Here is a 56,626-nt window from a genome sequence, read left to right on the forward strand (position 1 = left end):
GGCGGCCGTAACTATAACGGTCCTAAGGTAGCGAAATTCCTTGTCGGGTAAGTTCCGACCTGCACGAATGGCGTAACGACTTCCCCGCTGTCTCCAACGCAGACTCAGTGAAATTGAATTCCCCGTGAAGATGCGGGGTTCCTGCGGTCAGACGGAAAGACCCCGTGCACCTTTACTATAGCTTTACACTGGCATTCGCCAAGGCATGTGTAGGATAGGTGGTAGGCTTTGAAGCAGGGACGCCAGTTCTTGTGGAGCCATCCTTGAAATACCACCCTTATCTTCGTGGATGTCTAACCGCGGTCCGTCATCCGGATCCGGGACAGTGTATGGTGGGTAGTTTGACTGGGGCGGTCGCCTCCTAAAGAGTAACGGAGGCGCGCGATGGTGGGCTCAGACCGGTCGGAAATCGGTCGTCGAGTGCAATGGCATAAGCCCGCCTGACTGCGAGACTGACAAGTCGAGCAGAGACGAAAGTCGGTCATAGTGATCCGGTGGTCCCGCGTGGAAGGGCCATCGCTCAACGGATAAAAGGTACGCCGGGGATAACAGGCTGATGACCCCCAAGAGTCCATATCGACGGGGTTGTTTGGCACCTCGATGTCGGCTCATCGCATCCTGGGGCTGGAGCAGGTCCCAAGGGTTTGGCTGTTCGCCAATTAAAGCGGTACGTGAGCTGGGTTCAGAACGTCGTGAGACAGTTCGGTCCCTATCTGCCGTGGGTGTAGGAATATTGACAGGATCTGTCCCTAGTACGAGAGGACCGGGATGGACATATCTCTGGTGGACCTGTTGTCGCGCCAGCGGCATAGCAGGGTAGCTATATATGGAAGGGATAACCGCTGAAGGCATCTAAGCGGGAAACCCACCTGAAAACGAGTGTTCCCTATCAGAGCCGTGGAAGACGACCACGTTGATAGGCCGGGTGTGGACGTGCAGCAATGCATGAAGCTTACCGGTACTAATAGCTCGATCGGCTTGATCGTTCTCATTGATCAATGATCATCGACAAAAGATGATCATCTTGTCCTGACGCTGTCGCGGCTTTCGCCGCTACGCTCCGGACGGGCCGCGCCACAAGGCGCGACGGCCGTTCGGCCTTGCGAAGCTTCGCTTCGGCAAGTGCCAGACGGACAGGCCCAAACGCGATCAAAAATCCAGCTTCTCATGTTTTGCCCTTTGCCGACCTGGTGGTTATGGCGGGGCGGCCGCACCCGTTCCCATTCCGAACACGGCCGTGAAACGCCCCAGCGCCAATGGTACTTCGTCTCAAGACGCGGGAGAGTAGGTCGCTGCCAGGTCTGCAAAAGGCAAAACAAATCTTCTCATTCACAAACCCAAGGGCCTCATGCCCAAGACGAGGCCGCATCCAAAGCGGCCTTTTGCTTTTGAGGCAGACCGCACAGGTCCCAGAAATAACGAGGGGTGGAGCAGCCCCGTCCAACCGCAGGCCCAAAGGGCCGAGGACGGACAAACGAAACAACCGGGCATGCCAATCCCGGTTCATGTGGCAAAGATCCACAGTCGGCTCATCAATAACGCGGGGTGGAGCAGCCCGGTAGCTCGTCAGGCTCATAACCTGAAGGCCGCAGGTTCAAATCCTGCCCCCGCAACCAACGAGACTTGAATATTTGCCCATTCAAGTCGCTTCACAGAAAGCTCCTCCGCATATGCGTCGAAGAGCTTTTTTTGTGCCTCCTCATCCTCAAGTTCGCCCGCATCCAGCTTCTCCAGATACTCGTGACGCTTCAAAAGGCGGAACCGTTCCTCCATGATCGACGCTGCTTCCATCGCAGCCAGGATCGAAGCGATGCGGCCGTGGACCTCAAGCTTGGCTGGCTGGTGGCCGGGTGTCGCGGTGATCACCACCTTCTGGACCAGTTGCCTCACGACATCGACGAGGCGAGTGTTATGTGCTGGGAATTGGCGTTTTGCCAAATGAAGATGAAGCTATCGCATGGTATAAGAAAGGAGTAGCGGCAGGAAACTCGCGTTCAAAGAAAAAACTTGAGGAACTGTTGTCGCGTTCTGGGAGATTAAATAAATATCTGTTTAAGTAGTATGCAAGCTGTGTTTTGTATTACAAAACAACTTGGCAAAGAGGCCCGCTGGCGCGCCTCCTGTGCAACCTCCCGGCCTTGGCTCTTTCACAGGCATCCAACCCGTATCGTCGGATTGAACCACTCGCGGGAGACTTCGCTCTCCCTGCACCCATCGACTTGGAGGGCGTTCCTGCCCCCAAGACCCCTGACAATTCCATTGAGGCCATGTCATGGAGACGATTTCATCGAGAGCAAAGGGGACATTTCGCGCCCTTGTGCAATCGGCGACCAGGAAGGGAGCTTTCGTGCTGCCCTTGCCTTGGAGCCATCCCATCGACCAATGAGCCTTCGTGCCCCTTGGAACTCTGACCAACCTTCCGCAGATTGGATGCGCGTTATGCGGTCAACACCGGCAGCCAAGGAAGTCGTCATTGCTGTCCGGGCAAATCAACTCCTGCCGTGGAAAACCCATCTTGGCATCGTTGAATTCAGCCATGAACCCGCCATTGGCCCAGCACCATTTGCCCTTACCCAGCACAGTGTGTGAGGCATCGCAGGATCGACCCAAATATGGCGTTTCCTTGTCCCGGTTGACAGTAGAACCGCTCCGGCTTCATGAAAACGCGTGAAGGGATATTGCGACCGTAGAACATAACCGGACGCATTGCAGCTTATCGACCAAATGTGATTATCGCTGACGTAATTGAAGTCTTCTGCTGACGATGCCAACGGGGTCAGATTGACTGTCGCGATCAGCATGGCAAATGCGATTGTGTCTAATTTCATCGGCAACTCCCAAATGTGGTCGAGTGTAAAGCGTTTGTCGATTTCAACGCGAACCAAATCAGAAACGCTTGATCCTGCCATGGGCAACTAACATGGTCGCATCGACGCTGAACCATGCACAACCACTAGAAGTGCAAAGACGGTATCGGTATCTCCGTCTTATTGCCGTTTACGGGCAGCACCGCTTCGCCATTCTTTCAACGATTTCACCGGCGGGTCAGCTTCATCGCCCGGCACGATAACATCGTCGTCTGTTCTCACTGCCGCCATGTCAATATCGTGTGCTCCGACTTGCCAGGCGTCCCGCACATGAAACTTGTGTTTCAATATCGCTAATTCCATACGAAGCTCAGGCGTACCGGAAGCCCCGATGATGGCGGGAACGAGGAAAAAGCAATCGCATACATTCCTGTGTCCGATAAACATATCAAGATTTCGGTGGTTGTCCGCCGTCATCGTCGTCATACGCGATACATTTACAAACCTCTTTCCGCGGACTTCGGGCAATGTGTCCCAGTCTTGGGTAATGTGTCCACGGTAATGATATGGGTTTTCTCGATCGACGCCTTTGAGGACAGAAATTCGGATTTCGTCCTCACGATCATGCCGGTCAAAACGATCATTCCATTCTTTGAATATGGCTTCTGCCTTGGGCCCATTGCCGAACATGAGGCCAAGAAATGGCGGCTGTCCTGGTGCGGATACGCCGTACAGCATTCCCTGCCAGCCGGCTTCGTCCCAAAGCTTCGTATTGATGACGGAACGAACCACAAGGTCATCGTGGCTTCTCAGATCAGCGAAAAGATCGTCCGGCGAGTTAATGTCATCGACCGCATCAGCGTTGGCACGAAGTTCGGCGGCAACGGGTTGTTGCGGTGCCGCGTTGCTCAGCGGATATTTCCGTGCAATCCAATGGTTCCAATCCGAAAGCCGCCCCGCATGCGACCCCAAAGCTCTGTTTCTGGAGACGCCTGCGTAACAAAATAACGTGGCGCGTTCGAATACCCGTTCCGTTTCGACCAATTCTTGAACCGTTTGAAGTGCGTCCGGCAGCACAGCGATGTTCATCAGGGCGTGAATGCAAGACGCGATAAGATGCTGATTGTATTCCGCTACTTTTGTTACGTCGGTTAGGCTCCATTCGGCGGGCAACCAAATCGACATCACATTACTATCGTCAACAGAGACCGATGCGTCCTGTACGCTGTCGCTTTGCTCGATGCGTATTGTAAACTTCTCAGTGTGCGGAAACGCGCTCGCATTCAACAATGTCGCCGCAAAGCCTTCCAGCGCGGCTGCATAAGTCTCCGCCTGCAAAAATCCTTCGAGGGTATTATCTGCTTTAATTTTTATATCAACGCCGAGGATTTTCGTGTGAATGGAAGCAAATGTCTCATCGAGCAAAACAAGCCTTTTGGGAAGACTATTGCTTGCCGGCTGAGCAGCCATCATTTTCATCATTTCGTGGATTTCTTGGTCCGGCGTGCCTTCCGGAAGAGAACCATCGTTTCGCAACACATCAATATGCCCGAGACGATAAAGCAGAGTGAGACGTGCTGTCATCAACATCAGATTTTCGAGAATGTCCGGCAGCTCTTCTAGTCGCGCAATCTCCTCGTTCGGCAGGACGACAATCAAACAAGAAAGCAATCGGTCAAATTCTACGAGCTTGTCATTCAGACGCTGCTGACTATCGCTATCCAGTGGAGCGACGCCGCTAATGGCGTGAACGAATTGAAGCGCGCTTAAGAAATCGCTCACATGCCCAAGCTGTAACGACAAAGTTGCGAACAAATTCAGCGTTGGGATGGTTTCAACGCGGAGTTCGCTTTCCAACTCTGACAAAGCCAGGTTCTGGATAAGGGACGCCAACGCCGTGGCCCGGGCGGCCCAAATGAGGCCCGCACCACGGTAGCCCACCGAAAGATAATACAGAGCCTTCGATTGCTCTTCTCGGCACTCATCTTTCGAGAAGTTGACCACGGCACGGCCAAGCCACTTTATGGCGTCCACAGGCTTTTCAGCGTCCAGCTTACGCTCACCCTGCGCGAGATAGATATTTGCGGCGGTGACTTCTTTGTTTCGGTCGGCCATAAATTCAGCAATCTTTTCAACGAGTTCGTCGAATGCGGGGCTGTCCGGCATATTCTCCGATAATGCATCGAGCATTGTATCAAGTAGATCGGCGGGAAATTCACCTAGCCCCTTGGCTCTATCTATGATCCCAGACAGGGCGCACCAAACGTCATCAAAGTCGTCGACATCTCTTGCCAGAAACTTCTCATTCATCTGGTGGAAAATTAGCAACGTCTCTGCGTAGAGGGCATTGTTCGGTCGGGATTTGTCCTGGGTCAGTTCCGCGAGTTTATCTTTCAGACGATCCGATCTGCCCGACAACGACATTTCGTCCGCTGAATTCAGACCCTGAACGACGCGCCCCACAATGAGCTGATGGATATTGCAGACCTTGCTTATGTGCGAGGCATGTCCGGTCGCGAATGCTGTTGCTTCGATCTCTTCATAGCGCTCAAGCATTGCGTTTACGTCATCGAACCACCAAAAAGCGGTCCAGGCGTGTTCATAAACTGCCCGCAAGACCTGGTAACTTGTTCCGTATTTTTTGGCGTAATTTGTCGCTCGCTGAAATCGACCGTCTGTTTCAAAGCGTGGCTTTTCAAGTTCTCGGGATAGCCGCGCAGCTTCAAATGTGTCCGAGACGGCCTGCGCCTGGTCCGAAGCATCTGTACCTAGCTTCTTGAGGCGCTCTTCCAAGTCGTTCAGCGCCTCTTGGCGCCTAAAATCATTCGGCCCAAGTTTGAGCTTGTCCGGCTCGTACTCACCGGCCTTCAATTGCTCGAAGGCAAGGTCTTTGTGGCCATTTGAAAATACGCGGTCAACAATCCATTCACGGTCCAGGATCGTAACCTTCACTCCATATTCGTTTTGCAATTCTTCTTCGATGCGCAATCGGTCACGTTGGCGGGCGGGACGGCTTGTGATGAAAACAATGCGGTCGTAGTGCCGTTTGGTTTCCACGATGCCCTTGACATCAGAGCGGACTTTTTCACGCCACGCTTTCTTAGCGCTAAATGCAAATCCCCACTTTTCAGCGCCGCTCTTGCCGTCAGCTACATACCAGCGCTCGGAAACTTGCTCATCAACCGGATAGGTTTCGGTATCGACTTTTCCATCTCCGCCGCCCTCTGGTCCTGTTTGCGGGCGAAGATTAGGGCAAAGCTCGCGTTCGGCAAGTTTACGGCAGAAGTTCTCAAAGTCTTTATGCTGATTTCGATCTGCGATCGTATCGAGATGATGGTTGAACTCTGACTCGCTAAGCCGATAGGCGTCTCGCTGCTCACTGTCAGAGTACAAATGCGGGCGTTTAGCCCTCATGAGTTCCGATGGCGTAGGAAATTTGTTCATCACTGATTCCTTTGCAGAAATCATAGCAAACTTCGTGATCTCCGTTACAAGTATTAAGTAAGTCTCTCCCTAACGACTTAGTCGTACTTTACGCAGATGACCCGATGTTTGAAGTGGAAATCAATGGATACGCCCAGATCGCTTTTGCGACTTCAAAAAGCTGCTTCCCGCGCTCTTCGATTTGATCCTCGCCCCACGCCTCCTGCTTTGTCACTTCCTTGTTGAGCACGAGAAGAGAGTGCTCCAAGAGCGCATCGCGTTTTGAGGAATAGGGACCGTTTTGAACGCTGCTGTTGAGTGGCTGGGTCAGGATCGTCAAGTTCCCGAAAGTGTTCATCAGACGGTTCCTTCTGACAACTGATCCGATTCGTGTGTTTGCCTCTTCCGAGGAATATAGGGCCTGGAACTTTTCATCGCCTGTTACGAGGCTACCATCCGGTAGCGGCCAGTGTTGCGCCCAGTTCGATGGAAGAATGTACTCGACGGATAACCCCAAAGCCGCGCGGCATATGTGCTGTATTCCTCGACTTCGCTCATGATGCTTTGCGCTTTTGCGACCAAGGAGAGGCAGGAGAGGAAATCGTCCTCGCTCGGGCTTGCGGCATAGGCGTTTGACGCCGTGACCAATATCGCAGCCGCAGCGATAGGCTTGAGAAGTCTTGCTTTAAACCCGGCCATTCCGTTCCCCTTGAAACTACTGATTTGCAATCAGCCTGATCGTCCACTTTCGCGGAATCCGCGTCAAGGTTGAACGAGGCTACTTATTCTTGGGAGGTTTCGGCGTTTTTGGCTTCGGCCACCTTGTTCTTGTAGACCGCCGGTAAACTGGCCGAATAGCTGATGACAAGCAGACCCAAAAGGGCAAAGAGCGGCATGAACGCCAATACCGCCCCGTTCTTCACTGTCTTTGATGTCCGAAAATTCCCAAACTGCCAACTCGTCAGCATGATCGCGGGCATTAGAAGTGGTGAGAGGAAAAAGACAAACAGAACGACCAGCAGTGCGTCCGTAAGGTTTTCGAATAGCTGCGGGTCGATATCGGGCGGCTGATACGGTCCCCATATCGCCGTGCCGACGATATCGAAGGCAATGAACAGGAAGAAGACGAAGAAAAAGAGCAGCGCCTGATACCCGAAGGCGTAATAGCAAAGGGTCTTAAACTGCCTTCTCTCATCGCCTGCGGCGAATCCGTGAGACGCAAGGGAGGTGATAAACGTGACCGAGAGGAACACCGGAAATGTCGCGGTCAAAAGCCCCGATATCGAAAGCGCTTCATTCCATCGCTCGTAAAGATTGCTCGATATCTCGTCGTAAAACCAAATCAGATCAAGGGAATTGAGCAGCCCGAACGGATAGGCGGAGATGGTCAGGCTGAACACAAACCCGCCAATGACAAGATAGGTGAGTGGCAGCGCATAATCCCGCTTGCTCTTATCAGCGGCAAGAAGGATTCCTGCACATTTGCGTGGATGCCGGAATATCGTCCATGTCGTGCGGAGCATTCGCACCGTAAAGCGCAAGACACCTTCAATCGTGTCTTCGATCTTCTCGGAAATGGCTTTCTTGGGGTCTTCACTCATAGCCTCACCCTAGGCGAGCATTGCGGGCATTGCTAGGAATTCTTGTGCAGGAGGAATTTCAAACCAATAGGTTGCCATTCATTTGCTGTGAGAGGTAAAGTTATTGAAATGATTATCGCATTTTGATCGCGGGGGCTGCCTTGAATACTCTTGAAGACATTTTAAGGAAATGCTCGTCTCCCGCGCTGCTTATCGGCAACGGGATAAACCGCTATCAAACCACCAATGGTTCATCCTCTTGGGAAAGCCTGTTGCAGCAAATAGCCCGAGATCAAAACCTCACCTTCAACCAGAACCAGCTCAAAGAGATGTCGAATACGGAGTTTTTCGACATCCTTGATCTTACCAGACCCCGTGATGATCGAAGCGATCTGCAACGAAAATTCTGCGCGCTGATGGATAGCTGGCAGCCCAAAAGCCACCATTCGAAGATCGTCGGCTGGGCGCGAAACCGTTCCACTCCGGTCATAACCGTCAATTTTGACGAGAACCTTTCCCAAGCGGTCGGGGCAAAATATCACGCACCAAAAGCCAGGAAAGGTTTCACTGATTACTACCCCTGGACTTCATATTTTGCGGAATCGGAAATCGCCACGCCAAGGACCAGCTTTGCGATTTGGCACGCCCATGGAATGAAAAAATATGCGCGCAGTATTCGCCTTGGTCTCACGCATTACATGGGATCGGTACAGCGGGCGCGAAGCTGGGTCTACGGCAAAAAGGGCATTCGCATGAATGCCAAGGAAAGCCTCTCGAACTGGCCTGGCGCAAACACTTGGCTAGACCCGCTGTTTTTCTCGCCGCTTCTTATTCTCGGGTTCGGGTTTGGAAAAGACGAAACATTCCTCAGATGGCTTTTTTTGGAACGGGCGAGGCTTCACAAAATCCGCCCCGAATGGAAACAGCAGGCTTGGTACGTGACGAATAAATCAAGCGGGAACAGGGACCGGACTCCCTTTTTCAAGGCATTGGGTATTCAGATGATCGAGGCCGAAAGCTACGAAGAGATTTACGACAATCCGGCCTGGTTGCCCTAATGCAAGCCCCATTGGATAAAGATATCCCCGCTGAAGGCGGCAATGGAAACGGCAGGTCGGGGAAGACCTGCCGCGTGGTGGCTAGCCAAAGGTCGGGCGAAGCGCGAGTTCAGCCTCGATATTTTGGAGTGAAGCCAGGGCGTTGCGACGCTCAACCGATCCGCGTTTCGCGGACGCGATAGTGTTGAAAGCTTCACGATATAGGGCGTTAAGCTCGCCTGTGTTACGTGATGCAGCTTCGAAGCGGGTGATGAGTTTCATTGTTTCCTCCTGTTTTCAAGGAGGCCCCGAACCATTCAGGGCCTTTCGGCCCGTCCCCAGCATCATTGGCTCAGCAAAGGCCTTGATGGTTCGGGTGGTGACTATTTGAAGTCAGGAGGAAACTGCAACGAACACAGTCGTGAAGACGCGTGTCGTGTGCAGCGAGCTTTGGCTTTCAAGTATTGGGAATGATTGTCAGGGGGTGTTTACGCCATGATTTCGGCGCGTGCCTGCGCGAAAACGTCCTTGAGCCCTTTGAGGCTGTCGTCTAGCCCGTTCAGGCAGTAGGCGTTCAGGAATTGCCGGCCGGCAAAAAGCGTCCGGTCAGTTGGGCTCAAATCGGCCTCGGCGCAGGTATCAGACCAGCGTTTCGCGATGGTCGCTATTTGTTTTTCAATGATCGAGGCTGCTTGGCTTTCGTTCAGGTGATAGTCGGGTGCTGCTGCAAGGCAAGTCGCCAGCGTGCTAAAGCGGGCATCTCCTTTGACCAGCATGGCTTGTGACGCCTCATTGCCGGTGCGCCCTTGCGGGCAAATGTCATAGGCAGGCGTCAGGCTCAGCATCTCACCATCCCAGAATGCGGCATGGTTGCGAGCATGATCGTCCGTGTTGCCGCAAAGGATATTGAAGCAAATCCTGCCATACAGTTCTTTCAGCGTGTCTTTGGGGGCGGCAAAACGGTGGCGAATAATCTCGGCCAGTTCCTCGTATGAGGCGTAGCGCGCCATCATTTCATCAAGGCCGAGCATGGTCAGTGCCGATACCATGGCGCGGCGTGTCCAGCCGTTGTCCGATTTGGTGCGGTCGAAACGCTCAATAAGCAGCACGTCTTTGTGTGCAGCACGGGTTAGGGACACAGGTGCGACGTTCAGTCCAGATTGCTCCGCCAGCCGCATGGCGATGAATTCGGCTTTCACGACGCTGTAGAGGTCGTTGCTCGCTGAGAACTTGGCAATGAATCTCTTTTCGCCATCTTCAATCATGGCTTTGGGGCGGGCACCGCCGATGGAGGTGCCGTGGTTTAAAGCTTGTTCCAGAGCTGGTGTCAGTGGGAGGCCTTTTTCGATACGCTCCGCTGCGGCCAGCAATTCAGCCAACGAAGCTTCCGCAGCCAAGCGCGGGACGTATTCCGTTGCAGATGCTTGAAAATCAAGCGCGCCGATACGGTCCGAGCCGGATTGCAGCAGGAATGTAAGTTCACTGATATTTGGGATGTCATCGGAATCTGGCTTCTTGCCGGTGAGCCTGTTTATGATCACACGCCGCCCCCAGGCATCGGGCGAGCCATCGCGAATGCAGCTAGCCATTGAAAGCCCGTTTGACGGCTCAATCAGCCCCGCGCGGAGCGGTAATTCTGGCTCGTAGATCGGGATGGCATTCTTGCGATTGCGGTAGCTCGCACCATAGGTGAAGAACAGTCGGTCTCGATCTTTTGTGAGGCGACCAGCGACTACGGGTTCCGTTTCATCGGGCAACCAGATCCATACAAAGGCTTCGTTCGGTTCTTTGAAATCAGAAGTCATCATCGACCTCCTGTTTCACAGAACGGACGCTTTGCGGGATCAATGTCAACTTTTCCTTTAGCCGTGCATCGTGCATCGAGAGCAATCGGCTGTCGGGCTCAAACAAATGGACACCGACAAGAGCAGCGACTTCAAAAACAATTCCGATCTCAGGGCCGGGGGCACCTTTTTCGATATTGTAGAGCGTGGTGCGGCTAATTCCGGCGCGGTCGGCCAACTCCTGTGCTGTCATGCCCCGTTCCGTCCGCCCAATACGGATCAGCTTGCCGAGGATCGACAAAGCATGACGCGTCACACGTGAGTAGCTTCTTTTGCGCTTCATAACTCGGCTTTTTCGTATCCGTTTAAATGAACACGAGACCACCTCATGTTCATTTCATTGAACATTATGGCGAATATGACCGTGTTTGTCAAATGAGCGTCCATTAAAGTGGACATGGACCGCTTCGTGTACAGTTATATGGACGTGGATAGCTTGAGGTGGCTTTAAGGACCGGCAATGCCGATTACCGTTTGCCCTTCCTTAAAACAGAAAAATCCGTCTGACCGGCGGCAAATGCCAGTTGCAGCATATCAGCGTGCACGTCTGCAACATCGACATGCGCGCGCGCGATCGAGACGAGTTGTGTGACGTAGTTCATAGAACCGAGGACTGTGTCGCCCAGAAAATTTAGAAACCGCGTATGGTCCGGCGGGTAATTCAGGTCAGTATCTGAATCAAAAACTTTGTGACCCGTGTCTGGATCGGCATATGTATTGATAGCCGTTTCGAGTGCAAACCAGCTAACGCCGAACCGCTCATTTTGTTTTTCGCCACCAAGGAGTGCATTGGTTAACGGTATCCATTCGAAAGTCTTGTTCGTCAGATCGGGAACGAAATGACCAACATAGACATTGCGCAGATATTTGAAGAATTCCAACCCTTTGCGTATCTCCTGATAAGCCTTACCTAAGTCGGGATTTTCTTTATAAAGCGCACCGGATATCGAGGCGATGTCTGCGATGTTTGCGATCTCCAAAATTAGGTGGCGGATCAGCACGAGCCGCATATTCATGCTCTCCGGCCCAGCTTCAAGTGCTTCATGGGCAACAAGTAAATCGTGATGCGCCACGGTGCCCGCAGTACAAATGTGTCGATAATCCATTATTTGAATATGTCACCACTTCTACTGGTGGCCAAGTTATTTAGCACCTCTAAAACTCGTTGGAGTTCAAATCACTCGATTTCTAAATCAGGCCCGTGATCGGGCAAGTAGTCATGTCGTAGATTGTTCTGACTGTTGGCAATCTCGTTGAATTGCTCAATCTCGGGGATTTCGTCTCGGCCCAACCGAATGTACTGCGCGATTTCGAACTGAATGGCCTGTAATTCGAGTGCCCGCTTCTTTCTGTGAGCCTGAATGGACATTTGAAGGTACTGACGATCTGAAAGCTGGTTCGCAATCAGCTTGTCTTTCTCCTGTCGGTCACGCTTTAGGCATTCCCACGCCTCCAACTCATTCTGAAGTTTCGCCTTGTTGAACTTACTGTGACACGGCCCCAGCCCGCAGCTTCGCCTTGACCCGCCGCCTGGGAACCTTGTTGCGGAACTGGAGGTCCATCTCCTTGTAAAGGCGATAGATTCGCTTTGGATTGACGGGCCATCCGTCCCGTTTGAGCAGGACATGAACGCGACGGTAACCGTAGCGCACTCGCGTTTGGCAGATGTCCCTGATCTTCAGCTTCAACTCGGCCTGCTCGCCGCGCCTGGACTTGTAGACATACAGCGACCGGTCGATCTTCAAAACGGAACATGCGCGCCGGATCGAAACCTTCCAGTCCGCCTTGATTGTGTCGACAAGCTTGCGCTTGCGGGCAGGCCTCAGAGCTTTTTTGACAGGACGTCCTGGAGCATGGCCTTGTCCAATGACAGGTCCGCCACGATCCGCTTCAGCTAGACATTCTCTTCTTCGAGCTGGCGAAGACGCTTCATCTCCGAGGGCATCAGGCCGGCGTATTTTTTACGCCAGTTGTAGAACGTCGCATCCGAAATTCCTGCCTTGCGGCACACTTCGCCGATCGGCGTGCCATCCTCTGCCTGCTTCAACACGAATGCGATCTGCGCTTCCGAAAACTTCGAGGCCTTCATCGAATTCTCCTCTTCTTCCCATCAGGGATCATAAGTGGAAAATTCCAGTTCCAAATGGCCTAATTTATTGGGGGCACGTCAGGAGGACTCGATCGTTCCTGTCTGCTCTCCCGAGTATTTCCGCCGCCGGGAGAGCGGCGAGATGTCGAGTGCGGACGAATTCATCGATACGGACGCCCAGGACAAGTCGTGGATGACATGGTCGCAATGGCGACAGGATGCGGGCTGCGGCCTGGAGATAGTGCCTCAGCTCCATTTCAGTCATTATACCGAGGCAACCGCGGCAGCGCGCGCGAGACAAGGGATCGCACTCGGTTGGCGCCTACCACGTCGTCGTTCCATCCAGGCCATACCGTACATCTGCCGTTGAGCATGCGGCGGACTGGCTGGCAGTCGCGCTAAGTCACTGAACCCATTCATCAATGAGGCAGGGCTTCTCAAAGTCCAAAGTCGACGCCGGGCTCGGCCTCGGCTGACTTCCGCCTGCTGCGACGGCTCGTGCGCCTGTTTACTCCCATCCTTGCCATTCAACAGGGAGTTTTTCACTCCTTGTCCCGGCAATCAAGTTTGCGAATTCGTACCGTATTCTTCGTGAACTATTATTGTGTACACAAAGTACACAATCTGTTGACTCCTTGCCTTTCAGGTGTATGGTTTGATCCATCGAGGTAACGAGGAGCCCGGTAAGCATGGCCAAAACGACGAAGAGCGACCTCTATGACGATCTCAAGCGTCAAATCCTGACAATGGAACTCGATCCGGACACGGATCTTGATGAGGTGGGGCTGAGCGAACGCTATGGCCTCTCGCGTACCCCTGTGCGCGACATATTCCGCCGGCTCGCCGGCGAGGGATATATCGATATCCGGGAGAACCGCGGCGCGCGTGTCATTCCGATGAACCATGCAACGCTTCGCAACTTCTTCCTTGTTGCGCCGATGATCTATGCAGCGATCGGCCGCCTCGCAGTTCAGAATTTCAAGCCGACCCAGCTTGCCGACCTCAAGCAGACGCAGGAGCGCTTTCGCACGGCGAGCAGCAACATGGACGCGCTCGGCATGGTGCTCGAGAACAACCGCTTCCACGAAATCTTCGGCGAGATGTCGGCGAATGCCTATCTGCAGCCGAGCCTCGGGCGCCTGCTGATCGATCACGCCCGCATCGGGCACACCTTCTTCCGTCCACGCAACGACGACATGAAGCGCCGGCTGCAGACCGCAGTAGAGCACCATGACAACTTCATCGAGGCCCTGAGCGCTCACGATGAGGATGCCGTCGTTGATCTCGTTTTCGAGCATTGGGAACTCTCGCGCGAAAACATGGAAATATTCATTGCGCCGCAAGGTCTGAAGGCCGACGCCCTTGTTGGTGGTCCGGCAAAGCACTCACTGGAGAAATCGTCGTGAAGTTTGAGGGGATTTATACCCCGGCCGTCACGCCGCTCGATGAGAGCGGCCAGATCGACCGGAGGGCATTCGCCGCCGTCTTGGAATCGCTGATCGAGGCGGGCGTCCACGGCATTATCGTTGGCGGTTCGACTGGCGAATATTATGCCCAGACGAGCCAGGAGCGCTTCGATCTCGGTGCCTATGCCAAGCAAGTTATCGGCACGCGGCTGCCGCTGATCATCGGAACCGGCGCGACGCGCACCGAGGATTCAGTCGAATATGCCAAGGCCGCCAAGGAAATCGGGGCTGACGCAATCCTCGTCTCCACGCCGCCCTATGCTCTGCCAACGGAACGGGAGAATGCTGTTCACGCGCTGACGGTCGACCGCGCCGCCAAACTGCCGATCATGCTCTACAACTACCCGGCCCGAATGGGCGTCATGATGGGTGAGGAGTATTTCTCGCGTGTCGGCAAGTCGAAGAATGTCGTCGCGATCAAGGAAAGCTCCGGCGATATGGGGAACCTTCACCTGCTCGCCCGCAAGTATCCCCATATCGCGCTGTCCTGCGGCTGGGATGATCAGGCGCTTGAGTTCTTCGCATGGGGTGCAAGGAGCTGGGTTTGTGCCGGGTCCAACTTCCTGCCGCGCGAACATGTGGCGCTCTATGAAGCGTGTGTCGTCGAGAAGAACTTCGACAAGGGTCGGGCGATCATGATGGCAATGCTGCCGCTCATGGATTTCCTCGAATGAGCATGCTCCCCGCCCGTGCTGAAGAAAAGACGATCAACATGGGCACACTGTCCTGGGAGGACCTGACGCCGATCACGGGCATCACCAAAAAGGTGCTTGAGGACGCTGGCTATACCGTGAAGGTCACCCAATTCTCTGAATGGGGCATTGCATACGCGGCCCTTTCGAAGGGTGACATCCAGGTTCTCGCATCGCAGACCGACTATGTGGCCCAGGACTATTGGGACAAGAACAAAAACCGCCTCGAAAAGATTTCGCCGGTCTCGCACGGCCTCTACCAGGGCATTGCTGTTCCGAAATACGTGCCGATCGACTCGCTCGAGCAACTTAACGAAAATGCCGACAAGTTCGGCGGCAAGATCATCGGTATCGAGCCGGGGTCCGGCCTGATGCGCGACGCTTCGAAGGCCGTCAAGGATTATGGCTTGAAGCTGCAGCTCGTCGAGGGCAGCACCGCGGCGATGACGGCGGCATTGAAGTCCGCCTATGACCGCCAGGAATGGACTGCCGTGACAATATGGGAACCGTCGTGGATGGTTCAGAAGTATCCGATCAAGTACCTCAAGGATCCGAAGGGCGTCTTCCCGCCGCCGCAGAGCTATTACTGGATCGGACACAAGGGCTTCTCCGAAGAGAACCCGCATGCCCGCGAAGTTATGGCCAGCGTCTATGTTCCGCTTGCCGATATCACCGCAATTAACGGTGCCGTCAACGAAGGCAAGACCATGGACCAGGCCATCCAGGATTGGGTCGGCGCCCATGCCGATCTCATCAAGCGTTGGGAAAACATCAAAAAGAACTGACCGAACGGCGGCCGTCCGGAATCCGGGCGGCCACTTTAAAACCCAAAGAAAGAAGCCAGCGCCAATTGGCTCAAGGGGATCGCTATGAAAGCCACAAATACCGATGCCAATGAAGTTCTGATTGACTGCCAGTCGCTCTGGAAAGTCTTTGGCGACAAGTCCGCCACCGCGATGAAGTCGATCAACGATCGAGGTCTCGGTAAGAAGGAAGTCCTGCAGGAATTCAACTGCGTGGTTGGCGTATCGAATGCCAGCCTACAGGTCAGGCGCGGCGAGATTTTTTGCATTATGGGCCTGTCGGGAAGCGGCAAGTCGACGCTCATCCGCCTCCTGAACAAGCTGATCACGCCGAGCGCCGGCAAGGTGCTGGTCAAGGGCAAGGACGTTGCATCACTGTCCCCCTACGAGTTGCGGCAGATGCGCGCCAAGAATATTGGCATGGTGTTCCAGAGCGTTGCATTGCTTCCTCACCGCACTGTGCTGGAGAATGCCGCCTTTGGACTGGAGGTTCAGGGTATTGCGAAGGACGAGCGTAACAAGACCGCGCGAGCCGCGCTAGAAACCGTCGGGCTTGCCGATTGGGTCGAACGCTATCCGAAGGAACTGTCCGGTGGCATGCAGCAGCGTGTCGGCCTTGCCCGGGCGTTGGCCTCCGACCCGGAGATCATCCTGATGGACGAGCCGTTCAGCGCGCTCGATCCGTTGATCCGCCGTCAGCTTCAGGACGAATTCCGTCAGCTCACCAAATCACTCGGCAAATCGGCCGTCTTCATCACTCACGATCTCGACGAGGCGATCCGTATCGGCGACCGCATCGCCATCATGAAGGATGGCGTGATCATCCAGACGGGTAGTGCCGAAGAGATTGTCCTCAATCCGGCCGACGACTATATCGCCGAGTTTGTGGCCAGCATCTCCAGGCTGCACCTGATCAAGGCGCATTCGGTGATGCACAGCGTCAGCGAATTCCAGCGCCACGCGCCGAACTCCGACATTTCCTCGCTAGTGCGCACGACGCCGGACGCCGATATCGATGAGCTCATCAACTTGACCATGCAATCGGATCGCGACGGGATCGCGGTCGTCGATAACGACGAGGTCGTCGGCGTCGTTACGCCCCGCAGTCTCCTGATGGGAGTCAAGGGGACAACCGGCAATGATCGCGCCGCGGCTTGATCTTCAAGAGGGAGCTGAGTGACATGGACATTTCGAGCTTCACAGACGCCTTCGACGAATGGACAGATGCTGCCCTCGAATGGGTGAGCGACAACGGCGAGACGCTGTTTGACTATGTCCGCTGGGTTCTCGAAGGCCTATACGACAGCATTCTCTGGCTGCTGCAGCTGCCGCCGTTCTACGTGATCGCCATCATCTTTGCCCTGATCGGTTGGCAGTTCGTCAACAAATGGTTTGCCCTTGCAACCGGCATCGCGTTAGCCCTGTGTTTCTCGATGGGGTTGTGGACCGAAACCATGAGCACGCTTGCGCTCGTGCTGACGGCAACGGTACTTGCGCTGGCAATCGGCATCCCGATCGGCATTGCTGCTGGCTTCTTCACGGCGCTCGACCGCTTCATGGAGCCGGGCCTCGATCTGATCCAGACCCTGCCGCCTTATATCTATCTCCTGCCGGCGATCGCGCTGCTCGGCTACGGTCCAGCTACCGCCCTGATCGCCACTGTCATCGTCGCGATGCCGCCGGTGATCCGTTTGACCTCGCTCGGCATCCGCATGACGCCAAAGCCCTTTATCGAACTCGGCGAGGCGAGCGGCATTACGCCGATGCAGATGTTCTTCAAGATCAGGCTGCCCTTCGCTCTCCCCAGTATAATGGCCGGCGTCAACCAGAGCCTGATGATGGCGTTCGGCATGGTCGTCATTGCCGGGATCGTTGGTTCGGGTGGGCTTGGCGAAACCATCTACGGCGCCATTCGAACACTTGATATCGCCACATCCATCAATGGCGCGATCGCGATCGTCGTACTGACGATGGTGCTCGACCGGATCACCCAAAGTGCGGCACGTTTCCGCTCGGGGAGGCAGTCATGAATGCTTCGTTTCTTCAGTTTTCGCCGGGTGCGTTTCTGGCGCCTGCCATAGACTGGTTGAATACCAATCTCCACCCGCTTTTTGCGGCCATCGGCTATATCGTCGAGTCGGTACTCTCCGGGATCGAGGCAGCACTTCTCTTTCCGCCCTCCTATCTGCTGATCGGGGTAGTGGTTGTCGGTGCCTATTTCGCCGTCAATTTCCGGGCGGCGATCCTCGCAGGTCTTTGCCTCGGCTTCTGCCTGCTTGTTGGCCTCTGGACGGCATCGATGCAGACTATCGCGCTTGTGACGGTTGCGGTGCTGATTTCCGTGCTGATCGCCTTTCCTCTCGGGGTCATGTGCTCCCGTTACAAGACGCTCGAAGCGATCATCCGCCCCATCCTCGATGTGATGCAGACCGTGCCGCCATGGGTCTACCTGATCCCGGCCGTGATGATCTTCAGCCTCGGTCGCGTGCCGGCCATCATTGCCACGATCGTCTATGGCATCCCTCCGATGCTGCGGCTGACGACATTGGCCTTCAACCAGGTTCCGATTGAGTTTCGCGAACTCGGCAGCGCAATCGGCGCGGATGCCCGTTCTGTCCTCTGGAAGATCGAAATCCCTTTGGCGAAGCAGACGCTGCTCGTTGGCCTCAACCAGTGTATCCTGCTGTCCCTTGCGATGGTCGTGCTTGCCGGTCTCGTCGGCGCAGGTGGGTTGGGTGCCGAGGTGACGCGAGGCCTGACACGCATGGAAATGGGGCTTGGCCTGCGCGCCGGCCTCGCCATCGTCGCTGTCGCGCTTCTGCTCGACCGTTTGACGCGCAGCCTTCTTGATCGCGATCGCAGACCGGTCGTCGCGGCGCACTAGGATTGGTAGATGAGAAAAACCTTCAATTGCATCGACGTTACCTATAGCGCGCGACGGATACGTGGATGCTGTCCTGCTCAGGCGAATTCGCGCGTCAACATGGAAAGGGAAAGATCGTTGCTGGCCAACTCCAGGATGCCGATGATCGAAAGCGCCTCTGGTTTCACCAGAACCTTCAAGCCCGTCTTTGGGACAATGCCGTCGGCGATCGGGGTGATGCACTAGATGCGGCGCGTGGGTAGAATCAAGGAGCTTTGGCGCTATCCGGTGAGTTCCGTGACTGGTGAGCGGCTGGACCAGGTCTCCGTATCGCCGGCCGGGATGGAAGGCGACAGGCGCTACGCTCTTGTCGATGCCGAGACCGGTATCGTCGCTCACCCCGAACGCGACAAGCGCTGGCAAAAGGCGGTGTTCGTGAAATCGCGCACCGCGCAAACGGGAGGGATCGAGGTTCAGGTTCCCGGTCACGAATGGCTTGGCATCGAGGCGCCTAACCTTACCGCAGCCTTGACCGTGTTCTTCGAATTCGCTGTCGAGTTAAGGCCCTACGAGCGTTCGGCCGCTGCCGGAGAAGCAACCTCCTTTGCCGTCGATCGCTACGATGTTTCGCCGCTGCATCTCCTGACCAGCGCATCCGTCGAACACCTGAAATCCCTCCACCCGGCAGGCAACCCCGACCGGCGCCGCTTTCGACCCAACATCTTCATGGACGCAGAGAGCGACATCACCGGCTTTGCCGAACTTGGCTGGATCGACAGGCCCATCCGCCTTGGATTCGTGGATGGAACGGTGATCGCCCCGACCAAACGCTGCGGCTTCACCATCCTCGCACAGGAGGGGCTGGAAAATGACCCCGAGATTCTGCGCAATGTGATGAAGTTTGGCGCGCGCAACATGGGCGTCTACTGCGCGCCTGGCGCCACCGGCGTGCTGAAGGTCGGGGATGTGGTGTGCCTTCTTTGAAGGATGGGGACATTCCGCTCGATAGGCGCTCGACTGGCTGCCGCTCCATCCTTTCTCTGCAATTCTGAAGCACCAGCTCTCCAACATGCTCACGAAGCTATCACTGCTGATTGCGAGCGCGCACGTTCGCCATTTTCGACCTGATCCGCGACTGCCGTCCAGAGATGATAGAGAGAGCTTGCGGGGATAGTCTGAGCGATCGAGCAGTCATTCAGATCCAGGCGATCGTGCCAGCAACCTTGAGGTACGCCTGTCATGTAGTGGCCAATGATTTCTGAGGCCAATGCGTCGGCCTCGACCCGATATCGGATACGGCCCTTCTCTGCCATGACGACGACACGACTGGAGTGCGCCGCGATCTTCTGCAGCACGTTGAGTTGAGACGGGCTCGGCTCGGCTCGGCAAGGATGGTGTGGCAGGTGGTGACGACCGGAACTCGCAGGTTCTTCAAAAGCATGAGAATGAAGTCGCCATCGGGACCTCCGAAGATGCCGAATTCGTGCTGTAGCGACACCACATCGAACCGCCCTTCGTTCAAGACCCGCGCGGCGGTCACGTAATCTTCGACTTCATCCTCCCGTATCTCGAAGATCACGTCTTCCGGATAGGCGTAGGATTGCTTGGCATCCGTCACGGCGACGATGCTCGCGCGGACGGATTGCGACGCATCAGCCATGGCGTGGGAGAGATCGCCGGTGAACGTCGCGATGCCACATTGGCGAGGAAGAGAATTGCCGATGAAGGCGATACGGGTTGGCTTTGTCATCTGCGTTCCCTTCAGAACATGGTGTCGAACTCTCGTCTAAAGTCGTAGGCTGAGTTATGCGTGGCGATCGATTTGCGAACGTCAGGCGGCAGCATCGCCGCGACGTGGGCTGCCGCCTTCATCCTCCCATCGCAACAGAGCTTCGGCTTCGCCGAGATCAACCTGCTTCCAGATGCCTGATTGTGGATCGCACAGGGCCACCCCGGTCCGCAGGCGATCAGCCATGACCGCCCCTTCTTCGAATTTCACCGAACGCCTGATCGCCGTCATCATGTCTGCGACTGGAGGGACGACCCGAAGGCACTGAGATCGAGTTCTATTGTGTCTCGTCGGCGGGACTGGAAGGCTGCACGAGCCGTCTTCAGGATGCGCTCGCGCGCCCGATCGAATGCCATGAGATAGTCGCGTTCCTTCGGGCGTTCGGGCGCCCCCGGGCGATCAAACACGGCGACAGGCAAGAGAAACAGCACCTGGTTCAGACCGTCATGCCCGATGAAGCGAATGAGGCCGCGCGTCTCGTCGTAGGTCCGGGTCGAGTTGGGGAAGGCGAGGGTCACAGGCTCGTGGCCTGAACGCCGGCCTTGCGCCGCGCGCTGACGGCCTCATCGGCCCACAGGGTGACGGCGCCAATCAGATCGCCGGAGCTCCGGTGACCTCTTTGGTAAAGTTTCAGAGCATGGCGCGCTGCACCGCGGTCCAGCTCGCACAATGGTTCCTCATGGCGGAACCCGGAGCGCCGAAGCACGGTCCTGATGATGCTGATGTCGTAGCTGCTGATTGGCTGATTAAGGTCGGAAGACATACCGTCCTCCTTGATTGGGGCCAGGGTGAGTGCCGCCCAGAAAATGGCAGTGCCCGTTCAATGGCTGCCACTGACTAGCATATGGGACCCTGTACCAAGAATTGCAATGTCACTCGAAAAACACCCTTGGGGCGAGCTTCAAGGCTGCGGGTTCAGATGCGGCTCCAGGATTGGGTCCGGCAGCATTGGAGACAGGCTGTCGCTTAGCGGAGCGGCCAAGCTCGAACCGCACTCTCTGGAAAACGGCAGCACCTCAAACGTTTCCAATTCTCGTTTTCGACGAGAAGGTTCGCGAGTACGGTTTACGGGGCCAAAACTCCAAATGACCTTTGGCGTTCTGACACAAGCGGAGGCGTGCGATGGTACCGAGTCGATTGTCGAACTCGTAATTTCGCCGGCACAGAGGCAGCAATCGCTGCTCTGTCTGCCTTTCGGCCAGGACGATGGCAACTTCGATGACCACCGTGAAGGTGTCCCGTTGTCAATGAAAGTCGTAGCACCAACCCCGGTTTTTCGTTTGGGTCTGGTGATTGCAGGTTAGCCAGTCCCCAGAAGATTGGCTGAATGTTCTGGTCTCGGTGTAATCAGGCCCCCCCGCAACCAACGAGACTTGAATATTTGCCCATTCAAGTCGCTTCACAGAAAGCTCCTCCGCATATGCGTCGAGGAGCTTTTTTTGTGCCTGCTCCCCTTCAAGCTCGCCCGCATGCAGCTTCTCCAGGTACTCATGGCGCTTCAAAAGGCGGAACCGTTCCTCCAGGATCGAGGCTGCTTTCATCGCAGTCAGGATCGAGGCGATCCGGGCATACAACCTCAATCGTTCGCATACGAGCCTTGATGGCTTGACCCCTTATGAGTTTGCAACACGGTCCATGAAGGATCAAAAACCCGAACAGAGCTAACTTATTATCGCGGAGATAAAGGGGAGCAGGTAAATTTTTCGGTATTTGCCTGAGGCGATCGAGCCAGATTTGTCTGGCACGCCACCCTCTATTGGTCTATCTTTCAGACCATGAGGCGACTTGATAAAAAATCTGTCTTGATAACCGGCGGCGCAAAAGGCGCGGGGGCTGCCAGCGCGGCCTTGTTCGCCAGAGAAGGCGCGCGCGTCATGATAGCTGACCGTGATGCCGACGCTGCAGAAGCACTCGTCGCATCACTGAAAGGCGACGGCCTTGAGGTTGCGTTCGTACATGCCGACGTATCGATGCCAGACGGCGCGGAAGCGGCATATCGGGCGGCGCGTGAAGCCTTTGGCCAAGTCGACATACTGTTCAATCACGCCGGCATCATCATCGTGAAGCCCTTCCTGGAGTGTACGCTCGAGGAATGGGACGAGCTGATGAACAACAATGCCAAATCGGCGTTTCTGATGTGTCGACTTGTGCTGCCTGAGATGCTTGAACGCGGCAAGGGCGTTCTGGTCTTCACGTCGACGACGGGTGTGCGCGCGGCAACGCATCTCGAGGCGCTCTATTGTGCGTCGAAATCCGCGATGCATCAGCTGGCTCGGGCGCTGGCGGTTGAATATCGTGATCAGGGGATTCGCGCGAATCTGATCTGCCCGAGTTTCGTTCGCACGCAGCATGGAGAACACGAGATCGAGCAATTGCGTAGTTATGGTGTGTTTGCATCGGAAAATGATGTAAATGCCATGCAAGGGCGTATTTGCGAACCCGAAGAGGTCGCAGAAGTTGCTTTGTTTTTGGCATCGGATGCATCGAGTTTCGTGAATGGCGCAGAATTGTTCGTTGATAACACCTTTACGGCGGTATGAATCGTGCTTTGGGGATTGAGGCCAGTTGAACCTCAGGCGGCTCATGGGCTTGCCGTCGATCTCCTGCAGCGCCAGATTCATTCTGGCTTGCTGTTGCCGGCAGAGAGGTTGCCGGCCGAGCGCCAACTTTCCGACAGGTTCGGCATAAGTCGCGTTACACTGAGAGAAGCGTTGCGCGTACTGGAGACAAATCATTACATTAAGGTCAAGCGAGGTGCTCAAGGCGGCGCATTCGTTACCGACGAAGACCGGTTGAGCCAGCTTGCGCGTCGCCGCATGGCCAGGGCGCCCGGCGCAACCATGCGCGTCGTCGAATTTCTTGTCGTAAATCAAGCGGCTGCTGCGAAGCTCGCGGCTGTCAGGCGTCGTGCCGGTGATCTCAAGCGTATGCGCCAGGCGATCGACATGCGGCAGTCAGCGGGGACGGCGCCCGAGCGCAAGCAAGCCGAAGCACTCTTTTTTCTGGCGCTCGGTGACGCAGCACAAAATCCGTTGCTGTCGCGGGCAATCGAAGATGGTCTTGCCGAATTGTTTCTGCCCTTCGAGCAGTCCGCTGCTGCTGAAGCCTCTACTATGACCTTGATGTCGTTCGAGGAATTGCTTCGGGCTGTCACGGAAGAAGATGTCGATGCATCGGAAGTGGCTATTGCCGGACTCCATGCCTTGCTCTGGGATGCCGTTAGGCGAATTACCAAAAGCGCTGCCTAAATTTTGCCATTGCCCAAAATGTTGACTTGACAACTGCATCCGTATTCATTGGTATTAAGATCATACCAATGATCCATTGAATGCGGGGAAGTGATGAACGTCAGGTCAAGTGTGTCGGCTAAGGCAGGGGTCGCTGGAAAATTGGACGGTCGGACTGCGGTAATCACCGGCGGCGCAAACGGGATCGGGCGGGCGGCGGCCCGCATGTTTGCCGCTGCGGGCGCAAGGGTCGCAATCTTCGACATTCAGGCTGAGGCGGGACGCGATGCCGAAATGAACATCAGGGACGCCGGCGGCACCGCCTTGTTCCTGAAGACCGACGTGACCGATACTGCCGCTGTGCGCGCCTCGCTCGACGCGGTTGTGAAGGAATGGGGAGTGATCGATACCCTGTTCAGTCACGCCGGAACGATCATCGTCAAGCCGATGCATGAGAGCACTGACGAAGATTACGATCGCCTGATGAACATCAATGTCCGCTCGTCTTTCGTCGTATGTCGGGAGGTCGTCTCTCACATGCTTGAAAACGGCGGCGGTTCAATTGTCATCACATCTTCCATCGGTGGCGAAAAAGGTTTCTCGCTGGAAAGTCTCTACTGCATGACGAAAGGAGCCGTTCTGCAGCTCGCACGTTCGATCGCGATCGAATATCGCGACCGAGGCATTCGCACCAATGCTGTATGCCCCGGCTTCGTCAAGACCGCTCACGGCTTGCGAGAGATCGATGAGCTGGACGGCTTGGGACAGAACTGGAACGAGGCAGACCTCACAGGTGTCCAGGGCCGCCTTTGTGAGCCGGAGGAAGTGGCCGCGGCAGCGCTGTGGCTCGCGTCTGACGATGCGAGCTTCGTCAACGGTCAGGCGCTCTACGTCGACAACGGCTGGTACGCCAAGGGTTAATCAGCATACCAACTTCAAAAAAAGGGGAACTGCCATGAAACGACTGATCTCTTCCGCCATGCTGGCGCTGACGCTTGGAATGGCGTCGCCTTCAATGGCCTTCGAACCGGAATCCAGTCAGCCCATCAAGCTGATGATCGCGGACTGGACTTCCATGGTGGTCGATACGGAAATTCTCAAAATCATTCTTGGGACGTACGGCTATAATGTCGAGACCGTGGTGGCCGACGACAGCGCCCGGTATCCGGGCTTTGAATCGGGTGACCTCACAATTGCGCTTGAAACCTGGCAGACCACCCAGGATGAACCGTTCAATGCCTCTGTCGCGACCGGCAAGGTTCTCGATATGGGTGAGCTTGGTCCTCATGCCAAAGAAGACTGGTGGTATCCTTCGTATATGGAGGAGAAGTGCCCTGGCTTGCCCGGCTGGAAGGCTTTGAAAAACTGCGCAGACGCTTTCGCGACCCCGGAAACCGCGCCCAAGGGCAGATATCTCAGTGGCCCGGTAAGCTGGGGTGGGCACGACGAAGAGCGTGTCAAAGCACTGGATCTTCCCTTCGAGGTAGTCCACGCCGGGACGGATGCGGCGATGTTTGCGGAACTCAAGTCTGCCTATGAGCGCAAGGCGCCAATCCTGTTGTGGATTTACGAGCCGCATTGGGCGCCGACCGTCTTCGATGGTAAGTTCATCGAGTTTCCGAAGTACGAGGCCGCCTGCTACAACGATCCGGCATGGGGTGTGAACCCGAATGCCCTTTATGACTGCGGCAAGCCCGAGGGCTGGATCAAGAAGATGGCATGGGCCGACGGCGAAAAAATCTGGCCGTGCGCCTATGATATAACCCGCAAGTTCACCATCGACGGCAAGGAGCTTGGGCAGCTCGTCTACGACATTGATGTGAAAGGCCGCTCCGTCAACGATGTTGCTATGGAGTGGGCCACGAAGAATGAGGCCACCTGGCGCGGCTGGGCCGCATGCGCTGCGAACTGATGGTGTGAGCGAGGCCGGGTTCGCCCGGCCTCGCATGATGGAAGCGCGTCATGACAGACATGGTTACAAGATACGGCAGTGCAACGGTTCGGCCTGGCTATCGTCCGGTCGGGATGCTGATCATCCTTGCTGTCGCCATTGCGATTTCCTTTTACGGATCGCTCGCGCATTTTCCCGATTGGGCCGTCGTGCCTCTATCCTCATGGGTTGGCAGCGGACTGAACTGGTTTGCACGTGAAGCCGGTATCGGTGGCATCAAGGTCGCGGACATAACCCGTGCAATCGCAGGCATCGCCGAACTGCCGATCGACTGGATGAAGGTCTTGCTCGTCGATGGTTGGGTGAAAGGGGCCGGCTTCAACAAGGTCCAGGTCCTGCCGCCTCTCAGCTGGGTTGGGGTTGTCCTTGCGACATCCTTGCTTGCCATGCGCATCGCCGGCAAGAAGCTCGCATTTCTGACGCTCCTAGCCGGCACCTATCTCGTCATTTTCGGCCTCTGGACCTCAGCGATGATCACGCTCGCCTCCGTACTGCTTTGCGTGGTTGTGGCGCTGGCCCTTGGTCTTGCCTTGGGCATCTGGGCGTATCGGTCTCCTGGTGCTGAAGGCGCTCTGCGCGCGATCATGAATGTGATGCAGACCGTGCCAATCTTTTCGTACCTTCTGCCGACCCTGCTCCTGTTCGGGTACGGTCCGAGTGCAGCCCTTTTCGCAACCGTAATCTACGCTCTTCCGCCGATGGTTCATGCTACCGCCCTGGCGCTGCGATCGGTACCTCCCGAAACCCTGGAATTGGCCAGGATGACCGGTTGCAATCGGGCCCAGACGCTTTGGAAGGTCGAATTGCCGGTTGCGGTTCCCAAGCTTGCCATCGGTCTCAACCAAGTGGTGATGATGACGTTGAACATGGTGATTATCGCCTCCATGATCGGTGCCGGTGGATTGGGCTATGATGTGCTTCGGGCCCTGCGCAGGCTTGATTTCGGCGCCGGCTTCGAAGCCGGGATGGGAATCGTTGCTCTCGCCGTGATCCTCGATCGTCTGACGCAGGCGGCCGCCCACAACCAATCCACCGGCCGGTTCGGGCTTTGGGGACGTCGTGAAACGATGATCGCCCTGGTATTTCTTCTGGCCCCCACGGCATTGAGTGTCGCGTTGCCGGCATTGGCGGTCTGGCCCGACGCACTGACACTGACAACCGCCCCCTTCTGGAACGGCATGGTCAGCTTCATCAACCAGAACTTCTTCACCCCTCTGGATGCATTGCGGACGTTCATGCTGCTTTACGTGATGAACCCGTTCCGCGACCTGCTGGTCGCCACGCCCTGGAGCCTGATCCTGATTGGTCTCGGCACTGCTGCCTTCGTTCTCGGTGGCTTGAGAACTGCCCTGATTGTTGTTGGATTGATGCTGTTCATTGCCATTACCGGATATTGGAACGCGGCGATGTCCTCTGTCTATCTCACGACGCTTTCGGTTCTGTTGGCGCTGGCGGTTGGTATTCCCTTCGGAATTTGGGCTGCTGGCCGGCCAAAGTTGCACGGTTCGGTTCAACTGGTTCTCGATACACTGCAGACCCTTCCGACACTCGTTTACCTTCTCCCAGCGGTCATGCTGTTTCGCAATGGGGACTTTTCTGCGCTCGTCGCAATTATGTTCTACTCCATCGCGCCAGCCGTACGTTACGGCATGGCGGGGATGGTCCATGTGCCATCCGAGCGGATTGAAGCGGCCATCATGTCGGGTTGCACGCGCTGGCAAACGTTCCGCTTTGCGCGTCTGCCTTCAGCGCTGCCCACCCTCATCCTTGGCGTCAATCAGACGGTCATGATGGCGCTTTCAATGTTGGTCATCGCTGCTCTCGTCGGGACAAGAGAGCTTGGGCAGGAAGTCTATACGTCACTCGCTCGGGGTCTGACCGGGCCGGGCATAGTTGCAGGTCTTTGCGTGGCCTGCATCGCCCTGGTGGCTGACGCTTTGTTGAAATGCAGTGCCGCACGTGCTGCCAGAACCGAAAGGAATCACCATGGCTGATATCCTGGAAATGTCCGCCGGCGCGATTGATACCGAAAGGTCCGTAGCGCTTGAGGCGAGAGGAATATGGAAAGTGTTCGGAACCAGTTCGGACGCTTTCCGAAAGCTGCCGACTTCGGCGCGATCCGGCGAGGCGATGGCGGAGGCTAAGCTCGTGGGTGCGGTTCAGGACGCCACCTTTCAAATTGGCCAGGGGGAAGTCTTTGTCATCATGGGACTTTCCGGTTCCGGAAAATCCACTCTGCTTCGTTGCCTCACCCGGCTCATAGAGCCAACTGAAGGCGAAGTTCTTTATTATGGGGAAGATATTCTCAAGCTTGATGACAAGGCTCTCGTCGACATCCGACGCGGGCGGATGGGCATGGTGTTCCAGCACTTCGCCCTTCTGCCCAATCGGACTGTCCTCGGTAATATCGCCTTTCCTCTGGAAGTCCAAGGTACGCCACGGGCAGAGGCGGAGGCTCGCGCATTGGAACTGATCGAGACTGTTGGCCTCAAGGGACGAGAGGCAAGATTTCCCGCCGAATTATCAGGCGGCCAACAGCAACGGGTAGGGATTGCTCGTTCGCTCACCACCAATCCCGAATTCTGGTTCCTTGACGAGCCGTTTTCTGCACTTGATCCCTTGATCCGTGCGGACCTTCAGGCGGAAGTGCTGCGGCTGCAGCAAACACAGACTCGTACGGTCGTTTTTGTGACACACGATCTGGACGAAGCCATTCGATTGGCTGATCGTATCGCGATAATGGAGGGCGGGCGCATCGTTCAGATCGGCACGCCCGAGCAACTTGTCACGCATCCTGCCACCGATTATGTTCGGCGCTTTGTTGCGAAAATTCCGCCGGCGCGTGTCGTCAAGGTGTCGTCCCTGATGGTGCCGGTAGAAGGCGGAGAGGTCGGAGCTGCAGTGAGCGCTGGTTCCACCATCGCCGAAATCGCCCCCAGTCTCGTTACAGCAAGTGGTCCGCTCCCGGTCGTCGATCAAGCCGGTCGAAAGGTTGGAATGCTCGACCGCCAAAGGGCGCTTGAAACACTTGCCGCGCGCGCCTGACAGGCGGAAGTTCAGCGCATTGTTGCAGGCGCATTCGAACGCAGTGAAGCCTCATCACCCTCTCTGCTTGTTGATTTCACTGAGAGCTGAACCGGCGTAGCCTTATATTTCCATTGAGAATTGGCTCTGACGCACTTTTGCTGAAGTAGAAGCCTTATGACGCTCCAATCAGCCGTGCCGGCAGAAGGTCGAGTTTTGCACGTCCGTACATCTGGCGCTTTATGAGTTTCAGACGCGTGATTTGGCCTTCAGTTTGCCCGTTTGACCAAGGGGAGACGATTGCGTTTCGGACTGCGACGATGTCCTTTTCAACGCCGCCGGCAAAGGAGCCAACCCGGCTGTCCCTTGCTGTCTCAAGCCATTCAACGAGTTTGGCTGCCGACTTTGAACGGATCATCGTTTGAAAGTCGCCAACGGCCTTGCGAGCAGCAACCAGTTCCGGAACGTTTACTTCGATCGCTGCGACCAAGATCGCTTCAGATTTTGCCAGGTCGTCGCGCGCGGCAGTCATCAAGCGAGCGATAACCCGAGTGGATGGCGTTCGCGCAATCCCGCTCTGACCGGCCTTCTCAGCCAAACGTCGGCGTTGTGCCCATTGCGAGACGACACCACTCTGCCCTGGAAAGCCTTTTGCTTTCATCTCGCGCCAAAGTGTCAACTCGTTTCGAGCGCCTTCGTCCCACCGGCTGTTGAGCCAAGGCAACCAGCTATCCAACGAGCTCGGTTTTGTTCGGAACACATCGAGGCGTTGACCACGGAGAACATCGCGAACCAGCTTCCGGCTGCGATCGGTTTGCCGGACAATCTGTCGAATTGATATTCCTTTCTTGGCCAGTGTCAGGATAGCTTCATTCGTCTCCTGCCGACGAAGATAGCCTTCATATTGCAGCCTTTCGGCATAGGTTAGAAGCTTCGGATCAACCACACTGCTGCCGACCGCCTGCCTGATTTGGCGCATCGACTTACCGACAGCGTCCAGAAATGCCCGGCTCGAGTTTTCCATAAGATGCCAGCGATCGGCGACTTGATCCGCATGAGGCAAGGCCTTCGCGATGGCCTCGCCATATCCAAGGCTGGATGGTAAGGTCATGCGGAAGAGCAAAGATCTGGCTCATCCGGATCTCGTCCAGCGATTTGAAGCTCGTCACCACCATGATGTAGAGTGGCAGCAGGAAGAACAGACAGCTGACGACCATGAAGGCATAGATGCCGATACGACTGGGCGTGAGATGGTTAGGCTTTGGACCGCGAGGGTGCTTTTTCGTTTTAGTAGCCGAAATCATTAGCGGCTCTCCTTCTTTTCGCGGATGTACTCGAAGTAGAACCATGGCGTGAAGAACACGAGGACGAAGACAAGCAAGATGGTGCAAGCCGCCGTCGCCAGGCCGATATTCGAACGGGTAAAGAAGAAATCCATGATGAATTTCGCGGGAACGTCGGTCGACAGTCCCGGTCCGCCGCCAGTCAGCGCAACAACAAGATCGTAGGCCTTGATGATTGATAGCGACATCAACACCACGGCGGTCACGATTGTAGGGCGCATCATCGGTAGGGCAATCGAGATATAGGCACGCCAGGTCGGAATGCCATCCACGCGCGCCGCTTTCCAGATATCCTGGTCAATGCCGCGCAGCCCGGCAAGCATTAGCGCCATAACAAGTCCGCATCCTTGCCAAACGCCGGCGACGACCAAGGCATAGATTGCCCTGTCGGGTGTCACCAGCCAGTCGAACGTGAAGCTGGACCAACCGAAATCACGCACGGCCTTTTCAATGCCGACTGTGGGGTTGAGCATCCACTGCCAGACGAGCCCGGTTACGATGAACGAGATTGCCTGCGGATAAAGAATGATCGTGCGGATTGCGGCTTCGCCGCGCACCTTGCTGTCCAGTAGGGCTGCCAGAACAAAGCCAATGACAAGGCAAAACACCATCATCAAAACACCGAAGGTCACGATGTTGTGGACAGCGATGCTCCAGCGCTGGGTGGAAAACAACCTCGTATATTGCTCAAGGCCGACGAAATTTGTGTTCGGCAGCATCTTGGAACTGGTCAGCGAGATGAAGATCGTCCAGATGATGGTGCCGACATAGGTGCCAAGCACCAAAACCCAGAAGGGGATGATCGTCAGCATCGCACCCCAATTTTGCTTCTGTACTCGAGCCATGGCGGCTTTCTCCTGCTTGTCCCCGGGCAGAACGGACGAGATCACATCGTATCCGTCCGCTCAGCTTTCAATCGGCGATCAGTTCGTAGCAATCGCATCCGCAAAATTGTTTACGAAGTCATCGACCGATTCACCCCTATTCGCCCAAGCCGCACCGAGCACGTCCTGAATGGCGCCGATGGCGTCGGGGGTGAGGTAGAAGTCTCGATCACCAACCTGGTTGGCGGGATCAGCCATCAGCTTGAAGCCGATCTGGCCGCAGGGGTCGACTTTGGACATGTCAACGTCGTTGCGAACAGGGACAGAGCCCTTCACAAGATTGAAGTCAACCTGAACCGTCTTGTTCATCATGGTATTGACCAGGAGGTCTTGGGCCTTGAGCAATTCCGGATCCTTGGTTGCGGTCATGATGAACATGTCGCCGCCGAACACATAGCCTTTGTTCGCGCCAATTGTCGGCGTGCAGGCAAAGTCGACCATCGGCGTTTTGTGCGCGTTGACGAATTCGCCCTTGGCCCAGTCACCCATGAACTGAACACCAGCTTTGTTGTTGATGACGAGTGCGGTGGAATCGTTCCAGTTGCGCGCCGCTGCGCCGGGGTCGCTGTAGTTACGCATTTTGAATAGCGTCTCGACCACATCCCTGAAGGCAGGGCTTTTGATGGCTGCAACGTCGCGGTCAACGTAAACCTTCTTGAAGAGTTCAGTGCCACCCTTGGAAATCATCAGGAAGCGCCACATCGAGTCAATCGTCCAGGCGTCGCGCGAAACTGCAATCGGGATGATGCCGGCAGCCTTCAGCTTGTCGAGGGTTGGGAAGAATTCGTCCCATGACTTTGGAACTTCGGCGCCCGCCTTTTTGAGAGCGGGGATCGACCACCATGACCAGGTCTGGCCATGTAGATCGATTGGAACGCCGTAAACCTTGCCGTTGCGCGTGATCGAATCCCAGAAAAGCGAAGGGATGACCGCCTTCCAGTTTCCAGCAGTAGCAAGCGCGGAGATGTCCCGTACATAGCCGTTTTCAACAAACTCATCGAGTTCCTTGCCCGGAATGATCTGCATGGCAGCTGGTGGGTTGCCACCAACGATGCGATTGATGCCGATCGATTTGGCGCTGTCACCATTGCCACCAGCAACCGCACTATCAACCCACTGGCCACCAGCTTTGTCGAATGCGTTGGCGAGCACCTTGACGGCCGCGGCCTCACTTCCCGATGTCCACCAATGGATGACGTCGGCTTTCTCGGCAGCAAGTGCGCAGTTGGCGGTTCCGGCAATTAGAATGGCTGCAAGCAGCCCGGTTATTGATTTGGAATTAAACATGGTCACAAGTTCCTCTCTGGTTTTTTGCCAAATGCGGAACTTTGCCGCATTTGGATGCTTCAAGTTGCGACGACGCGTCAGGTAGGCTCACGTCGTCGCCTTTTTCTCGCTGGCGGATAGGCACGTTGGCCCCGCCAGGGATTAGATTTGCCTCACTTCAGATAGCCGAGATGGGCCGACTGAAGGGAAAGCATGGTGTCGAGCAGATTTTCGGCTGCGCGGGCGTCGTGGCAGATCGGGTCAACCAGCATCGCTTGCAATGCCGCTTCCTTGGAGGAATTGAGTACGGCCTCTGTCGTCATGTCGTTGACTGCAACCTGTGTCATCAGCAAAGCCCCAAAAGCCTTCGGGTATTGATCGAACTTGATCCCGTGGATCCCGTTCTTGTCGACGATGGCCGGCACCTCGACAATCTGGTTGGACGGCAGATAGTCGATGAATCCATCGTTTGGAACGTTGACGGCCAGTTCGTAGTGATGACTATCGTTGAGAATGCCTTCAATGATCGGCACGACGCGCCAATATTCTTCTTCCGGCGTGCCATCGGCGATGCGACGTAGCGCCTCTTCGTGGTTTGAACGCATGGCCGCCTTGTAGCTCGAATAGAACTCCAGGATTCCGCGATGATCGACAGCACTGGCGGCCCACGCGATATACTCGCCAAAATGGCTGTCAGTGGTGATCGGAAGGTGGCCGAACCTTCTCAAAATCTCCTGGAACAAGCCGCGTTCCCCGATATAGCCGAACACTGCCGGTGCCGTGGCAAAATAGGCGGGAGCTTTGGCACGAATGTCGGGATAGGCGTCCTTGCCGCTGTCCTTGTAAGTCGCCTCGACCAGAATGCTGAAATGGTTGAACCCACCAGCCTTGATGTCCAGATTTTCGACCGGCGTATCCAGCATCAGCGGGAGATGCTCGATCAGCGAAGCCACCTCGTGGCAGATGCCGACATATTTCAGGGCTGGGAACTTGGTGTGAACTGCATGTGAGATGCGGACCATCGGATTGCTGAGGTTGAAAACGTAGGCGTTGGGGCAGATGGTGGAGATGCGTTCGCAGATGTTCAGGATCGGCGGAATGATGCGCAGCGCATGGAACAGGCCGCCCGGTCCACCATTCTCGCCATAAACCTGGCGGAAGCCGTACTGCATCGGGACCTTCCAGTCCTCTTCCCAGAGGGTGTGGCGATCACCAACCTCGATGGAAATCATGCAGAAGTCTGCGCCCTTGAGCGCATCGTCAAGCGAGGTCGTTGCCTCGACCTTGTATTGAAGGCCCTTGTCCTGAACGTACTTGCTGGCAACCCCTTTCACAAAGGCAAGCGCTTCGCGATTGATGTCGTTGAGAACAATCGTGCAGCCTTCCAGCGTTTTTGAACGCAGAATGTCACCGACAGCTCCCAATCCGAACATGGCACTGCCAGCGCCGATGAGAACGATTTTTGTGCTCATTAAGAGCCTCCTTGACTTGGTTAGTATTTTTCGTGTCCCGCGTTTGGCTCCCTCTGCAGAGGGGGGCGCAACTTCTTTGTTGCGAATACCAATATATCGGTATATCTATAGTGTCAACGCTCTCTCTTGAGCGATTTTGCAACGCACAAACGCTCACTTGTCTGCTGGCTCAACAGTCAATTTTGGCTAGGGAACATGCCCATCAGGCATCCCGGCAGGGGGTAGAGCAATTTGTGACGAGTGGCTTTCGACTTTTGGTTTTATCGATTAAGGAAAATAGAAGAATGCGCGCCGCCCTGACTAAGCGAGACCCCGGCAATATGAACAGCGAATTTCTCAGGCTAGGTTTTTCCAAGGGCCAAATCGACGATCATCTACCCAAAACGGTACAGGTCTACGAACTGCTGCGCGGCGCGATCATTACAATGAAATTGTTGCCAGGTGAGGCTATTATCGAGAAGGAAATTTGTGAAGCGCTCGGCATTTCGCGGACTCCCCTACGTGAGGCGATCATCCGGCTTGCCGCGGAGAGCCTGGTCATCGTTCGGCCAAGTGGCGGCACGTTTGTGAACCATATCATTGTAAACGAAGTGCTTGACGGCCAGATTACCCGCGATACTCTCGAGAGACGTTTAGTCAAGTTGGCCGCTCGCCACTTTCGAGCCGCGATGGCAGGCCCATTCGAAATTGCTCTATTTCAGCAAAAAGTGGCGGCCGATGAGAAAGACATGGACGAGTTCTTCCGGCTCGACAACAGCTTTCATCAGTTGATCTGTGAATGTTCGGGCTTCCCCAATGGCTGGAGAACGCTTCACAGCGTCACTGGACAATTGGACAGAGTGAGACGATATGCCCTCACGCAGGCCGAACATTGCTATCAGAGCCTTGCAGAACACCACGCAATTTACCAATTTATCAAAAACAATGATGAAGATGCCGCCGCTGATGCCTTCCGAAATCATGTCGACCGACTATTCAGTGAGGTTGATCTTATCAGTCACCTCAATCCGGAAATGGTTACACTGGCTTCCCGGGTCACGATTGCGGACATCAGATGATCAGGGGCAGGGGTGTCATTATCAGGACGCCCCACCTTGCGCTCAGAGCTTTATTGCAAAGCCAAATCGAGTGCAGGAAATCACCAGATGAGAATAACCCGACCTCAACCTATCGGCCAAAGCGGTATTCGGTGTGATGCGCGTAGACTTCACCCGGGCGAAGCACGCAGTTGGGGAAATGGCATTTGTTAACCGCATCCGGGAAGACCTGCGGCTCGAGGCAGAAGCCCGAGCGGGGAGACAGGCGCTCACCGTTCAGCCCGGATGCCGAGACGTTTAATGTTGCCGCGTCGAATACCTGAAGACCGGGCTGGTTGGTCCAAACTTCCATTGTCACATCCCCACGAGAGGCGATGGCGCGAGCTGCCTTCTCAAGTCCGCCTGAGCCACGCAGTACAACATTGCCATCGTAGTGAAACGGCCCGCTATCTGTCTGGAACAAGAAGGGCCGTTCTGCGCGAAAGTCCCATGGCGTTCCCTCGACGGAGAGTATCTCCCCGGTCGGTATCAGATCCGAATCAGTTGGGGTGTAGAAATCTGCGTTGAGCCAGAGCCGCTGTAGAAGAACATCACCTTCACCATCGAGATTGAAATAGGCGTGATTGGTGAGATTGATCGGCGTTGCCTTGTCCGTCGTCGCAGAGTAGATGATCTGCAGTGTCGCCGGCTCAAGAAGGCGATATGTGACGTTAGTCGTCAGCCGACCTGGAAAGCCATGCTCGCCGTGGCCAGAGATAATTGCCATCGTCACCGAGCGATCATCAATATCCACAACAGTCCAATTACTTGCGCCCAGGCCATCATCGCCACTGTGGAGCGTGTGCTGACCCTCCTGATTACGTGGCAATGAATAGGATTGCCCGTCAAGCGAGAAGCGCCCCCCGGCAATCCGGTTGGCCACCCGTCCTGGAACCGCCCCAAGGTGCCAGTGTTTGTTTTCGATATAGGCTTCGAGCGTATTGAAGCCAAGAATCACTGGTCGGGGGCCGTCCGGCGTCGGAATCCTCAGGTCCCTGATGACCGCTCCGAAAGTTACAACTTTCAACTCAGCGCCGGCATCACTGCGCAATTTCACCTCATAGACATCCGCACCCCGATAGGTTCCGAAGGAAATGGAGTTATTCATGGTCGTTCGACGTCCTCTCTACGGCACATATTCCAAGGTCCAAGTCAGCTTTTGTGAGAAATATATTGATATATCTCTTATGTAAAGTGTGTCCGCCATCAGTGCCCTTGAGACAAATGGCTGGTAATTGAGAAGGGAACCCTCGGGATCATCGTGCCGCCTTCGAGCATCATGATCCTGTACGCCGTGCTGACGGAACAGTCCGTTCTTTCGCTCTTCACGGCAGCCGTCATCCCGGCCATTCTTTCCGTGACGCTCTATATGATTGCAATCTGGTTTGTCGCCAAGCGCAACCCGGCTGCCATGCCTGGAACAGAGCGTCTCCCCTACAAGGATCGGGTCAGAGCCATAGGCAAGTCGTGGGGCGCCATAACACTGGCGATTATCGTGCTGGGTGGCATTTACTCGGGGATCTTCACGGTCAACGAAGCAGCCGCAATCGGCGTGGTTCTGGCATTCCTGTTTGCGATCTTTCGCGGCCGTCTCAACCGCAAGACGTTTCTGGTCGTGCTGTCGGATGCCAGTGTGTCCACCGTGATGATCTACATCATGGTGTTTGGGGCAATGATATTCTCCTACTTCATCAGCATATCGGGTGTGACGACCGACATTGTGGTCGGTATCAACAATCTGAACCTGCCCCCGCTTGGAGTTATCTTCATGCTGGTGGTGGTCTATCTCTTCCTTGGATCCATCTTTGACGAGGTGGCCGCCATCGTTGTGACGCTGCCGTTCGTTTTGCCGATTATCGTTGCGATGGGCTACGATCCGGTGTGGTGGGGCATATTGAACGTCGCTCTTGTCGGTGTCGGCATGCTGACACCGCCCATCGGCATCAATGTTATGCTCTTGAGCTCCATGCGATCGGACATTCCTCTCTTCACGATCTATCGGGGAATTACGCCGTACTTCCTGGCGGATTGCGTTCGCATCCTGATCCTCGTTCTGTTTCCTCAAGTGACGCTGTGGTTGTTGCATGCAGTTTAGAGCACATCCATTGAACGCAGAATCGGCTTGAGGATTCCTTCGCTACCGGAATTCGGATTCCCTTGCTCCGAATGATGGTTTGGTCGGATGGAATATGACCCGAGCTTTCAGCGATGATCTTCGGAGCCGCGTCTTGACTGCTTCACGCGATGGCATGTCGGCGCGCTGTCGGCATGATCGAAGAGGCAAAAAACATCACGCTCGACGAGATGGTCCTGCGACTGGCCGAAGAATGGGTGTCTCCCTTGGCTGCTGCGGTATTGATGTCTGGCTGCGAAAGCGCGTCTGGACATTCAAGAGGGGACCGCACCTGCATTGGAGCAGGAACGCTCCGACCTTCTGAAGCGCGGCCGGGACTGGTTCGACGGGCAGCTCGATCTCGATCCGGCACGTCTCGGCTTCGAGGTCAGGCTATTTGCGGAGAGCGGTGCCGTTCCCAGATCCCCCACGGAGACTGGAAAGCGACATTCACCGGAGCACTCAGACTTTCTAACATGACCGCACCCATGGCCCTCGACGCGCAATGAATGGGATCGCGTTTCTGGCCTATCTTGCGCCGTTTCTCGTTCCAACCGTGGCACCGGGCAACTTCACTGAAGGCGGTCTTGCGCGCAAAAGCCGAGCGGACCGTCGATGCGCTTTGGGATGCCGTCGCCCGTCGAGTTCGAGAAGCAGCAGAAAATCTAACCTGAGGGTGTCTACGAAACTCGGGGCTATTCAACGTCGCCGAACGTTCTGATCCCTTCAAAACCTGAAATATTTAAGTCTCGGTGTGATCAGGCCCCCGCAACCACCGATCCCTTCGATACCAACAAAGCCCCATCAAGGGGCTTTTTGCGTTGCTGGCCTTCAGTTGCCCCAGCCTGGCCCATAAGTTCTTCCAGGATTGCCCTCTCGTGGAGAAGCCAGGTCTCTTCTTGCCTGAGGCAAACGTCAGGATCGCGGAAAGCTGGCCAGAATGCCTGAACACCCACTGGTTCCTGACACTTGCGGTTTCCCGCGAAAAGTTGGAGATTTGGCGTCGATACTACAACGAGGAACGTCCTCACTCGGAGATCGGTTATAACGTCCCGATCGCCCTGCATAATCTTGGTGGCGCAACCAGCCAGCCATCGTGATCAGAGCCGGAAAACTCCAGCTTCCGGCGGTCCAAGGTTTGGTCCCAGAGCACTAACGCGGAAGACTCCACTCAGAAGCGATCCGGTTTTCGGGATCAGAGCCGTTCGGGCCACATTCGGTCGTGCCGGTGTCGGCTGCAAGAGCCTCGATCCTGGCATGGGCTTTAAGAACGCCTAGGACAGCAGAGGCCGCCTCCTCCCCCTTTTTCACAAAGTGATCGAGGAAGAACTCCCGGTGAGGACCCGCGTCATGGAAATGGTGAGGTGTCAACGAGACAGAGAGGACAGGGACATCCATCTCAAGGCCAACCTTCATCAGGCCTTCGACGACCGTAGCCGCAACGAATTCGTGTCGATAAATTCCTCCATCGACCACAAGGGCTGCACATACAATCGCATCGTATCGGCCTGTCTTCGCCATCTTTCTCGCGGCCAGCGGCAACTCAAATGCGCCTGGTACGTCCACAAAGTCGATAGTGTGACTGGTCATTTTAGATTTGAATCCCAGGAGAGCCTGCTCAACTGTTTCGGCATGCCACGAAGCTTTGATGAACGCTATGCGATATGTACTGGTATTTATGGTCTCCATTTTCGTTCTCCTGGCTATGCAACCTGAGGCAGCGTGATGATGCTTCGGTTGAAATAAATCAGTGGCATACTCCCTCTTTCACCGCTGGCGATGTGGACGTCGCAAACGAAAATTGTGTGAGTTCCTGATCGTATTGTTTCATGAACGGAGCAGCTGAAGCGTGCGCACGCCCCTTCCAGGACCGGCTGGCCCAGTTCGTCGACGGTCCACTGACCTATCTCGAACCGCTTCTCCGGCGAGACCTGGCCACCGAAGGCGGCGGCCACGGCCTCCTGACCCTCGGACAGAATGTTCAAACTAAGTCGGCCGTTTTCCAGAACGATCGGGTGCGCGGAGGCCGTCGTATTAACACAAACGAGAAGTCGGGGCGGTTCTTGGCATACGGAGCAGGCCGCGGTCACCGTGAGACCACCACGCCCGGCCTTGCCGTCGGTTGTGACGACTTTGACGGCTGCTGCCATCATCGCCATCGCGTCCTTGAAACGGTCCGCGTTTGCGGCACCAATTTTCATGTCAATCAACATATTAGTTGCCCATTTGGATTGAAGGAAGGATCCGGCAAGCCGGATCCTGATCGTAGGGATGGTTATTCGGCGGCAACCGGTGCAGCATTGGAGAACGCGTTTCGGTATGCGGCACCCGGATGATTGTCGGGAAGCAGCGGGCCCCGTCCAAACATCTTCTGGCGAAGCGGGCCTTCGGCATAGTCCCGTTGAGCCAAACCGCGCGCCTGAAGCACCGGAGTCACATGGTCGATGAAATCGAGATAGGTCTCGGGATGAAGCTGGCAGATCATGTTGATGCCATCCACGCCCGCGTCCTGCCATCGCTCGAGCTCATCAGCAATGGTTTCCGGCGTGCCCACGATGCGGCAGTTATAGGAGAGCGCGTTGGCGACTTCCTTCACCGTCGCCTTCTCGCCGTTCGACTTTCCCATTTCTATCATACGCGCATAGCCCTGAAGGCCATCGAGACCGGACTCGTCAACTGGCTTGTCGGGATCAAGATTAGACAGATCGACGCCCATATCGCGGCTCACATGGGCGGCGAGCCCTTCGTAAAGGACCCACTCGTCGATTTCCGCAGCTTTCCGGGCAGCCTCTTCCATGGTGCTGCCGACCACGAATGACAAGCCCTGGATGAATTTCAGGTCCTCGGGTCCCCGTCCAACCTGTTCGGCAACCTTTTTTGTGCCGGCGATGCCAATACGAGCGCCGTTCACATTGGGATAGAGAATGAAGGTGCCCTCAGCGTGCTGCGCAGCAAATTGGCTGCCGCGTTTGGAGGCGCCGGCTTGGTAAAGCATGGGCGTGCGTTGGGGCGATGGAGCCACCAGATGCGGTCCCTGGACCTTGTATCGCTCGCCGACGTGATTGATATGATGCACCTTCGTGTGCTCACTGAACACGCCTCTCTCACGGTCGGCGACCATCGCGCCGGCTTCCCATGATCCTTCGAAGAGCTTGTAGACGACGTCCATATATTCATCCGCCCAGTCGTAGCGCTGGTCGTGTGGAACGATCTTGTCATGTCCGAAATTGCGAGCTGCATTATCGGTCACGCTTGTCACGATGTTCCAGCCAATTCGTCCGTGGCTGATGTGGTCGAGCGTGGAGGCCTTCTTCGCGAAGGCGAAGGGGTGTTCGGATAGGATCGAGCTCGTGAACACCAGGCCGAGGTTCTTTGTTACTCCAGCGAGGGCGGCGCAAAGCGTGAAGGTGTCGTTGCAGGGCATGTGGAGCCCCTGTTCGAAATAGGCGTCCCACTTGCCATCATAGGCCGGATCGATACCAAGGATGTCGGCGAAAAAGATCGCATCGAACTTTCCCTCTTCGAGTTTTTTGACAAGATTTGCCCACGTGTCAAAGTCATTGAATTTCGCGAGCTGGTTCCTCGGATGCCGCCATGTGCCGTGATAGATATGTGAGGGCACGTTCATGGTGAAGCAGTTGAAAATCATACGTTTGCGCATCTTGCTGTTCCCTTTGGTTATCGTTGGCCTAGAACCCAAAAGTTATGCTGCACTGCGGCAATCGTCTTGCCTTAAAGAGAACACTGTCTGTTCTGAGCGTGCAAAAAATCGGCTTCTGGCGGGCGGTTTCTCGGGAATGACCGGCAGAAGGGGATTTCCAGGTGCCGTCTTGGAGGAGACGATACCCGCTTGGTGTGGATTGGCCTTCCCGAGGTTACCGGCAGCGGAAATTTCGAGGCCAAGATCGGAGCCACCGGCATTCGAAACGACGTGGAAACGTGTGTCGCTGTATGTGTGGGCCGCGCGCATGCGTGGTCCTCAAGACGAACAGGAATTTGCAAACGTCATTTCGGAGGCGTTCAGCCCAGAGCCTCAAGAAAATGGCCGAAACGGTCTCTCTTGGCGGCGAGATAGACCGAGTTCGACGCGTTGATCGCGCCAATCAGTCCTCGCCGGCGGGAAACCACGATTCCGGCCGCCACCAGCTTCGAAACCTTCGCGGGATTGTTCGTCAGAAGCTCAACTTTCGTCAGTCCGAGATCACGAAGGATGGCCGCAGCCGCTTCAAATTCGCGAGCATCGGCCGCAAAGCCGAGTTGCTCGTTGGCATCCAATGTATCGAGGCCTGAGTCCTGCAGGGCATATGCGGCGATTTTGTTTGCCAGCCCGATACCTCTTCCTTCGTGGCCACGCAGATAGACCATACATCCAGATCCGGCTTCTCCGATGATCCTCAGAGCACCGTCCAGTTGTTCGCCACAGTCGCATCGAAGGGATCCCAAGGCCTCTCCTGTCAGGCATTCGGAGTGCACGCGGACGATTGGTGACTCCTGCCGCTCGGGCTGTCCGCAGACCATTGCGAGATGTTCAATGCCTGAGAAAACATCACGATAGGCAACCGCTCTGAAGAGGCCGTATCGGGATGGCATTGCGGCTTCAGAGTATCGAACGACACGTGTCTCCTGTGGAGGGGGCATCCGTATGGTCTCCTGTCCTCGGTTGGTCCATGGGCGTTCGGCACCGGCAACGCCGAACGGGGCAATCCGAACGACCCGGGCAGGCAGGCTGTCCGGGTCTTCGCGTTCGTTCCGGGACGTTATTCCGCGGCAACCGCAGCTGCATTGGAGTATCTCTTGTCCCAGTCGGCGACGGTGCCGATGCTTTCCATGGATTTTTCGAACACGACGGTCTCGTCCTCCATGATCGCACGGGGATTGAACCCTTCGTCAGCGATAACGCCATGAACGCGACGCCGCTGCATTCCCATGTTGCCCCCATCATAGATCGGCAAGACCGAGGCTTCACGGAGATAGCGCCCGAAGGCGTATTCAGTGCTTAGGCTGTTGACGCCGACGACCTGCATGCATTTGTAGATAACGTCGAACATGGCCTCGGTCGTATTGATCTTGCACATGGCGCCAACAAGTTCGGCATGCTGCTCGTGCTTGTCGAGATAGTCCGACGTGCGCCAGCAGAAGTAACGGGCCGACTCGATTTTCGCTGCGCAGTCTCCCAGAATGTAACCCACATTCTGGAAGCGGATGATCGGCGTCAGCGAACCTGCTGTATTGCTCTTGCAAAACTTCAGAGCAAGTTCGTAGGCGGAGCGGGCCATCCCGACGGCGGCGATGCCTGCGACCGGGCCGGACCAGGCGAAGTTCCGGTTGATGACGAAGTCGCCATTGCCTTCCGCACCCGGCAGGAGGTTCTCGACGGGTACGCGCGCGTTATTGAAGGTGATCAACGCATTGGATGCGGTACGGTGACCCTCCTTGTTGACAAACTGATAGCTTATGCCGGGCGTGCCGCGCTCCACGACGATTGCGGAAAGACCCTTGGTGCCGCCAGCATCCGGGTCGGTGCGGACGATCACGGTCTGGGCATTGACGCCCTTGGCATCCCACCCGCCTGCCGACGACCACTTCTTTTGACCATTCAGGACGAAGTGATCGCCATCGCGGACCGCCGTCAGTCCGATACCCGCAGGCCTCGGGAACGGATTGTCGAAGTTGGCGGTGCCGCCCGTGCCGCCCGGCGGCTCGCCCGCAGTCCAGCCGCCGAGGAATTCACCCGTCGGATCCGAAGTTGCCGCTCCGATGAAGCGTTTTTTTTGCTCCTCCGTGCCGTACCAGGATACCGGCATCAGGCCGAGGCCGTTGCAAAGGACAGTGCATGCGAAACCGGGATCGATTGCGCAGATTTCCTCGGCGGCAATGGTAAAGTCCAAGCACGACATTCCGCCGCCGCCGTATTCCTTCGGCAGCATCGCCATGGCGATGCCAGCCTTGTAAGCCTCGATATAAGCTCCCTTGGTCATGGCATGCGCCACCAGCGGATCGGGTTCGCGATCAGCTTCCGGAACGACCGGCGCAAGAATGTTTTCCGCAAACTCGCGTGCCGTCGCCTGAATTCTTCGCTGTTCAGGTGACATTGTGAAGTCAATTGCCATTGAAGTTCCCCTTATGAACGGCCGTCCGGTATGGTCGGCCTCTGATGCGCCCTTCGTCATGCCGGACGCGGATGCGGGCTTACGGTACTTTTGGCATAAAAAAATGTCAAAACATTTTTATGTTGAAAAAGTAGGCAGTTGTGCTTAAATTCTGATCGAAATGCCTCTCGGGGCAGATGTTGTTAAATGGCTGGTGCGCCTTTATAAAAAGCCGGTGTGTCGAAGGGGATTGAATGATGCTCAGCGGAGGAGGGACCCAGCGACGACTGCTCGCACAGCTTCTTGATGTCAAAAACGGTCTTTCGATCGACGATTTGGCACAGCGGCTCGATATCAGTCGGACGGCGGTCAAACAGCATCTTTCCGGGCTTGAGCGGGACGGTTACGTGGCGCGCGGAACCGCGCGCAAGACGGCCGGGCGTCCGGAGCAGACCTTCGTCCTTACTGACGACGGGATCGACGTATTTCCCAAGCAGTATTCATGGTTTTCCCGGGTGCTTCTGCAAACCCTCAGGTCGCGCATCGGCGAGGCCGATCTCGGGGAATTCATGTTCAATCTCGGCGTCGACATGTCCGCTGCGGCCCTGCCGCGCATCACTGGAAAAACTAGGAGCGAGCGCATTTTAGAGATCGTTCGTATCATGAACGAGACAGGGTTTGTCGCGCAGGCAATCGAGGGTGATGCCGGAAGCCTTGCTCGCATCGCATGCAAGAACTGCGTCTATCATGATCTGGCGAAGGATCATCCAGAAGTCTGTCGATTTGACATCGGCTTTATCAGTGGACTGATGGGGGCGGATGTGGAGCAGGAAGAGTGCATGCAGCGGGACGACGGACAAGTCTGTCGGTTCCGCTTCATTCCTTACGCCTAGCCAACTCTCGTTAGATCAGCGTCTTATCGAAGGGAGTGGCGGCAAGGTCCATGAAGGCTCGTGGAGCGAAGTCATCATGGCGCATCACGGTCCAGATTTTCCGCATTTGCATCCCCATGTTTCCCGCGTCGTACAAAGGGAAGACTGCCGCTTCGCGGAGATAGCGCTCGACCGGATGTCGGCGATCCAGCGCATTGACGCCCATCACTTTCATTGCACGGAAAACCGCGTCGAACAGCGTCTCTCCGCAGAACACCTTCGCCATAGCACAGATGGCATGCCCATGGCTTTCATTGTTGTCCAGATAATGCGCAGCCTTCCAGGCGAAAGCGCGGCACGCTTCGATCTTCATGGCGATGTCTGCGAGCGAATAGCCCACGGCCTGGTGGTTTATGATTGGCGTCGGCCCTCCTCCCGTGTAATTTTTGGACCATTCGAGTACATATTCGTAGGCAGAGCGGGCAACTCCGACGGCTGCGATCGCCGCAACAGGGCCAGACCATGTGAACGCCCGCGAAATTGCCAGGTCGCCCTGTCCGATTGCGAAGGCGTTTTCTTCCGGAACCCGGCAGTCTCTAAACACGATCGAGTTGTTCTGGCAGATGCGGTGGCCCAGCTTCGAGATGGGTTCCTCATACTCAACTCCGGCCGTGCCCCTGGGAATGATGATTGCCGACAGCCCTTCATTTCCGCCAAGCTCCGATGCCGTTCGGACGACGCAGACGTTCACATTCGCTCCGGCGAGGTCCCAACCGCCCGCGTTACATGGCCAGTATTTATGCCCATTGAGAACATACTCGCCGTTCGCCCGGTCATGCTTGGCTGTCAGGGATATTCCTGCGGGCCAGGGGGCTGGGTTGTCAAAATTTGCTGTGCCTCCAGGCGATCCCGCAGCTTCGCTGACAGTCCATGCGGCAAGATACTCGCCGCGAGGGTCACTCGTCGCAGGCACAAGCCATCTCTGCTTCTGCTCCTCGGAGCCGAACCACACAAGCGGCATCAGGGCAAGACCGTTGACGAGCAGGATCGTGGCAAAACCTGGGTCTACGGCGCAGATTTCTTCAGCGACCACCTGAAGGTCGAGGTTGCTGATTCCGCCTCCTCCGTACTGCTTGGGAATAAAGCCGGTTGCAAAGCCAAGCTTGTATGATTCTATGTAGGCGCCCTTGACCTCCTGAAAGGCCCGTTGCGGGTCCGGTTCTTCGTCGGCCTTCTTAATCCGCGGTGCTAGGATATCGTTCGCAAACTCCCGCGCAATGGATTGCAGGCGCTTCTGGTTGGCGGACAGCGTGAAGTCTATGGCCATGAAGGTCTCCAGAGTTCTTGCTCAGGATAATGCAATCCCCGTGCCAGGACATCGAAGTCCGCATCCCCGAGCGGCCAGTGGAATGCGACAGAGGACGCTTCGCCAGCCGATTGGCATGCAAATTGCCTATCTCTTTCCGAAACGGGAACTTCGGAGGCGACAGTATGGCATCCTGGAATGCAAGCGAATTGCCCGAGCGGGACCGCTTCCCCTATTGGAAGGAAGTTCTCTGCGAAGCCTATATTGCACTGAACCCCACTCTTGAGGGTGAACGACCCTTCCGTGGAGAGGTTCGGGCACACCTTCTCGATTCGATCAACGTGACCACAATCTCTTCGAGCAGGCAGAAAATCCATCGCCGACGTCTGGAAATCAGCCGCATGCCGCGAGAAGTCTACTTTCTGAATTTCCAGGTGAAGGGGCAGTGTCGGATGTTGCAGGGCGGCAGAGAAGCGCTGCTGGAACCAGGCGATTTTTCGCTGGTGGATTCAACCCAACCTTATCTCAATGACTACTGCAGTGATGATTGGACTCAGTACTCCTTCCGTATCCCGAGAGCTCTGCTCAAACCTCTGTTGAGGCAACCCGACAAGCAGACGGCCATAAGGATTACGAACGCGAATCCGATCGCGTCCGTCGCCGGGGATTATTTGAAGTCCATAGCGCGGAACGTGGAACAAATCGAAGCCGCTGCGACCCCAATAGCGAACCACATTGTCGAACTGGTCGCCATGGCTGCTGGAGTTTCCGTAGGCGCAGAAGACCGTGCTCGCGGGGCGCTGAGAGCGCAACTTTCGCGATCTCTTGCCCGGTTCATCGGTGCAAACGCCGCGGACCCTGAACTGACGCCCGCCAAGGCAGCTCAACACTTCAAAATATCCGTCCGGTACGTGCACCTTCTCCTTGAGGAAAGCGGTGAGACTTTCAGCCGCCTGCTGCTCAGGCGTCGTTTGGAGCGATGTGCCGAGGATCTCCGCGCCGAGGCTGTCGGTTCGATCGGTGAGATAGCCTTTCGTTGGGGATTCAACGATCTATCGCATTTCAGCAGAACTTTCAGGGGCCATTTCGGAGTGGCTCCCCGGGACTACAGGAGCCGGTAGGTTGCGCGCGTAGGTTCGCGCGAACATAGCGCGTGCGAGGCTTGATCCCCACACCCTTGGCCCGTAGGCACAATGTCTCCTATTGGCGCAAAGGAGACGAGCCTTCACTGCGAAAAATGACCGCTTTCAGAAACGGCAAGCGACCGCGCTTACGGCCGACTTGGGGCGCTTTGCTGACGTTGGTGGAGGCCATGGCATTGATCCAATTTATTCAGTTTGTGTCTACCTTTCGCCAGACTACTGTTGTTTCAGCAAAACGGGCTGAATTTTCAAGTCTCGGTGTAATCAGGCCCCCGCAACCAATTAAACACCCGCCCTAAAGGCGGGTTTTTTATTGTCAACGCGTCCGGAATTGAACTCCTCATCACAGCCCCCGCAAGAAGAACAAAGCCATCGTAGGGCCTATGGCGGTTCTGGACCCGGTTCGCCCAATGCAGGGAAAAGCTCTCACACGGTCCGGACACGAAGCCCGCCTTTTTGCTCAGGGCTCACTGCATTGATCCTCTGGACTCTGCGAACCCCAGAGGAAACTCGAGTCTCAGGTTAATCCCACGCCAGGTTCACAGGCCCATGGCCTTCAGTTCCTGCAGGGGCGGGATCGTATCGAACATGTGCTGGTCCAGCCGGTTCCAGATGATACCGCAGGTGGGCTTGTGTGGATTTTCGACCTCGATCGTTCGTGTCGGCGTGAAGATCACGTCAACGACCGTGTCGTACTCATCGGGCGTTAGCTTTTCCGTGAGGACCTGGCAGTCGTGCACCACGGCGGCGCAAGGAGTTTCGACGGAAATCCGACCGATCTGATAGAGCATGCCCCATTCGGAATCGAAGAAACCGTGGCCCTTGCCGAAGCGCACGCCCTCATGGTTGATCGCACCTGTGCCTGTCACCATGTAATCAACCTTCGGCAGGGTGGTCTGTATTCCGGCCAGCGTCAGGTGTTGCCCGACCCGCTCCATGCCGTCGAGCGTTGAAGCGTAGAGATAGAGATCCGGCGCGATCTGCGCCGGATCGAGCAGCCAGAAACCGCGTTTGATGGAATAAGTGGTCATCAGCACGACCTTACCGTCCTTCAGCGCCTGCAGGCGCAGCCGGTCGAGGCAATTGTCGGGCGTAATGAAGATGAGCCTTGCGTTGCGGTAATAAGCGTTGTCGGTCAGTCGCTGCACCGCCTCCTCGCCGCCCTCGAAGTCGGCGATGAATTCGCCGAAATCGAAATGAAATCGGCTGTCGGCGACGGCGACCTTGCGCAATTCGCTCCAGACGCGCTCGCGCACTGAGGATTTATGATCGGCGATTTCAGCGGCTGTAGACATGATTGCTCCTCTGATGGATTTTAGTTCGCCGGCTGCATGCCGCGCCTTTGCAGCACGCGCCGTTCGATGATGATGACGATCTGATAGAAAAGGACGGAGATGAGGACCGAGACGACGGCGACGGTCCAGATCATCCCGTAGTCGAGATAGCCGCGGGACTGGTTCAGCAGATTGCCGAGCCCGGTTCCCGTCGCCAGCCACTCCGCAATCATGACGCCCAAAAGCGCGCGCGGCACGGCGAGCCGCATGGCGGCAAAGAGATAGGGCAGCGATGCCGGGACAGACACGAGGCGCAATTGCGTGAGCGGGTTCGCGCCATAGGCCCTTACCACGTCGAGCGCGCCGCGCGACACCATGGCCAGCCCCTGCGCCAGCGTCACAAATGCCGGAAAGAACGTCACCGAAACCGTGATCCACAGGATGACGGAAGGCCCGCGCCCAAGTAGGAGAACGAGGAGTGGCGTCAGCGCAACGAGCGGCATGGTCTGCGTGACCAGCGCCACCGGCATGAAGGAACGCACGATACCGGGCCGCACGACGGAGGCGAGCGCCAGCGCGAATGCAAAGGCAAGGCCTGCGGCCATGCCGAGAAGCGTTAGTGGCAGCGTCTGTGTCAGCGCGGACAGGAGCCGGAGTTGCGCAGTCTCGGCAGATGGAGCGAGGAAGAGGTAGTCGATCACGCCGAGCGGCGTCTTGGCGATCATCGACGGAGTGCCGAGAAGCTTCAGGAGGCCCCACCATACGACCAGAGGAAGCATTGCCGAAGCGAAGGCGAACGCCGCTCCCGAAAACCAGCCGATGGCGAGCGGCGCGCCTGGCGGCGTCGCGGCAACGGTGACGGCGCGCGTCGCATGGGTGATCCGCGCTTCGATCAGGGCGAAGATCGCATATGCGACCAGCGCCATGCCGGTGGCAGCAAGGCCGATGCCCCAAAGCCGTGCAGGTTCAGCCCGTCCAAGCGAGCCGATGAGATAAACGCCGAGCCCGTAGCGTCCGCCGCCGCCGAACTCGGCCAGAACCGAGCCGAGAACTGCAGCAGGTGCGGCCACCCGCAGTCCCGCCAGGATTGCCGGTAAGGCGGACCGGATTTCCACAAGACGAAGCAGCGCCAAACGCCCGCCGCCATAGGCGCGCACGACATCCAGCATGCGCCGATCCGTCTGGGTGATTCCCGTCACCGTGGCGCTCATGGTGACAAAATAACAGCCGAGCGCGGCCAGCACGACGCGCGGCGTCATGCCGGAAAACGTGAGTACCAGGATCGGCGAGATGGCAATCGGCGGAAGCGCGAAGATCGCAACATTCAGTCCACGTCCGAGCCGAGCCGCAACAGGCGAAGCGGCGAAGAGAATGCCGGCGGCAACCGCCACGAAATTGCCGATCAGGAATCCGAGTGCTGCGCCTTCGAAAGTCGCCAGGAGATGCAACGGATAGTCGCCGCGATCCTGCCAGAATCGGATGAGCACGGCGCTCGGGGCTGGCAGCGCGCCACCCGCAACCAGCTTGAGCCGGCCCAGGATCTCCCAGACGGACAGCAGGATGAGGAGGTTGAGAAGGCCGGCCAGACGCTTCCCCCTCCGGCCAGCGGCGGCGTCAATGGCCATCCAACGCCTCCGTGATCTCATCCTCAAGGGCGTGAAACGCCTCCGTCGTGAAGATATCCGGCAGGCGTGGGCGTGGCAGATGAATATCGACAATTCTGCCGATCCGGCCCGGCCGGCTCTGCATGACGACAACACGGTCGGCAAGAAACACCGCCTCATCGATGCCGTGCGTTACGAGAAGTGTGGTGGCCCGGCTTTCCATCCAGATTCGCTGCAGTTCGACATTCATCTGCCGGCGCAGGATCTGGTCGAGCGCGCCGAAAGGCTCATCCAGAAACAGAACCTGCGGTTCGGTGACGAGCGCGCGGGCAATTGCCACACGCTGGCGCATCCCGCCGGAAAGCTCGCCCGGCAGCGCCCTTTCAAAACCCTTGAGGCCCACAAGGTCGATCAATCCTGCAATCTTGCCGACATAATCGTACCGCTTGCGGCCAAGCACATCGAGCGGCAAGGCAATATTGTCCTCAACGCTGCGCCAGGGCATGAGCGCGGCATCCTGAAAGGCGACACCGGTCAGTCCGGCCTTGGCCGCGGCCTGTGGCGACTGCCCCGAAATCGAGATCGTACCGCTTGACGGAGCATCAAGGCCGAGCGCCAGGCGCAGCATGGTGGATTTGCCGCAGCCCGACGGTCCGATCAGCGCCGTGAACGAGCCGGCCGGGCAGTCCAGCGAAACACGGTCGAGCGCCTGTACGACGGTCTCGCGCGCGGCAAAGGCGCGCGAGACTTCCTTCAGTGTGATGCCGACGCCCGTCGTCATCATACTTCTTCGAGAACGGTGGTGTCGAAATGCGTACGCTTGGCCTTTATGCCAACGGCGGCCAGCGCTTCGATGTTGGCGGCGATCGACTCTTCGCTCATCGAGAATATGCCCATGGAGCTCTCGATCAACGGCTTCTGCGCTGTGTTGAAGTAGACCTCGTTTTCAACGGAACGGCCGGTGCCCTTATACCAGGTGTCGGCGAACTGCTTCGGATAGACAGTTGGATCCTTCAGGTTCTCGTCCCAGCCCTTGCGGCTGGCTTTGAGAAAGGCGACGATTTCCTTGCGCTTGGTCTTCAGGGTCTCTTCGGTGACAACGACAGTGTCGTTGAAGATTGTGAAGCCGAAATCGTAGAGGAGGAAGGAGGTAGCCTCCTCGCCCGCCTGTTTGATGGTGAAGGGGACGTTGGTCGTGAAGTCCAGCGACGCATCGATCTCACCCTTGATGAGCGGGGTTGGATCGTAAGCGTAAGGGACGATATTGACCTTGGAGCGGTCGATGCCGGATATCTTCAGCATGGCCTCGACGGACACGACGTTGACAGGCGGGACGGCCAGCGTCTTCCCGATCAGGTCCTTCGGCTCCCGGATCGGGTTCTTGGCGAGCGAAACGATGCCGATCGGGTTCTTCTGATATTGCGCGCCGATAATCTTGAAGGGTGCTGCCTGCTCCACGATCGCCTTGATCGTCGTATCCGGCGTGGTGAGCGTCAGATCGGCCTTGCCGGCGATGATCGCACTTTCGGGAATGACATCCGGACCACCGGACATGTAATTCAGATCAAGTCCGGCCTCCTTGTAGTAGCCCTTGTCGGCGGCAACGAAATAGCCGGAGAATTCCGCATCGTTGATCCACGACGCCTGAAAGTTGAAGGGCGTCGCGGCGGCAGCCCGGCGCGCAACCAGCGGCGTTGCGGCGGCGGCGCCCATCAGTCCCATGAAATGCCTGCGGTTGAGTGTCATACGCATTGTCAAACTGCTCCTGCTCTGAAGTGAAGTTATTGTTATTAAAGTCAAACGACGCCGCGCATATGCGCGAGTTCCTTCAGCGGCGGCGTGGCCAGGATTTCCTCGCGCGTCAGCCGTTCCAATTTAATGCCGCGCGGCCTGCGGCCACTGCGCTCGATGGTCGAAAGTCTTGAAGGCGTAGCGATGTAATCAGCCTGGATATCGGTATCGCTGACATTCATCTGCTCGTCGATCACCTGCACGTCGTGCACGACAGTGCCAACCGGCGTCGCCTCATCCACAAGGCCGAGATCGGTGAACATGCCCCATTCGAGATCGAAATAGGTGTGCCCCTTGCCGAAACGGATGCCGTCCCTCGTGACGGCAGATGCGCCGGTCGCCAGAAAATCGAAGCGGCCGATATGCGTCAATTCCGCCAGATTGACCGGCCGCGCGAAATGCTCCATGCCGTCGAGCCAGGCGGCAAAAATTGCTTGCTCCGGCTTTACCTTGCCGGGTTCCATATAGAGGAAGCCGCGCTGCATGTTGTAGGTCGACATCACGAAGGCCTTGCCTTCGGCAATCAGTCGTCGCCGCACTTCAGTCATCGAATTGTCCGGCGTGACAAAAGCGAGCTTGCTTCGTTTCCACACGTCCAGCCCAGCCAGCCTGTCAACCGCCTGCTCAACGCCATCGAAGTCGGGAATGAACTCGCTGAAACTCAGATGAAACCGCGTGTCGGGACGGGCAACCGCCTTCAAGCTTTCCCAGACTTTCTGCCGAAAAACGCGCGGTTGCGCCATGGTGGCCTCCGTTTCATTGTTTCATAACTGTGAAACATCAGTTTCATTATTGCAAGAGGGGTGATAATCTTTTTATTCAGAGCGACGGAAACCCGGAGAGAACCTTGGCCTCACGTCTCGTCTTGCGCATTCAGGAACGCTACGCCCAGCTGACCGCCGGCGAGCAGAAGCTTGCGCAGCTTATCCTCGATCGGCAGGATGATATCCTCACCCATTCGGCGACCGAGATCGCCGAAATGGCCGGCGTGTCGAAGGCGACCGCAGCGCGCTTCTTTCAGCATCTAGGCTATGCAGACTTCAATGAGGTGAAACTGCAGGCGCGTGAGGAGCGCAACCGCACGGAGCCCTATGGCTATTCCGTCACCAATTCGGAGCAGGTAGCACTTGGCCGCACGATTGGCGCGCATCTGGAACTCGAGCTGAAAAACCTCACGAAGACCTTCGAGGAAATGCGCTCGGACAAGGTGCGCGAGGCAGCCGAACTGATCAGCGCAGCACCAAAGGTCTGGATCTTGGGCCTTGGAACGGAGGAAGGCGTGGCGCGTTATGCGCGGCTTCTCTTCTCCAGGCTCCGGCACGATGTGATGATCCTCGGCATAAATCAGGGGTCATGGGCGGAAGACCTTGCGATGACGGGTCCGAAGGACGTGCTGATCCTCATCACGCTGCCGCCGCAACAACCGATCCTGAAACCCATCCTCAGCCACGCAGCGACAAGCCGCCTCAATGTCATCACCATCACCGACCGGACGTCCATGCTGGAAGCGCAGCGTTATTCAAGCGTCGTCCTGCCTTGCCACGTGGCGAGCTTCGCGCTCGGTCCTTCGCACACGACGATTTTGAGTACAGTGCGGTTGCTGGCGTTGACATTCGCAGCACATGCCGGCCGCTCAGCGCAGCGGCGCGCCGAAATCATCGTCGCCATTCACGAAGAAATCGGGGATCACGGATAGCGCTCATCCACTTGGGTTTCCGGAGAGCGTCGTGCCAAGTCGGCAGTTGACGCATCCATGTCGTCCCGCCGGGGGCAAGTTGGGTAGCACCTCACAGTCTTTCTTGCGGGCGTAGGCGGTCCATCCTTCAGGGCAGCGAAAATCTTGCAGCATCTCGGGCGACTAGCCGTGCCGGGTCGTGGCTGATCTCGACCAGGGAGAAGCCGTCCAGGGCGCGCTGCGCCCGGATCAGATCGCAGGCGCGATGCCAGGTCGACATGTCAAGCCCGCCGAAGGCCTCGTCGAGTAGCAGGATGTCGGGGCGGACCAGTAGGGCGCGGATCAGCGCCACACGTTGCGCCTGACCTTTCGAGAGCGCGCTGCAAGGGACGTTCTGTAATCCTTCCATCTTGAGTGCTTCAAGCTTCGCCGCAGCATCCGTGGGCGATTGCGGGGCGACAAACATGAGATTGTCCATGACCGACAGCCGTGGCAGCAGGCGCGGCTCGGCAAAGGCCATGCCGATCCTGCGGGGCAGGGCGGTGATGTGACCCGATGTCGGGCGCTCCAGCCCAGCGATCATGCGCAGCAGGCTGGTCTTACCCGCACCGCTCGGGCCGGTCAGGCGCAGGTTTTCGCCCCTGCGGATTGTCAGCGACAGGTCTTGAAAGACCGGGGCAGGACGGCCGGGATAATGAAGGCCTGCGGCTTCGGCGGAGAAAAGGGTCATGACCGGTTTCTCGTAGGGGTCAGCGCCGCGAGGGCTGCCTCGGAAAGACCGATCAGGGCAAGGATCACAATCACCAGCGCGAACAGCCGGTCGGTTTGCAGCCAGCTTTGCGCGCGTTGGACCGCGGCGCCGAGGCCCTCCGTGCCTGACAGAAGCTCCGTGAGCAATGTGACGCGGATCGAATTGGCCACCGCGACGCGCAGGGCCGGAGCAAGAGCGGTCCATAGCGCCGGCAGCGCGATCCGGTGCAGGCGACGCATCAGAGGTACGCGAAACAGATGCGCCATCTCGCGCAGTTGCGGATCCATCGCGTTCATGCCCTCGGCAATGGCGATTTGGAAGACCGGCAGGAGCAGCGCCGCAACAGTCAGGACGGTGGTCGTGGTGCCACCGTCGAACCAAAGTATGCAAAGGATGGCAAGGATCGGCGCGGGCAGGCCCATCAATACCAATCGCAGGGGCCCGAGCAGTGCCGAGACAACCGGCCAACGCCAGCCCACCAGGCCGAGTGACGCACCGAAGGTGAAGGCCAATACCAGCCCCGCGACGGCTCGGCCAATGCTGGGAACGAGGGTGCCGGTCCAGAAGGCTGGATCAGTGATGATCTGAACAAGGGCCGTTGCGACCGTCAGTGGGCCTGGCAGGATTGCGGGCAGGCTGTTGTTCGCGGCAAGTGACCAGAGCAATAACAAGGTCGCAAGGCCGGTCAAGAAAGCCAGACGCTGTGTCATTTGCCGTAAAAGTCCTGCCCCGGCAGTCTTCCTCCGATGGCGGCGGGCTCCAGTTCCATGATCGCGGAATAGAAGTCGGCCAGCACATCCGCCTTTTCTGGCATCGGCAGGTCCGCCGGTTGGATGCGGGCAAAGCCCTCACTGGCCCCACCCATCTCCGGGAAATGCTTTGCCAGCAGTTTGGCGGCGCTGGACGGATTGGCGGAAAGGTCGGAAAAAGCCTCGTGATAGGCAGAAAGCACGTTCGGCCTGTCTCGGAAGGCAGGGTTGACCACGATCACTCCGGCCGGCGGGCAATCGGCCAGTGCCGTCGCGTCCCGCCACAGCGCGCAGAGGTCCGCGCGTCGGCTCAGGGTCTCGTCCTGAGCCAGTGCCAGCGTTGCTAAGGGCTCTGGCAGCATGGCGTTCTCGACCTTGCCGGCCAGCAGGAGCTGCATGCCGGCGACCAGACTGCCGGTGTAATACGGTTGCCAGCTGGCCGGACCGGGTTCGGCAATGCGGCGCATCATCAGGTCGGGAAGATAGCCCTTGAAGGGCAGTGCGAGGCTCACGCCCGCCAGATCGCGCAGATCCATGACCTTGCCGCCCAGTCCGATGATCGAGATGCTGCCCTTTGTGATCGTGGCCGAGACCACGCGCAGATCCAGGCCGTTCGCGTCGAAGATCGCCGCCGTTGGTGAAGGGGCGACTGCCATCAAAGGCGTTTCCGCCATCACCCGCTTGCGTAGCTCCTCGGGACTCGCCCAGGGGCGGAAGGTAAAGGTAACCCCCTCGACAGGCTGGCTCTCGGTCAGCGCGATCAGCGGCGCGCTTTCCCATGTCGGCGGGCCGGAGAGCAGGATGTCTTCGGCCTGCGCTGGCAGCGGCAGCATGGAGATGAGGATGAGGAGCAGGCGGCGCATGTCAGGCCTCTTTGCGGGCGGCATCCAGACGGAAGCGGCCGAAGGGTATGGAAAGGAGCTGTGAAGTCGGGCGGACGAGGCCGGCCCCGGCCATGGCATCGGCGATTTCGCCATCGGTGAAGGACACATCACCCTGTCGCAGTGCCGGCATCAGCCGCCCTAAAACATGCTCAGGCGGTGCCGTGCGATGATCCGTGAGCGCCTCGTGAAAGCTGACCAGTACGCCACCCGGTGCCAGTCGCTCGGCCAGCCTGGAGATCAGTGCGGGCACGCCACTGTCGTGGAAGTAAAGCGTCATCGAACACCAGACGATGTCGAAAGGCCCGTCGGGCAGGGACTGATTGTAGTTTCCGGGCAACACAGTGATCGGCAGGTCAGGGGTCTCCGCCCTGATCCGCTCCGCCACCGGGGCCAGATCGAACAAGGTGATCCGCAGGTCCGGACGCTGCTTGAGCAGGCCCACGGCGAGCGCAGATGACCCCGGCCCGATCTCAAGCAGGGTCCGGGCACTCGGCCATTCGGGAAGGCCGGTCAGGCAGGGGCCCATCGCATCTGCGGCGATCGCCCGGTGAAATTCCGCCAGGGAGCGGTAATGGGCATCCCAATGCGCATCGTCGAACAGCTTCGTTCCGGAGGCGAAGGTTGCCCCCGCCATCAGGGCGCTGAATTGATCGATGCCGGCATGCCGCGTCTTCGCCATCATGCGCAGTGTCTCGACCATGCTGCGCGGGCTGTCCGTTGCCACGAAAGGCAGAATCCCCGGCGCAGTGCGATAACCCGCGTCGCTGACCTCCATGAACCCGGCCGCGACCATGGCGCGCAAAGCAAGGGTAAGTGGCCCTTCGGGCAGATCCATGCGCTTTGCCAGCTGATGCGGCGCCAGGGGGCTTTGGCAAACGTCGAACACTTTGCTCTCCAGCGCCCAGTCCAGAAGCGCGTAGCGGATCGGGCCTTCCAGTGTTTGCAGCAAAAGGCCGATGCCGGCCTGACATCCAGAGTTCACCATGTCATTTTCCAGTTCATGCCAAAGGTGCGCGGGCTGCCATCCTCGACCACCACGCCGCGGATCGTGGAGGCGGCGGTGCTGTAGTATTCCTCGTCGAAAAGATTCTTCGCCCAAAGCGTCAGTTCACCTCTGCCCAGCTTGCGCGAGATTTCGGCATCGACCGTGACAAGGCCATCCTGTTTCACGGTGTTGCCCGGATCGAACCAATAGCTGCCCGATCCGTTCAAGCTGACCTGCGCGCGCCAGACCTCTCCCCGATGTGTGACTGCCAGGCCCCAGGTGGTCTCCGGCGCCATGGGCAGGGCATTGCCGGACCAGTCGACAGGAACCAGTGTTCCAGTGGTCAGATCCATGGAGGTCGTGCGGAAGGAGGTCGCCCGGGCTCGCTGCCAGCCTGCATTGACGGCAATCTCCCAGCCCGCGCCCAAGGGGGCCGTGAGTTCCGCCTCGATGCCATAGCTTTCAGTCTCGCCGGCGTTTGAAATGTATTGCGCGGCACCGGGGATGGTTTCGGTGATCTGCTTGTCCTTCACGGTGGTGTGGAACGCGGCAAGGTTCAGCGTAGCGCCATTGGCGAACTCCTGCTTCACTCCGATCTCGGCGCTCCAGCTGTACTCCGCGGCATAGGTCAGACTGTCGGCACTGTTGGCGAAGCCGTAATTGTAACCCGCCGGCATATAGCCGCGGGCATAGCTTGCATGGAGCAGGGTCGAGTCAGAGAGGTCATAGGCCAACGTCAGCTTGGGCAGAACCGT

At 57.0% G+C, this 56,626-nt stretch carries 51 protein-coding genes, 1 tRNA gene, 2 rRNA genes and 5 pseudogenes (2 of these 59 running past the window's edge); 24 read left to right on the top strand and 35 right to left on the bottom strand.

What is annotated here, in order from left to right:
- From ACU5AY_RS01855 to ACU5AY_RS01865, 3 genes are all read left to right on the top strand, one after another.
- A 23S ribosomal RNA gene (locus ACU5AY_RS01855) occupies window positions 1–986 on the top strand (it extends 1,813 nt beyond the left edge of the window).
- A gap of 200 nt (window positions 987–1,186) precedes the next feature.
- A 5S ribosomal RNA gene (rrf, locus tag ACU5AY_RS01860) occupies window positions 1,187–1,301 on the top strand.
- Window positions 1,302–1,539: 238 nt separating this feature from the next.
- Window positions 1,540–1,616, top strand: a tRNA-Met gene (locus ACU5AY_RS01865).
- A 1,371-nt stretch (window positions 1,617–2,987) separates the two neighbouring features.
- Here ACU5AY_RS01865 and ACU5AY_RS01870 read toward each other — a convergent pair.
- The 4 genes from ACU5AY_RS01870 to ACU5AY_RS01885 form a co-directional block, all read right to left on the bottom strand.
- Entirely contained in the window at window positions 2,988–6,251 is a 3,264-nt protein-coding gene (locus ACU5AY_RS01870) for a hypothetical protein (RefSeq protein WP_446827762.1), read from the bottom strand.
- 88 nt (window positions 6,252–6,339) lie between these two features.
- Window positions 6,340–6,747, bottom strand: coding sequence for an HNH endonuclease family protein (locus tag ACU5AY_RS01875; RefSeq protein WP_446827763.1), 408 nt, complete (start codon window positions 6,745–6,747; stop codon window positions 6,340–6,342).
- Window positions 6,672–6,929 (bottom strand): hypothetical protein, encoded by a 258-nt coding sequence (locus ACU5AY_RS01880; RefSeq protein WP_446829070.1) that lies wholly within the window; start codon window positions 6,927–6,929, stop codon window positions 6,672–6,674. Before ACU5AY_RS01880 ends, ACU5AY_RS01875 begins: the two co-directional genes overlap by 76 nt.
- Before the next feature lie 83 nt (window positions 6,930–7,012).
- A complete protein-coding gene (locus ACU5AY_RS01885; RefSeq protein WP_446827764.1) occupies window positions 7,013–7,831 on the bottom strand; it encodes a hypothetical protein in 819 nt (272 codons plus the stop codon).
- Window positions 7,832–7,971: 140 nt separating this feature from the next.
- Between ACU5AY_RS01885 and ACU5AY_RS01890 the strand changes: the two genes are divergently transcribed.
- A complete protein-coding gene (locus tag ACU5AY_RS01890) occupies window positions 7,972–8,868 on the top strand; it encodes a hypothetical protein (protein ID WP_446827765.1) in 897 nt (298 codons plus the stop codon).
- Window positions 8,869–8,949: 81 nt separating this feature from the next.
- Here ACU5AY_RS01890 and ACU5AY_RS01895 read toward each other — a convergent pair whose 3' ends face one another.
- The 5 genes and pseudogenes from ACU5AY_RS01895 to ACU5AY_RS01915 all read right to left on the bottom strand — a co-directional run.
- Entirely contained in the window at window positions 8,950–9,129 is a 180-nt protein-coding gene (locus ACU5AY_RS01895) for a hypothetical protein (RefSeq protein ID WP_446827766.1), read from the bottom strand.
- Window positions 9,130–9,335: 206 nt separating this feature from the next.
- Window positions 9,336–10,652, bottom strand: a complete 1,317-nt coding sequence (locus ACU5AY_RS01900; RefSeq protein ID WP_446827767.1) for a type II toxin-antitoxin system HipA family toxin — start codon at window positions 10,650–10,652, stop codon at window positions 9,336–9,338.
- On the bottom strand, window positions 10,642–10,926 hold the full coding sequence (locus tag ACU5AY_RS01905; RefSeq protein ID WP_446828925.1) for a helix-turn-helix transcriptional regulator: 285 nt from the start codon (window positions 10,924–10,926) through the stop codon (window positions 10,642–10,644). Before ACU5AY_RS01905 ends, ACU5AY_RS01900 begins: the two co-directional genes overlap by 11 nt.
- A gap of 232 nt (window positions 10,927–11,158) precedes the next feature.
- Window positions 11,159–11,797 carry a hypothetical protein gene (locus ACU5AY_RS01910; RefSeq protein WP_446827768.1) on the bottom strand — a complete coding sequence of 213 codons (639 nt, stop codon included), beginning with the start codon at window positions 11,795–11,797 and terminating at the stop codon, window positions 11,159–11,161.
- Window positions 11,798–12,196: 399 nt separating this feature from the next.
- A pseudogene (locus tag ACU5AY_RS01915) lies at window positions 12,197–12,780 on the bottom strand (transposase); the annotation flags it as partial.
- 689 nt (window positions 12,781–13,469) lie between these two features.
- Here ACU5AY_RS01915 and ACU5AY_RS01920 point away from each other — a divergent pair.
- From ACU5AY_RS01920 to ACU5AY_RS01950, 7 genes and pseudogenes are all read left to right on the top strand, one after another.
- Window positions 13,470–14,186, top strand: a complete 717-nt coding sequence (locus ACU5AY_RS01920) for a GntR family transcriptional regulator (protein ID WP_446827769.1) — start codon at window positions 13,470–13,472, stop codon at window positions 14,184–14,186.
- Window positions 14,183–14,917, top strand: a pseudogene (locus ACU5AY_RS01925) (dihydrodipicolinate synthase family protein); the annotation flags it as partial. The gene ACU5AY_RS01920 and the pseudogene ACU5AY_RS01925, both read left to right, overlap by 4 nt.
- The gene (locus ACU5AY_RS01930; protein ID WP_446827770.1) at window positions 14,917–15,723 is read left to right on the top strand and encodes a glycine betaine ABC transporter substrate-binding protein; all 807 of its coding nucleotides are present in this window, start codon (window positions 14,917–14,919) and stop codon (window positions 15,721–15,723) included. The pseudogene ACU5AY_RS01925 and the gene ACU5AY_RS01930, both read left to right, overlap by 1 nt.
- Window positions 15,724–15,807: 84 nt before the next feature.
- Window positions 15,808–16,899 (top strand): quaternary amine ABC transporter ATP-binding protein, encoded by a 1,092-nt coding sequence (locus ACU5AY_RS01935; RefSeq protein ID WP_446827771.1) that lies wholly within the window; start codon window positions 15,808–15,810, stop codon window positions 16,897–16,899.
- A gap of 23 nt (window positions 16,900–16,922) precedes the next feature.
- Window positions 16,923–17,771: an ABC transporter permease gene (locus tag ACU5AY_RS01940; protein ID WP_446827772.1), complete on the top strand. Its 849-nt coding sequence runs from the start codon at window positions 16,923–16,925 to the stop codon at window positions 17,769–17,771.
- Entirely contained in the window at window positions 17,768–18,625 is an 858-nt protein-coding gene (locus ACU5AY_RS01945) for an ABC transporter permease (RefSeq protein ID WP_446827773.1), read from the top strand. Before ACU5AY_RS01940 ends, ACU5AY_RS01945 begins: the two co-directional genes overlap by 4 nt.
- Window positions 18,626–18,859: 234 nt before the next feature.
- Window positions 18,860–19,588, top strand: coding sequence for an MOSC domain-containing protein (locus tag ACU5AY_RS01950; RefSeq protein WP_446827774.1), 729 nt, complete (start codon window positions 18,860–18,862; stop codon window positions 19,586–19,588).
- 253 nt (window positions 19,589–19,841) lie between these two features.
- Here ACU5AY_RS01950 and ACU5AY_RS01955 read toward each other — a convergent pair whose 3' ends face one another.
- The 5 genes from ACU5AY_RS01955 to ACU5AY_RS01975 form a co-directional block, all read right to left on the bottom strand.
- A complete protein-coding gene (locus ACU5AY_RS01955) occupies window positions 19,842–20,354 on the bottom strand; it encodes a hypothetical protein (protein WP_446827775.1) in 513 nt (170 codons plus the stop codon).
- 81 nt (window positions 20,355–20,435) lie between these two features.
- Entirely contained in the window at window positions 20,436–20,627 is a 192-nt protein-coding gene (locus ACU5AY_RS01960) for a hypothetical protein (RefSeq protein WP_446827316.1), read from the bottom strand.
- Window positions 20,624–20,911, bottom strand: coding sequence for a DUF1488 family protein (locus ACU5AY_RS01965; protein WP_446827776.1), 288 nt, complete (start codon window positions 20,909–20,911; stop codon window positions 20,624–20,626). Before ACU5AY_RS01965 ends, ACU5AY_RS01960 begins: the two co-directional genes overlap by 4 nt.
- Window positions 20,908–21,156 (bottom strand): hypothetical protein, encoded by a 249-nt coding sequence (locus tag ACU5AY_RS01970; protein WP_446827777.1) that lies wholly within the window; start codon window positions 21,154–21,156, stop codon window positions 20,908–20,910. The genes ACU5AY_RS01965 and ACU5AY_RS01970 overlap by 4 nt, the downstream gene beginning before the upstream one ends.
- A 481-nt stretch (window positions 21,157–21,637) precedes the next feature.
- Window positions 21,638–21,967 carry a hypothetical protein gene (locus ACU5AY_RS01975; protein ID WP_446827778.1) on the bottom strand — a complete coding sequence of 110 codons (330 nt, stop codon included), beginning with the start codon at window positions 21,965–21,967 and terminating at the stop codon, window positions 21,638–21,640.
- A gap of 201 nt (window positions 21,968–22,168) precedes the next feature.
- On the opposite strand from ACU5AY_RS01975, the gene ACU5AY_RS01980 reads away from it, so the two are divergent.
- The 6 genes from ACU5AY_RS01980 (at window position 22,169) to ACU5AY_RS02005 (ending at window position 28,616) form a co-directional block, all read left to right on the top strand.
- Window positions 22,169–22,933, top strand: coding sequence for an SDR family NAD(P)-dependent oxidoreductase (locus tag ACU5AY_RS01980; RefSeq protein ID WP_446827779.1), 765 nt, complete (start codon window positions 22,169–22,171; stop codon window positions 22,931–22,933).
- A gap of 3 nt (window positions 22,934–22,936) precedes the next feature.
- On the top strand, window positions 22,937–23,641 hold the full coding sequence (locus tag ACU5AY_RS01985; protein ID WP_446827780.1) for a FadR/GntR family transcriptional regulator: 705 nt from the start codon (window positions 22,937–22,939) through the stop codon (window positions 23,639–23,641).
- A 93-nt stretch (window positions 23,642–23,734) separates the two neighbouring features.
- The gene (locus ACU5AY_RS01990) at window positions 23,735–24,541 is read left to right on the top strand and encodes an SDR family NAD(P)-dependent oxidoreductase (RefSeq protein WP_446827781.1); all 807 of its coding nucleotides are present in this window, start codon (window positions 23,735–23,737) and stop codon (window positions 24,539–24,541) included.
- A gap of 34 nt (window positions 24,542–24,575) precedes the next feature.
- Window positions 24,576–25,532, top strand: coding sequence for an ABC transporter substrate-binding protein (locus tag ACU5AY_RS01995; protein WP_446827782.1), 957 nt, complete (start codon window positions 24,576–24,578; stop codon window positions 25,530–25,532).
- Between the two features lie 50 nt (window positions 25,533–25,582).
- Window positions 25,583–27,565 (top strand): ABC transporter permease, encoded by a 1,983-nt coding sequence (locus tag ACU5AY_RS02000; protein WP_446827783.1) that lies wholly within the window; start codon window positions 25,583–25,585, stop codon window positions 27,563–27,565.
- Complete coding sequence (locus ACU5AY_RS02005; RefSeq protein ID WP_446827784.1) at window positions 27,558–28,616, top strand: quaternary amine ABC transporter ATP-binding protein; 1,059 nt, start codon at window positions 27,558–27,560, stop codon at window positions 28,614–28,616. The genes ACU5AY_RS02000 and ACU5AY_RS02005 overlap by 8 nt, the downstream gene beginning before the upstream one ends.
- A 154-nt stretch (window positions 28,617–28,770) precedes the next feature.
- Here the strand turns inward: ACU5AY_RS02005 and ACU5AY_RS02010 are convergent, their stop codons facing one another.
- The 4 genes from ACU5AY_RS02010 to ACU5AY_RS02025 form a co-directional block, all read right to left on the bottom strand.
- Window positions 28,771–29,718 (bottom strand): transposase, encoded by a 948-nt coding sequence (locus ACU5AY_RS02010; RefSeq protein ID WP_446827785.1) that lies wholly within the window; start codon window positions 29,716–29,718, stop codon window positions 28,771–28,773.
- 180 nt (window positions 29,719–29,898) lie between these two features.
- Window positions 29,899–30,783 carry a carbohydrate ABC transporter permease gene (locus ACU5AY_RS02015; RefSeq protein WP_446827786.1) on the bottom strand — a complete coding sequence of 295 codons (885 nt, stop codon included), beginning with the start codon at window positions 30,781–30,783 and terminating at the stop codon, window positions 29,899–29,901.
- A 78-nt stretch (window positions 30,784–30,861) separates the two neighbouring features.
- Window positions 30,862–32,109 (bottom strand): ABC transporter substrate-binding protein, encoded by a 1,248-nt coding sequence (locus tag ACU5AY_RS02020; RefSeq protein WP_446827787.1) that lies wholly within the window; start codon window positions 32,107–32,109, stop codon window positions 30,862–30,864.
- Between the two features lie 152 nt (window positions 32,110–32,261).
- A complete protein-coding gene (locus ACU5AY_RS02025) occupies window positions 32,262–33,560 on the bottom strand; it encodes a family 4 glycosyl hydrolase (RefSeq protein ID WP_446827788.1) in 1,299 nt (432 codons plus the stop codon).
- Between the two features lie 284 nt (window positions 33,561–33,844).
- On the opposite strand from ACU5AY_RS02025, the gene ACU5AY_RS02030 reads away from it, so the two are divergent.
- Window positions 33,845–34,618, top strand: a complete 774-nt coding sequence (locus ACU5AY_RS02030; protein ID WP_446827789.1) for a GntR family transcriptional regulator — start codon at window positions 33,845–33,847, stop codon at window positions 34,616–34,618.
- A 109-nt stretch (window positions 34,619–34,727) separates the two neighbouring features.
- Here the strand turns inward: ACU5AY_RS02030 and ACU5AY_RS02035 are convergent, their stop codons facing one another.
- Window positions 34,728–35,744, bottom strand: coding sequence for an aldose epimerase family protein (locus ACU5AY_RS02035; RefSeq protein WP_446827790.1), 1,017 nt, complete (start codon window positions 35,742–35,744; stop codon window positions 34,728–34,730).
- 171 nt (window positions 35,745–35,915) lie between these two features.
- On the opposite strand from ACU5AY_RS02035, the gene ACU5AY_RS02040 reads away from it, so the two are divergent.
- The 3 genes and pseudogenes from ACU5AY_RS02040 to ACU5AY_RS02050 form a co-directional block, all read left to right on the top strand.
- Window positions 35,916–36,731, top strand: a complete 816-nt coding sequence (locus tag ACU5AY_RS02040) for a TRAP transporter large permease (RefSeq protein WP_446827791.1) — start codon at window positions 35,916–35,918, stop codon at window positions 36,729–36,731.
- Between the two features lie 154 nt (window positions 36,732–36,885).
- Window positions 36,886–37,423 (top strand): annotated as a pseudogene (locus ACU5AY_RS02045) (hypothetical protein).
- A 264-nt stretch (window positions 37,424–37,687) separates the two neighbouring features.
- Window positions 37,688–37,849, top strand: a pseudogene (locus tag ACU5AY_RS02050) (integrase core domain-containing protein); the annotation flags it as partial.
- A 139-nt stretch (window positions 37,850–37,988) separates the two neighbouring features.
- On the opposite strand, the pseudogene ACU5AY_RS02055 reads toward ACU5AY_RS02050, so the two are convergent.
- The 5 genes and pseudogenes from ACU5AY_RS02055 to ACU5AY_RS02075 all read right to left on the bottom strand — a co-directional run.
- Window positions 37,989–38,438, bottom strand: a pseudogene (locus ACU5AY_RS02055) (6,7-dimethyl-8-ribityllumazine synthase); the annotation flags it as partial.
- Window positions 38,439–38,452: 14 nt separating this feature from the next.
- Window positions 38,453–38,962 carry a flavin reductase family protein gene (locus ACU5AY_RS02060; RefSeq protein ID WP_446827792.1) on the bottom strand — a complete coding sequence of 170 codons (510 nt, stop codon included), beginning with the start codon at window positions 38,960–38,962 and terminating at the stop codon, window positions 38,453–38,455.
- A gap of 62 nt (window positions 38,963–39,024) precedes the next feature.
- The gene (locus tag ACU5AY_RS02065; protein ID WP_446827793.1) at window positions 39,025–40,410 is read right to left on the bottom strand and encodes an NtaA/DmoA family FMN-dependent monooxygenase; all 1,386 of its coding nucleotides are present in this window, start codon (window positions 40,408–40,410) and stop codon (window positions 39,025–39,027) included.
- A gap of 359 nt (window positions 40,411–40,769) precedes the next feature.
- Window positions 40,770–41,387, bottom strand: a complete 618-nt coding sequence (gene ribA / locus ACU5AY_RS02070) for a GTP cyclohydrolase II (RefSeq protein WP_446827794.1) — start codon at window positions 41,385–41,387, stop codon at window positions 40,770–40,772.
- A 119-nt stretch (window positions 41,388–41,506) separates the two neighbouring features.
- Window positions 41,507–42,919, bottom strand: coding sequence for an acyl-CoA dehydrogenase family protein (locus ACU5AY_RS02075; RefSeq protein ID WP_446822543.1), 1,413 nt, complete (start codon window positions 42,917–42,919; stop codon window positions 41,507–41,509).
- Between the two features lie 173 nt (window positions 42,920–43,092).
- On the opposite strand from ACU5AY_RS02075, the gene ACU5AY_RS02080 reads away from it, so the two are divergent.
- Complete coding sequence (locus tag ACU5AY_RS02080) at window positions 43,093–43,731, top strand: helix-turn-helix transcriptional regulator (protein WP_446822544.1); 639 nt, start codon at window positions 43,093–43,095, stop codon at window positions 43,729–43,731.
- Window positions 43,732–43,741: 10 nt separating this feature from the next.
- Here the strand turns inward: ACU5AY_RS02080 and ACU5AY_RS02085 are convergent, their stop codons facing one another.
- Complete coding sequence (locus ACU5AY_RS02085) at window positions 43,742–45,037, bottom strand: acyl-CoA dehydrogenase family protein (protein WP_446827795.1); 1,296 nt, start codon at window positions 45,035–45,037, stop codon at window positions 43,742–43,744.
- 164 nt (window positions 45,038–45,201) lie between these two features.
- On the opposite strand from ACU5AY_RS02085, the gene ACU5AY_RS02090 reads away from it, so the two are divergent.
- Window positions 45,202–46,137 (top strand): AraC-like ligand-binding domain-containing protein, encoded by a 936-nt coding sequence (locus ACU5AY_RS02090; RefSeq protein ID WP_446827796.1) that lies wholly within the window; start codon window positions 45,202–45,204, stop codon window positions 46,135–46,137.
- 560 nt (window positions 46,138–46,697) lie between these two features.
- Here the strand turns inward: ACU5AY_RS02090 and ACU5AY_RS02095 are convergent.
- Genes ACU5AY_RS02095 through ACU5AY_RS02115 form a run of 5 tightly spaced genes read right to left on the bottom strand, consistent with a single transcriptional unit; the run spans window position 46,698 to window position 51,570 of the window.
- On the bottom strand, window positions 46,698–47,453 hold the full coding sequence (locus tag ACU5AY_RS02095) for a 5-formyltetrahydrofolate cyclo-ligase (protein WP_446827797.1): 756 nt from the start codon (window positions 47,451–47,453) through the stop codon (window positions 46,698–46,700).
- 20 nt (window positions 47,454–47,473) lie between these two features.
- Window positions 47,474–49,057 (bottom strand): ABC transporter permease, encoded by a 1,584-nt coding sequence (locus tag ACU5AY_RS02100; protein WP_446827798.1) that lies wholly within the window; start codon window positions 49,055–49,057, stop codon window positions 47,474–47,476.
- Window positions 49,047–49,817 carry an ABC transporter ATP-binding protein gene (locus tag ACU5AY_RS02105; protein WP_446827799.1) on the bottom strand — a complete coding sequence of 257 codons (771 nt, stop codon included), beginning with the start codon at window positions 49,815–49,817 and terminating at the stop codon, window positions 49,047–49,049. The genes ACU5AY_RS02100 and ACU5AY_RS02105 overlap by 11 nt, the downstream gene beginning before the upstream one ends.
- Entirely contained in the window at window positions 49,817–50,788 is a 972-nt protein-coding gene (locus ACU5AY_RS02110) for an ABC transporter substrate-binding protein (protein ID WP_446827800.1), read from the bottom strand. Before ACU5AY_RS02110 ends, ACU5AY_RS02105 begins: the two co-directional genes overlap by 1 nt.
- A gap of 44 nt (window positions 50,789–50,832) precedes the next feature.
- Complete coding sequence (locus ACU5AY_RS02115) at window positions 50,833–51,570, bottom strand: 5-formyltetrahydrofolate cyclo-ligase (protein WP_446827801.1); 738 nt, start codon at window positions 51,568–51,570, stop codon at window positions 50,833–50,835.
- Window positions 51,571–51,674: 104 nt separating this feature from the next.
- On the opposite strand from ACU5AY_RS02115, the gene ACU5AY_RS02120 reads away from it, so the two are divergent.
- A complete protein-coding gene (locus ACU5AY_RS02120; RefSeq protein ID WP_446823139.1) occupies window positions 51,675–52,523 on the top strand; it encodes a MurR/RpiR family transcriptional regulator in 849 nt (282 codons plus the stop codon).
- Between the two features lie 127 nt (window positions 52,524–52,650).
- On the opposite strand, the gene ACU5AY_RS02125 is transcribed toward ACU5AY_RS02120, so the two are convergent.
- The 5 genes in view from ACU5AY_RS02125 to ACU5AY_RS02145 are tightly spaced (at most 1 nt apart) and all read right to left on the bottom strand, a layout consistent with a single transcriptional unit that may run on beyond the window.
- On the bottom strand, window positions 52,651–53,232 hold the full coding sequence (locus tag ACU5AY_RS02125) for an ATP-binding cassette domain-containing protein (protein WP_446827802.1): 582 nt from the start codon (window positions 53,230–53,232) through the stop codon (window positions 52,651–52,653).
- Window positions 53,229–53,963 (bottom strand): ABC transporter permease, encoded by a 735-nt coding sequence (locus ACU5AY_RS02130; protein WP_446827803.1) that lies wholly within the window; start codon window positions 53,961–53,963, stop codon window positions 53,229–53,231. The genes ACU5AY_RS02125 and ACU5AY_RS02130 overlap by 4 nt, the downstream gene beginning before the upstream one ends.
- The gene (locus tag ACU5AY_RS02135) at window positions 53,960–54,865 is read right to left on the bottom strand and encodes an ABC transporter substrate-binding protein (RefSeq protein ID WP_446827804.1); all 906 of its coding nucleotides are present in this window, start codon (window positions 54,863–54,865) and stop codon (window positions 53,960–53,962) included. The genes ACU5AY_RS02130 and ACU5AY_RS02135 overlap by 4 nt, the downstream gene beginning before the upstream one ends.
- Window position 54,866: 1 nt before the next feature.
- A complete protein-coding gene (locus ACU5AY_RS02140; RefSeq protein ID WP_446827805.1) occupies window positions 54,867–55,871 on the bottom strand; it encodes a class I SAM-dependent methyltransferase in 1,005 nt (334 codons plus the stop codon).
- Window positions 55,865–56,626, bottom strand: the final stretch of a protein-coding gene (locus ACU5AY_RS02145; protein ID WP_446827806.1) for a TonB-dependent receptor. The gene runs 1,284 nt beyond the window's last position; 762 of the gene's 2,046 nt are visible here — the last part of the coding sequence; its start codon lies beyond the right edge, outside the window; it ends in the stop codon at window positions 55,865–55,867. The genes ACU5AY_RS02140 and ACU5AY_RS02145 overlap by 7 nt, the downstream gene beginning before the upstream one ends.

The organism is Rhizobium sp. PAMB 3174 (assembly GCF_052908375.1).

Excerpts from the sequence above, each read along its gene's own strand:
- ACU5AY_RS01870 (WP_446827762.1), bottom strand. The coding sequence starts at position 6,251 with ATGAACAAATTTCCTACGCCATCGGAACTCATGAGGGCTAAACGCCCG.
- ACU5AY_RS01880 (WP_446829070.1), bottom strand. The coding sequence starts at position 6,929 with ATGGCCGGGTTTAAAGCAAGACTTCTCAAGCCTATCGCTGCGGCTGCG.
- ACU5AY_RS01885 (WP_446827764.1), bottom strand. The coding sequence starts at position 7,831 with ATGAGTGAAGACCCCAAGAAAGCCATTTCCGAGAAGATCGAAGACACG.
- ACU5AY_RS01895 (WP_446827766.1), bottom strand. The coding sequence starts at position 9,129 with ATGAAACTCATCACCCGCTTCGAAGCTGCATCACGTAACACAGGCGAG.
- ACU5AY_RS01900 (WP_446827767.1), bottom strand. The coding sequence starts at position 10,652 with ATGACTTCTGATTTCAAAGAACCGAACGAAGCCTTTGTATGGATCTGG.
- ACU5AY_RS01910 (WP_446827768.1), bottom strand. The coding sequence starts at position 11,797 with ATGGATTATCGACACATTTGTACTGCGGGCACCGTGGCGCATCACGAT.
- ACU5AY_RS01920 (WP_446827769.1), top strand. The coding sequence starts at position 13,470 with ATGGCCAAAACGACGAAGAGCGACCTCTATGACGATCTCAAGCGTCAA.
- ACU5AY_RS01930 (WP_446827770.1), top strand. The coding sequence starts at position 14,917 with ATGAGCATGCTCCCCGCCCGTGCTGAAGAAAAGACGATCAACATGGGC.
- ACU5AY_RS01935 (WP_446827771.1), top strand. The coding sequence starts at position 15,808 with ATGAAAGCCACAAATACCGATGCCAATGAAGTTCTGATTGACTGCCAG.
- ACU5AY_RS01940 (WP_446827772.1), top strand. The coding sequence starts at position 16,923 with ATGGACATTTCGAGCTTCACAGACGCCTTCGACGAATGGACAGATGCT.
- ACU5AY_RS01945 (WP_446827773.1), top strand. The coding sequence starts at position 17,768 with ATGAATGCTTCGTTTCTTCAGTTTTCGCCGGGTGCGTTTCTGGCGCCT.
- ACU5AY_RS01955 (WP_446827775.1), bottom strand. The coding sequence starts at position 20,354 with ATGACAAAGCCAACCCGTATCGCCTTCATCGGCAATTCTCTTCCTCGC.
- ACU5AY_RS01960 (WP_446827316.1), bottom strand. The coding sequence starts at position 20,627 with ATGATGACGGCGATCAGGCGTTCGGTGAAATTCGAAGAAGGGGCGGTC.
- ACU5AY_RS01970 (WP_446827777.1), bottom strand. The coding sequence starts at position 21,156 with ATGTCTTCCGACCTTAATCAGCCAATCAGCAGCTACGACATCAGCATC.
- ACU5AY_RS01980 (WP_446827779.1), top strand. The coding sequence starts at position 22,169 with ATGAGGCGACTTGATAAAAAATCTGTCTTGATAACCGGCGGCGCAAAA.
- ACU5AY_RS01990 (WP_446827781.1), top strand. The coding sequence starts at position 23,735 with ATGAACGTCAGGTCAAGTGTGTCGGCTAAGGCAGGGGTCGCTGGAAAA.
- ACU5AY_RS01995 (WP_446827782.1), top strand. The coding sequence starts at position 24,576 with ATGAAACGACTGATCTCTTCCGCCATGCTGGCGCTGACGCTTGGAATG.
- ACU5AY_RS02000 (WP_446827783.1), top strand. The coding sequence starts at position 25,583 with ATGACAGACATGGTTACAAGATACGGCAGTGCAACGGTTCGGCCTGGC.
- ACU5AY_RS02005 (WP_446827784.1), top strand. The coding sequence starts at position 27,558 with ATGGCTGATATCCTGGAAATGTCCGCCGGCGCGATTGATACCGAAAGG.
- ACU5AY_RS02015 (WP_446827786.1), bottom strand. The coding sequence starts at position 30,783 with ATGGCTCGAGTACAGAAGCAAAATTGGGGTGCGATGCTGACGATCATC.
- ACU5AY_RS02020 (WP_446827787.1), bottom strand. The coding sequence starts at position 32,109 with ATGTTTAATTCCAAATCAATAACCGGGCTGCTTGCAGCCATTCTAATT.
- ACU5AY_RS02025 (WP_446827788.1), bottom strand. The coding sequence starts at position 33,560 with ATGAGCACAAAAATCGTTCTCATCGGCGCTGGCAGTGCCATGTTCGGA.
- ACU5AY_RS02030 (WP_446827789.1), top strand. The coding sequence starts at position 33,845 with ATGCGCGCCGCCCTGACTAAGCGAGACCCCGGCAATATGAACAGCGAA.
- ACU5AY_RS02035 (WP_446827790.1), bottom strand. The coding sequence starts at position 35,744 with ATGAATAACTCCATTTCCTTCGGAACCTATCGGGGTGCGGATGTCTAT.
- ACU5AY_RS02040 (WP_446827791.1), top strand. The coding sequence starts at position 35,916 with ATGATCCTGTACGCCGTGCTGACGGAACAGTCCGTTCTTTCGCTCTTC.
- ACU5AY_RS02060 (WP_446827792.1), bottom strand. The coding sequence starts at position 38,962 with ATGTTGATTGACATGAAAATTGGTGCCGCAAACGCGGACCGTTTCAAG.
- ACU5AY_RS02065 (WP_446827793.1), bottom strand. The coding sequence starts at position 40,410 with ATGCGCAAACGTATGATTTTCAACTGCTTCACCATGAACGTGCCCTCA.
- ribA (WP_446827794.1), bottom strand. The coding sequence starts at position 41,387 with ATGCCCCCTCCACAGGAGACACGTGTCGTTCGATACTCTGAAGCCGCA.
- ACU5AY_RS02075 (WP_446822543.1), bottom strand. The coding sequence starts at position 42,919 with ATGACGAAGGGCGCATCAGAGGCCGACCATACCGGACGGCCGTTCATA.
- ACU5AY_RS02080 (WP_446822544.1), top strand. The coding sequence starts at position 43,093 with ATGATGCTCAGCGGAGGAGGGACCCAGCGACGACTGCTCGCACAGCTT.
- ACU5AY_RS02085 (WP_446827795.1), bottom strand. The coding sequence starts at position 45,037 with ATGGCCATAGACTTCACGCTGTCCGCCAACCAGAAGCGCCTGCAATCC.
- ACU5AY_RS02090 (WP_446827796.1), top strand. The coding sequence starts at position 45,202 with ATGGCATCCTGGAATGCAAGCGAATTGCCCGAGCGGGACCGCTTCCCC.
- ACU5AY_RS02095 (WP_446827797.1), bottom strand. The coding sequence starts at position 47,453 with ATGTCTACAGCCGCTGAAATCGCCGATCATAAATCCTCAGTGCGCGAG.
- ACU5AY_RS02100 (WP_446827798.1), bottom strand. The coding sequence starts at position 49,057 with ATGGCCATTGACGCCGCCGCTGGCCGGAGGGGGAAGCGTCTGGCCGGC.
- ACU5AY_RS02105 (WP_446827799.1), bottom strand. The coding sequence starts at position 49,817 with ATGACGACGGGCGTCGGCATCACACTGAAGGAAGTCTCGCGCGCCTTT.
- ACU5AY_RS02110 (WP_446827800.1), bottom strand. The coding sequence starts at position 50,788 with ATGCGTATGACACTCAACCGCAGGCATTTCATGGGACTGATGGGCGCC.
- ACU5AY_RS02115 (WP_446827801.1), bottom strand. The coding sequence starts at position 51,570 with ATGGCGCAACCGCGCGTTTTTCGGCAGAAAGTCTGGGAAAGCTTGAAG.
- ACU5AY_RS02125 (WP_446827802.1), bottom strand. The coding sequence starts at position 53,232 with ATGACCCTTTTCTCCGCCGAAGCCGCAGGCCTTCATTATCCCGGCCGT.
- ACU5AY_RS02130 (WP_446827803.1), bottom strand. The coding sequence starts at position 53,963 with ATGACACAGCGTCTGGCTTTCTTGACCGGCCTTGCGACCTTGTTATTG.
- ACU5AY_RS02135 (WP_446827804.1), bottom strand. The coding sequence starts at position 54,865 with ATGCGCCGCCTGCTCCTCATCCTCATCTCCATGCTGCCGCTGCCAGCG.
- ACU5AY_RS02140 (WP_446827805.1), bottom strand. The coding sequence starts at position 55,871 with ATGGTGAACTCTGGATGTCAGGCCGGCATCGGCCTTTTGCTGCAAACA.